This is a genomic window from Pseudomonas sp. B21-032 (assembly GCF_024748965.1).
Lineage (GTDB): Bacteria > Pseudomonadota > Gammaproteobacteria > Pseudomonadales > Pseudomonadaceae > Aquipseudomonas.
This window is the reverse complement of record NZ_CP087180.1, coordinates 2,678,066-2,735,736: the sequence shown is the minus strand read 5'-3', so window position 1 is coordinate 2,735,736 and position 57,671 is coordinate 2,678,066. Positions and strand designations below refer to the sequence as shown.

The 57,671-nt window shown below is 64.6% G+C and carries 41 protein-coding genes (2 of these 41 running past the window's edge); 30 read left to right on the top strand and 11 right to left on the bottom strand.

Features of this window, described 5'->3' with window-relative positions; genetic code table 11:
* Positions 1–479 carry the start of a serine/threonine transporter gene (locus tag LOY54_RS12470; protein ID WP_258610560.1) on the bottom strand. Its footprint begins 820 nt before the window's first position, so 479 of the gene's 1,299 nt are visible here — the first part of the coding sequence; its start codon is at positions 477–479; its stop codon lies beyond the left edge, outside the window.
* Between the two features lie 114 nt (positions 480–593).
* The gene (locus LOY54_RS12465; RefSeq protein ID WP_195883932.1) at positions 594–1,970 is read right to left on the bottom strand and encodes an L-serine ammonia-lyase; all 1,377 of its coding nucleotides are present in this window, start codon (positions 1,968–1,970) and stop codon (positions 594–596) included.
* Positions 1,971–2,116: 146 nt separating this feature from the next.
* Here LOY54_RS12465 and LOY54_RS12460 point away from each other — a divergent pair, with 146 nt between their 5' ends.
* The gene (locus tag LOY54_RS12460; RefSeq protein WP_258610559.1) at positions 2,117–3,076 is read left to right on the top strand and encodes a LysR substrate-binding domain-containing protein; all 960 of its coding nucleotides are present in this window, start codon (positions 2,117–2,119) and stop codon (positions 3,074–3,076) included.
* A 33-nt stretch (positions 3,077–3,109) separates the two neighbouring features.
* Here LOY54_RS12460 and LOY54_RS12455 read toward each other — a convergent pair whose 3' ends face one another.
* On the bottom strand, positions 3,110–8,200 hold the full coding sequence (locus LOY54_RS12455) for a dermonecrotic toxin domain-containing protein (RefSeq protein WP_258610558.1): 5,091 nt from the start codon (positions 8,198–8,200) through the stop codon (positions 3,110–3,112).
* Between the two features lie 85 nt (positions 8,201–8,285).
* Entirely contained in the window at positions 8,286–9,995 is a 1,710-nt protein-coding gene (locus LOY54_RS12450) for a sulfatase-like hydrolase/transferase (protein ID WP_258610557.1), read from the bottom strand.
* A 405-nt stretch (positions 9,996–10,400) separates the two neighbouring features.
* Here LOY54_RS12450 and LOY54_RS12445 point away from each other — a divergent pair, with 405 nt between their 5' ends.
* Genes LOY54_RS12445 through LOY54_RS12370 form a run of 16 tightly spaced genes read left to right on the top strand, consistent with a single transcriptional unit; the run spans position 10,401 to position 28,307 of the window.
* On the top strand, positions 10,401–11,753 hold the full coding sequence (locus LOY54_RS12445) for a UDP-glucose/GDP-mannose dehydrogenase family protein (RefSeq protein WP_258597630.1): 1,353 nt from the start codon (positions 10,401–10,403) through the stop codon (positions 11,751–11,753).
* The gene (locus LOY54_RS12440) at positions 11,750–12,820 is read left to right on the top strand and encodes an NAD-dependent epimerase (protein WP_258610556.1); all 1,071 of its coding nucleotides are present in this window, start codon (positions 11,750–11,752) and stop codon (positions 12,818–12,820) included. The genes LOY54_RS12445 and LOY54_RS12440 overlap by 4 nt, the downstream gene beginning before the upstream one ends.
* On the top strand, positions 12,817–13,563 hold the full coding sequence (locus tag LOY54_RS12435) for a sugar transferase (RefSeq protein WP_045198774.1): 747 nt from the start codon (positions 12,817–12,819) through the stop codon (positions 13,561–13,563). Before LOY54_RS12440 ends, LOY54_RS12435 begins: the two co-directional genes overlap by 4 nt.
* Positions 13,564–14,211: a CpsD/CapB family tyrosine-protein kinase gene (locus tag LOY54_RS12430; protein WP_045198772.1), complete on the top strand. Its 648-nt coding sequence runs from the start codon at positions 13,564–13,566 to the stop codon at positions 14,209–14,211. It abuts the gene before it with no gap.
* 22 nt (positions 14,212–14,233) lie between these two features.
* Complete coding sequence (locus LOY54_RS12425; protein ID WP_123566862.1) at positions 14,234–15,256, top strand: polysaccharide biosynthesis/export family protein; 1,023 nt, start codon at positions 14,234–14,236, stop codon at positions 15,254–15,256.
* Between the two features lie 20 nt (positions 15,257–15,276).
* Positions 15,277–16,866: an LPS biosynthesis protein gene (locus LOY54_RS12420; RefSeq protein ID WP_045198768.1), complete on the top strand. Its 1,590-nt coding sequence runs from the start codon at positions 15,277–15,279 to the stop codon at positions 16,864–16,866.
* The gene (locus LOY54_RS12415) at positions 16,863–17,951 is read left to right on the top strand and encodes a glycosyltransferase family 4 protein (protein WP_045198766.1); all 1,089 of its coding nucleotides are present in this window, start codon (positions 16,863–16,865) and stop codon (positions 17,949–17,951) included. The genes LOY54_RS12420 and LOY54_RS12415 overlap by 4 nt, the downstream gene beginning before the upstream one ends.
* Positions 17,948–19,318: an O-antigen ligase gene (locus tag LOY54_RS12410; protein ID WP_258610555.1), complete on the top strand. Its 1,371-nt coding sequence runs from the start codon at positions 17,948–17,950 to the stop codon at positions 19,316–19,318. The genes LOY54_RS12415 and LOY54_RS12410 overlap by 4 nt, the downstream gene beginning before the upstream one ends.
* A complete protein-coding gene (locus tag LOY54_RS12405) occupies positions 19,315–20,280 on the top strand; it encodes a glycosyltransferase family 2 protein (RefSeq protein WP_093383294.1) in 966 nt (321 codons plus the stop codon). The genes LOY54_RS12410 and LOY54_RS12405 overlap by 4 nt, the downstream gene beginning before the upstream one ends.
* Positions 20,273–21,409, top strand: a complete 1,137-nt coding sequence (locus LOY54_RS12400; RefSeq protein ID WP_258610554.1) for a glycosyltransferase family 2 protein — start codon at positions 20,273–20,275, stop codon at positions 21,407–21,409. The genes LOY54_RS12405 and LOY54_RS12400 overlap by 8 nt, the downstream gene beginning before the upstream one ends.
* A gap of 9 nt (positions 21,410–21,418) precedes the next feature.
* Positions 21,419–22,429, top strand: coding sequence for a polysaccharide deacetylase family protein (locus tag LOY54_RS12395; protein ID WP_258610553.1), 1,011 nt, complete (start codon positions 21,419–21,421; stop codon positions 22,427–22,429).
* The gene (locus LOY54_RS12390; protein ID WP_045198756.1) at positions 22,426–23,730 is read left to right on the top strand and encodes an oligosaccharide flippase family protein; all 1,305 of its coding nucleotides are present in this window, start codon (positions 22,426–22,428) and stop codon (positions 23,728–23,730) included. Before LOY54_RS12395 ends, LOY54_RS12390 begins: the two co-directional genes overlap by 4 nt.
* Complete coding sequence (locus LOY54_RS12385; protein WP_258610552.1) at positions 23,727–25,646, top strand: hypothetical protein; 1,920 nt, start codon at positions 23,727–23,729, stop codon at positions 25,644–25,646. The genes LOY54_RS12390 and LOY54_RS12385 overlap by 4 nt, the downstream gene beginning before the upstream one ends.
* Positions 25,647–25,680: 34 nt before the next feature.
* Complete coding sequence (locus LOY54_RS12380; protein WP_258610551.1) at positions 25,681–26,370, top strand: N-acetyltransferase; 690 nt, start codon at positions 25,681–25,683, stop codon at positions 26,368–26,370.
* Between the two features lie 4 nt (positions 26,371–26,374).
* The gene (locus LOY54_RS12375; RefSeq protein WP_258610550.1) at positions 26,375–27,547 is read left to right on the top strand and encodes a GNAT family N-acetyltransferase; all 1,173 of its coding nucleotides are present in this window, start codon (positions 26,375–26,377) and stop codon (positions 27,545–27,547) included.
* On the top strand, positions 27,519–28,307 hold the full coding sequence (locus LOY54_RS12370; RefSeq protein ID WP_258610549.1) for a carbohydrate deacetylase: 789 nt from the start codon (positions 27,519–27,521) through the stop codon (positions 28,305–28,307). Before LOY54_RS12375 ends, LOY54_RS12370 begins: the two co-directional genes overlap by 29 nt.
* Before the next feature lie 139 nt (positions 28,308–28,446).
* Here the strand turns inward: LOY54_RS12370 and LOY54_RS12365 are convergent, their stop codons facing one another.
* Positions 28,447–28,749, bottom strand: coding sequence for a DUF6124 family protein (locus tag LOY54_RS12365; protein WP_082075459.1), 303 nt, complete (start codon positions 28,747–28,749; stop codon positions 28,447–28,449).
* 763 nt (positions 28,750–29,512) lie between these two features.
* Positions 29,513–31,753: a bifunctional diguanylate cyclase/phosphodiesterase gene (locus LOY54_RS12360; RefSeq protein WP_258610548.1), complete on the bottom strand. Its 2,241-nt coding sequence runs from the start codon at positions 31,751–31,753 to the stop codon at positions 29,513–29,515.
* 139 nt (positions 31,754–31,892) lie between these two features.
* Here LOY54_RS12360 and LOY54_RS12355 point away from each other — a divergent pair, with 139 nt between their 5' ends.
* From LOY54_RS12355 to LOY54_RS12340, 4 genes are all read left to right on the top strand, one after another.
* The gene (locus tag LOY54_RS12355) at positions 31,893–33,512 is read left to right on the top strand and encodes an NADP-dependent glyceraldehyde-3-phosphate dehydrogenase (protein WP_258610547.1); all 1,620 of its coding nucleotides are present in this window, start codon (positions 31,893–31,895) and stop codon (positions 33,510–33,512) included.
* Between the two features lie 109 nt (positions 33,513–33,621).
* Positions 33,622–34,089 (top strand): VOC family protein, encoded by a 468-nt coding sequence (locus LOY54_RS12350; RefSeq protein ID WP_093383327.1) that lies wholly within the window; start codon positions 33,622–33,624, stop codon positions 34,087–34,089.
* A gap of 83 nt (positions 34,090–34,172) precedes the next feature.
* Positions 34,173–35,366: a hypothetical protein gene (locus tag LOY54_RS12345; RefSeq protein WP_258610546.1), complete on the top strand. Its 1,194-nt coding sequence runs from the start codon at positions 34,173–34,175 to the stop codon at positions 35,364–35,366.
* 80 nt (positions 35,367–35,446) lie between these two features.
* Positions 35,447–35,752, top strand: a complete 306-nt coding sequence (locus LOY54_RS12340) for a hypothetical protein (protein WP_045198739.1) — start codon at positions 35,447–35,449, stop codon at positions 35,750–35,752.
* A 97-nt stretch (positions 35,753–35,849) separates the two neighbouring features.
* On the opposite strand, the gene LOY54_RS12335 is transcribed toward LOY54_RS12340, so the two are convergent.
* The 5 genes from LOY54_RS12335 to LOY54_RS12315 all read right to left on the bottom strand — a co-directional run bounded on the left by LOY54_RS12335 (position 35,850) and on the right by LOY54_RS12315 (position 44,294).
* Positions 35,850–37,277, bottom strand: coding sequence for a sigma-54 dependent transcriptional regulator (locus LOY54_RS12335; RefSeq protein ID WP_093383333.1), 1,428 nt, complete (start codon positions 37,275–37,277; stop codon positions 35,850–35,852).
* The gene (locus LOY54_RS12330; RefSeq protein ID WP_258610545.1) at positions 37,252–38,739 is read right to left on the bottom strand and encodes an ATP-binding protein; all 1,488 of its coding nucleotides are present in this window, start codon (positions 38,737–38,739) and stop codon (positions 37,252–37,254) included. The genes LOY54_RS12335 and LOY54_RS12330 overlap by 26 nt, the downstream gene beginning before the upstream one ends.
* A gap of 112 nt (positions 38,740–38,851) precedes the next feature.
* Positions 38,852–39,787, bottom strand: a complete 936-nt coding sequence (locus tag LOY54_RS12325) for an SCO family protein (protein WP_258610544.1) — start codon at positions 39,785–39,787, stop codon at positions 38,852–38,854.
* Between the two features lie 15 nt (positions 39,788–39,802).
* Complete coding sequence (locus LOY54_RS12320; protein ID WP_258610543.1) at positions 39,803–42,601, bottom strand: multicopper oxidase domain-containing protein; 2,799 nt, start codon at positions 42,599–42,601, stop codon at positions 39,803–39,805.
* A 235-nt stretch (positions 42,602–42,836) separates the two neighbouring features.
* On the bottom strand, positions 42,837–44,294 hold the full coding sequence (locus LOY54_RS12315; protein ID WP_258610542.1) for a HAMP domain-containing sensor histidine kinase: 1,458 nt from the start codon (positions 44,292–44,294) through the stop codon (positions 42,837–42,839).
* Positions 44,295–44,543: 249 nt separating this feature from the next.
* Between LOY54_RS12315 and LOY54_RS12310 the strand changes: the two genes are divergently transcribed.
* From LOY54_RS12310 to LOY54_RS12270, 9 genes are all read left to right on the top strand, one after another.
* Complete coding sequence (locus tag LOY54_RS12310; RefSeq protein WP_045198724.1) at positions 44,544–45,890, top strand: hypothetical protein; 1,347 nt, start codon at positions 44,544–44,546, stop codon at positions 45,888–45,890.
* A gap of 35 nt (positions 45,891–45,925) precedes the next feature.
* Entirely contained in the window at positions 45,926–48,154 is a 2,229-nt protein-coding gene (locus LOY54_RS12305) for an Ig-like domain-containing protein (RefSeq protein ID WP_258610541.1), read from the top strand.
* 16 nt (positions 48,155–48,170) lie between these two features.
* Entirely contained in the window at positions 48,171–48,641 is a 471-nt protein-coding gene (locus LOY54_RS12300; protein WP_045198721.1) for a curlin, read from the top strand.
* A gap of 16 nt (positions 48,642–48,657) precedes the next feature.
* Entirely contained in the window at positions 48,658–50,103 is a 1,446-nt protein-coding gene (locus LOY54_RS12295; RefSeq protein WP_045198720.1) for a curlin, read from the top strand.
* Between the two features lie 148 nt (positions 50,104–50,251).
* Positions 50,252–50,764: a sigma-70 family RNA polymerase sigma factor gene (locus LOY54_RS12290; protein ID WP_258610540.1), complete on the top strand. Its 513-nt coding sequence runs from the start codon at positions 50,252–50,254 to the stop codon at positions 50,762–50,764.
* Positions 50,761–51,705, top strand: a complete 945-nt coding sequence (locus LOY54_RS12285) for a FecR domain-containing protein (RefSeq protein WP_213601445.1) — start codon at positions 50,761–50,763, stop codon at positions 51,703–51,705. The genes LOY54_RS12290 and LOY54_RS12285 overlap by 4 nt, the downstream gene beginning before the upstream one ends.
* A 115-nt stretch (positions 51,706–51,820) precedes the next feature.
* The gene (locus LOY54_RS12280; RefSeq protein WP_213601447.1) at positions 51,821–54,745 is read left to right on the top strand and encodes a TonB-dependent receptor; all 2,925 of its coding nucleotides are present in this window, start codon (positions 51,821–51,823) and stop codon (positions 54,743–54,745) included.
* Between the two features lie 183 nt (positions 54,746–54,928).
* Positions 54,929–57,175, top strand: coding sequence for a TonB-dependent siderophore receptor (locus tag LOY54_RS12275; protein WP_258610539.1), 2,247 nt, complete (start codon positions 54,929–54,931; stop codon positions 57,173–57,175).
* Positions 57,176–57,446: 271 nt separating this feature from the next.
* On the top strand, positions 57,447–57,671 hold the 5' portion of the coding sequence (locus LOY54_RS12270; RefSeq protein WP_258610538.1) for a response regulator transcription factor. Its footprint extends 390 nt past the window's final position; 225 of the gene's 615 nt are visible here — the first part of the coding sequence; the start codon lies at positions 57,447–57,449; its stop codon lies beyond the right edge, outside the window.

The following is a 57,671-nucleotide window of genomic DNA, read 5'->3' as shown; positions in this document are numbered from 1 at the left end:
ACCACGATCATCAGCCCGCAAATCAGCAGCAAGGCCAGCAGCGCCCGCGGCGGCGGGGTCATGTGCAGTTGGTGCTCCATGAAATTGCCCAGGGTGTTGGTCAGGGCGACGCTGTACACCAGCAGGATCGGGAAGATGGCAAAGAAGTACAGCAAGGTGATGAGCTTGCCGGCGCCGACGCCGAAGTGCTCTTCGACCACTTCGGTGATGTCTTCGCTGGCGCCGCGCTTGCCCGAAAGCACGAAGCGGGTCAGGCCGCGGTGGGCGTAGAAGGTCATCGGGAAGGCCAGTACCGCCAGTACCAGCAGCGGCCAGAAGCCCCCTACCCCGGCGTTGATCGGCAGGAACAGGGTACCGGCGCCGATGGCGGTGCCGTACAGGCCCAGGACCCAGGTGGTGTCGTGACGGCTCCAGGCACGGCTTTGCGCAGGCGCGGCCGAGTCCACACGAACGGTCGTGGTGCTATTTACATCAGTCATCGATATTGCCTTGTAGTTGTTTTTGTTGCGTATGAATAACTTTGGAACAGGGGTGCAGCTATCGCGGGTCAAGCCCGCTCCCACATGTAGGAGCGGGCTTGACCCGCGATGGGATCAACACTCGACGAAGGCGACCGCCAGGCCGCCGCGTGACGTCTCCTTGTAGTTGGCATGCATGTCGGCGCCGGTGTCGCGCATGGTGCGGATCACCCGGTCGAGGGAGATGAAGTGCTCGCCATCGCCACGCAAGGCCATCTGCACGGCGTTGATGGCCTTGACTGCAGCAATCGCGTTGCGCTCGATGCACGGCACCTGGACCAGGCCGCCGACCGGGTCGCAGGTCAGCCCGAGGTTGTGCTCAAGGGCGATTTCGGCGGCGTTTTCCACTTGCATGGGCGTTGCCCCCAGCACTTCGGCAAGGCCGGCCGCGGCCATGGCGCAGGCCGAACCGACCTCGCCCTGGCAGCCGACTTCGGCGCCGGAGATCGAGGCGTTCTTCTTGCACAGGATGCCCACCGCAGCGGCGCTGAGGAGGAAGTCGACGACGTCGTTGTCGCAGGCCTCGGGGTTGAATTTCATGTAGTAGTGCAGCACCGCCGGGATGATGCCGGCGGCGCCATTGGTCGGTGCGGTGACCATGCGCCCGCCGGCGGCGTTTTCTTCGTTGACCGCCAGGGCGAACAGGTTGACCCACTCCATGGCGCTCAGGGTCGAGCCGATGACGTTGGGCTTGCCCAGCTCCTGCAGGCTGCGGTGCAGCTTGGCGGCGCGGCGCTTGACCTTGAGCCCGCCCGGCAAGATGCCTTCGTTGCGCAGGCCGTTGTCGACGCACTCGCGCATCGCCGCCCAGAGCTTCAGCAGGCCGCTGCGCACCTGGGCTTCCTCGCGCCAGGCCAGCTCGTTGGCCATCATCACCTGGCTGACCCGCAGCTTGTGCTGCTTGCACAGCGCCAGCAACTGGGCGGCGCTGTCGAAGTCATAGGGCAGTTGCACCTGCTCGGCGCTGTTGCCGGCCGTGCCCACTTGCGCAGCCTCGACGATAAAACCGCCACCGACCGAATAGTAGGTTTGCTGCAGCAACGAGCCCGATGCGCTGCTGGCTTCCAGGGTCATGGCGTTGGGGTGATACGGCAGGCTTTCATCGAGCAGCAGCAAGTCGCTGGCGCAGTCGAAAGCAATCGCCTGCGTGCCGTCGAGCATCAGTACCTGGCTTTGCTGCAGTTGCGCGATCAGCGGCTCGATGCTTTGCGGGTCGATCTGGTCCGGCCATTCGCCCATCAGCCCGAGCAGGCAGGCGCGGTCGGTGGCGTGGCCGACGCCGGTGGCCGACAACGAGCCGTACAGGCGCACCTCGACCCGGCTGACCTGCTCCAGCAGGCCTTGCTCACGCAGGGCCTGGGCAAAGGTTGCCGCCGCACGCATGGGGCCTACGGTGTGGGAGCTGGAGGGGCCGATGCCAATCTTGAAAAGGTCGAAAACACTGATAGCCATGCTAATGCCTGACCGAGGCAACAATCCATGTCACGCAACGGCACTGTTAAAAAATTGATGGGTGTCGCGAAGTTGCGCGATACTGCCCGGTCACTTGCGTGTTGACCAACGAAACTTTCTAAGCAAGCCTTTAGCAGAGCTAAACGATGAAGCGACAAATGAATGGCCAGATGTACGTCTGGCTGCATGTGTTTGCCTGTGCGGCGCGGCACCTGTCGTTCACCCGCTGCGCGCAAGAGCTGCACATCACCCCCGGCGCGGTCAGCCAGCAGATCCGCCAACTGGAAGAGCGCCTGGGCTTTCGCCTGTTCCTGCGCCGCGCCCGCGGTGTGGAGATGACCGCCGAAGGCCAGCGCCTGGCGCAGACCGTCGGCGAAGCCTATGGCAGCATCGATGCCGAGTTGCGCCGCCTGGACGCTGGCGAAATCCGCGGCACCCTGCGCCTGCGCTCGATCCCGTCGTTTCTGGCCAAGTGGCTGACCCCGCGCCTGCCGCGCCTGCAGCAACGCTACCCGGACATCCAGCTGCGCCTGGTGGCCGAAGACAGCAGCCAGGCCTTGCACGAAGGCGACTTCGACCTGGCCATCGACCTCAACGACGGCAGCTACCCGGGCATGCATTCCACACCGCTGCTCGACGAACAGATCTTCCCGGTCTGCGCCCCTTCCCTGCTGCGCGGCCGCCCGCCGCTGCATGGCCCGGCGGACCTGGCGCATTACCCGCTGCTGCACGACATCACCGCCTGGCGCGGCAGTTCGGAATACGCCGAATGGGAGTTCTACCTCGAGGGCATTGGCGCCAGTGGCCTGGACGTGCGCCGTGGGCACACCTTCAACCGCAACCACCTGACCATCGAGGCGGCGATTGCCGGCATCGGCGTGGCCATTGCCCGGCGTACCCTGCTCAATGACGAGCTGGAGCGCGGCGCGCTGATCGTGCCGTTCGGCCTGCCGATCGCCAACCACAAGCGTTATGTGTTGCTGTACCCGCCCGGTGGCCTGGCGCACCCGGGGGCGCGGGCGGTGCATGACTGGCTGGTGGAAGAAGCCGAAGGCTTTCGCGCGTTGCATGCCCAGGACGCCAGTGCGCTTGCCTTGCGCCGATAGTGCAGCGACGCAAGGCAAGGCCGTTCAGGCCGCTTAGCTTTCGCTGCTGCGGGTCAGTTCGAGGATGAGGCCGTGCTCGGCCGCAGTGCTGACTTCTTTCAACTGCTGCTCAGCGGTAAAGTAGCGCCCTTCCGACAGTGCCAGACGCTGCAGGTGCCCCTGCCCGTCCACGGGTGCATCGGGCAGGATCTGCTGCAGCGCACTGCGCACCTCGGGCGCCAGCGGCCCGTCGAACTCATGCCAGTCGTACAGGCAGCTCAACAGGTAGTCGGCGGCATCGCGCCATTGCTGTTCGAAGGTCGCAAAGCGCTGCCCGTGCAGTTTGCGCAAGTAGCGCTTCCAGCCATGTTGCAGCACCATCCATTGCTGCCTGGCCTCCACCTGGCTGCTCAGGCGCTGGACTTCACGCTCGACATTCTTGATCACACGCGCGTCAACACCGGCCCGGTGCGCATAGAGCATGCCGCTGGACGGCTCGGGGAAGTCGAGCCGGGTGGCCAGTTCCTGACGCAACTTCAGGCGAATTTCCACCGGGTCGGACTCATGCTCCAGGTCCTGGTCGGTAAGGTTATCCAGCGGGTCGAAGGCCGGCAACGGGCGGCTGCCGGCACGCATGGCATCGCGGCGCAGATCGCGGGCAAGGCCGATACGCTGGGCCAGGGAGTTGACCAACTCGCGGCGGTAGAGCTGCTTGTACAAGCCGACCACTGCCGCCGTGCGCTGCAGCGGGTCAAGCGCCTCCTGGCTTTGGCGATAGGCGAGAAACTCGACTTCCAGGGCACTGAAGCCGTCGGCCCCGGCGTCGCCACAGGTTGGTGGGTAAGCGTCGGCAACCGCCTGCAAATCACTGAACAGCTGGTCAGAACCTTGTGCGGCGCGCAGCAGCTCCCAGACCCTGGCGGACATGTTGTTGAAATCGAACCGGGCCTCGCTGGACTCCAGCGCCCGGTCGAGCACCAGCAACAGCGGGCGATGGGTGTCTTCATCGGGGAACAAGGTGTCCCACAGTTGCTGCTGCTCGGCGCTCGCCTCACGTAACCAGCCGGCGGCCAGGCCGCTGGCACGGCGACTGAACGGCATGCCCAGGCCGCGCAAGTGGGTGGCAGCGGCCTCGCTGAGCGGGTTCTGGTTGAGCAGCAGCCAGCGGCTGCGCTGGCCGTCGGCACGCAACGCAGCGCCAAAGGCCGTGGCCGCAAGGTCGGGAAGCTCGCTCAGCTCGTTGCTGCTCAGGTCCACCGTGCGCAGCCGATGCTCTGGCGGCTGCATCAGCTCCAGCAATCCTTCAGGCCAGTCTTCGAGCTGGCAGCCACGCAGGCTCAGGTGCTCAAGCATCCGCAGGCCGGCCAGCTGCGGCGCCCGGCCCAGGGGGTTGTCGGCCAGGTTGAGCTTGCGCAACCGCACAAGGCCGGCAAAGGCTGTGGCCCCGTCTTCGTCCAGCTGGATGTTATTGCGGGCAAGGTCCAGCTCCTGCAACGGGATTGCCGCCAGGGCTTGCAACTGCTCGGCATCGAGGGTCGCGCCATTGGCCCGAAAGCCCAGCGTGGTCAGGCTATCGAGCTTGCCCAGGGCATTGATCGCTTCAACCGGCAGCGTGGCCATCTGGTTACCGGTGAGGCCCAGCCCACGCAAGGCCCGCAAGCTTTGCAGCGGGTCGAACATGCGCGCATTGACCGCGATCTGGTTGCCCTCGAGGCTGAGCAACCGCAGCTTGGTCCGGGCGCCAAGCGCAGCGGGTATCTCGGTCAGGCGGTTGTGGTCCAGGTTCAGTTCCCTGAGTTCGGTAAACGACGAAAGGAATTGCTCCGGCACTGCGCTCAGTTCCATCCGATGCAGGAACAAGCGGGTGACATGGCGAAAGCGCACATTGATCGCTGGCAATCCGCCAGGCCTCCAGGAGGACAGGTCCAGTTCATGTTTATGATCGCCACCCACACGGCGCCAGGCGGCTTTTAGCCGGTCACGAAGCATTTCCCGGTCCACCCGCTCGCCAGCGCTGGGTCGCTGCGCCACCCAGTTGTCGAGGGTCTGCCCGAGCTGGCGATATTCATCCTCCAGGCCCTGGATCGCAGCACCAAGGTCTTCATTGGCGAGTCTCAGCTGGTTCTTGATCTCGGAAATTTCATTGGCGCGCAACTCGGGGTACAAGGCACTCAAACGGCGATATTCGCTGGAACGCAAGGTCCCCACCGCGCCGCCCAGCGGGTAGCCACGGCGCCCGTCGGCCAGGCGCAACGGCGATTGCAGCCAGGGCCGCGAGGGTTGCTGGCCGATCAGGGTCGAACAGCGGGCGCGATTGCCCAGGGCTTGCTGGGTCAGACGCTGGCGCAGTTGCGCGGGCTCGTAGATCTCTACCCCAAGCGACTGGCGCAGGGTGTCGGGCAGTGCGCGTAACAGCGCAGCAAAAAAGTCATCGCTCAGCCCCAGTTCATTACCGCGGGCATCGAAAACGCGATAGCCACCCTCGTACTTGAGTATCGAGCGCAGCTCTGCCTCGGTGTCACCGACGCTGGCCAGCACCGCGCTAGCCAGCGTCTGTTGGTGTAGCTCAAGGCGAATACCGCTGTTCCAGCCGGGCAAATCGGCGAGCAGTTGCAGCGCCAGGCGCTCGCTGTCCAGGGCCATTCGTGCAGGGAACACCAACCCTTCAAGGGCACGATTGAGGCGCAACTGGCGCTGATAGGCCCGGGCTTCTTCGGCCAAGCGTCCAGGTACGCGCGCTTGCTCGCCAATCAGTTGCCCACGCTCCTGGGCAGTGGCGTGCCGCACAATTTCCTCGGCAAGCGAATCAGGCAGCGAGGCGAAGTCACGCTGCAAGGTCTTGGCGCCCAGGCCGGGGGCGCTTTCGATACTGGCGTACAGACTGTCGAACACCGCGCTGCGCTTGCGCTCTGCCAGATCGGCCAATTGCTCGCGCAAGGCCGGCAAGCGTGCCTGCTCGGGCAAATGCTCACCCAGCAGCTCGCTGCGTTGCGCCTCACTCAAGGCCTGCAACAGCACCTGGGCGAGCTTGCCGCTGCGCACATCGGCGGCCAGTACCTTGAAGGCGTGACCCTGGGGCCAGCGTTCCAGGCCATAGGTCTGCGATTCACCCCACAGCTCCGGCCCCCTGAACACCTGCAATACCCGGTTGGCCGGCCATTTGGGCAACTCGACCAGCAACGCCAGCGGATAGGTCATGCCCGCCTCCAGCGCCGCGCCACTGCGGATATCGGCGACCATCCGGGTAATGCGCCGGTCCAGTTGCAGGCGCTGCAAGGTATCGGCCAGCAGCGGTGCAAGCGGCCCCTGCTCGACATGCATGTGGCGCAGCACGTCGTCGTCGACCCCGCTGATCTCGGCAGCCTGTGCCAGGCTGGCATCGTCCAGGCCCTCGGCCAGAACGCCGATGCGCCGCAGCAACTGGCCACGCTCCCAGTGCAGCGGCTGTTCACCCTGGAACTGCCAGGCGCCGTTACCGTAGTGCTTGAGTGGCGGCTCGAAGGCGTCGTTGTTGTCCGGGTGCCTGATTCGCCATTGTTGAAGGTCGGCATCATAGCGTTGCTGGTACAGCTTGCCATCCAGGCGGATGTACAACTGATCGTTCAGCGCGTACTGCCCCAGAGCATTGGGCGCCAGGCGCTCGGGTAGTTGCACCGGGCTTGCATAACCGCTCAGGTCGGGCTTCCACAGACGCACTTGGCCATTGGCCAATTCGACACGCTCCAGACCATCGACAAACAGCGACGGTTCGGCGGCGCTGCCGGCTACCCCCAGCCCTGCGATCAAACCCAGGTTGACCACCAGCGATTCGACCTGCGCCAGGGCTTCGGCGGTTTCCCCGGCTTCCCAGGCCTCGACGCCATGGAACACATTGCCCATCAGTTGCGCGCCGGTCACCGCCAGCATCAGCGGATTGAGCGCCGGGACTACAAACGCCGCAGCGTTGAGCACATTCAGGCCGATATCCAGCCAATGCTGCAAACGCGCCAGGCGCGCGGCGCGGTCTTCATCGGCGGTCGGCACCGCCAGTACCCGGGCATTGGCCTTGAGCCTGCGCACCTGCAGGCGCTGCAAGCGGTTCCACAGCTCGCCGTCGAGCGCATGTTCCTCGACCTGCAGGCGCGGATTGCGGATCGGTTGGCGGATCTTTTCCTCGCCCTTAAAGCGTTCGACGTACAGCGCCTGATTCAAGGCGCGCACAAATGCCGGGCGCTCGGCCTGGGGCACGCATTTGAGTATTGCCTGGCGGTAATCGTCAGCTTGCAGGCTGGTAGCCAGGTCGTGGGCAAAGGCGCTGGTCGAGGAATACTCCTTGATCGGGTACAGCGGCGCGCCGGCGATCCAGGCCACACAGCGTTCAGTGACATTGCTCGCCGCCGGATCCGGGCCGATCAACAGCGCTCCGTCCAGCACGCTGCCCAACACGCTGATCTGCCGACAGACCACGGCTTTGCCATCGAGCCGGGGCGCACCGCCATTGGCCAGCAGCAACAACGCGGCCTGTACTGCGTCGGTGATTTCACCGTAGCTTCGCGCCCGCTGCACTTGCGCGACGAAGTCGGCCCGGGTCGCTGCTGTCATGCTGGCGGCCCTGACGGGGCCCTGCAGCACCTCGGCCAGGTGCTGCTGATACTGCCGACCCAAGTCGAGTTCGCGGCACAGGGCGACGAAACGCTCACAGCTCAGGCTCATGGTTTGACCTTGCGCGTCAGCCAGGTAGCTGAAAGGGCCCAGGTCTTCATTGGCGCTGAAATTCTGCAGCGCCGCCTCAAGCAGGCTGCTGCTGTGGGTCGCGCCCTTGGGCAAGGTACGCCCGCCAAGGGTTTCAAAACCGACCTGGTGCAGTTGCGCCTTGAGCACATCCACTTCCACCCCATGGGCCTCACGTAATGAACGGGCCAACAGTGGCGCACAGAACTGGCTGATGCCCTTGAGCGCGGCAAGCTGCACTGCCAGCGCCTGGCGTGCAGCCCTCGAAGCCTTGAGCGCAGCCTGTAGCTGCGGCTCTATCGCCGACGGCAGTTGCTGGCTCTGCAGCAGGGTTTGAAAGTCCTTGGCCGCCAGATGGCTGACCCAGGCAGGAATCGCCGCGCCGATCAAGGTGCGGTGGAAAATCAACGCAGGGTTTGGCTTTGCAGGTGTCATTGGAAAAGTTCCTGACAGTGAGGGGCTGTCAGGAGAGCAGCACCGCCGTTGACGGCGGTGCTAGATAAATAGTGCCTTCACCCGCTCAATCAGCCTGGCCCACCGGCATCTGCGCATTCGGCAAGGCCGCCCCCGGGGTCACCACTTCACTCAGGTCAATATGCTTGAACACCGGCTTGGCCCCCAGCCGCGCATTGAAGCGGGTATTGAAGCTGAACGGGTCGTCGCTCGGCACTACCAGCGAGCGCCCGTACACTGCGGCGATGCCGGCCGGGTCGTAGCCGAGCAGCTGCAGCAAAGTGGGGAAGATGTTGTAGTGGCTGGAACGGTCCTTGTTGGTTGCCAGTTGCGCCTGCCAGTCAAGGGTTTGCAGGCGCTGGCCCTGGATCACCACCAATGGCACCAGGCCCTCCTCCTCCACCGGGTTGCTGTCGCAGTGGGTGTTGAGCCCCGGGTTGCCGCGTTCGTGCAGGTCCTGGCCGTGGTCTGAGGTGTAGATGAGCACCGCCTGGCTGAGGTCGGCCTTGGCGAACAGGCGGTTGAAAAACTCGCCGACGTTCCACAGCAGGCTGTTCATGTACGAATTGCGGTACAGCACCCAGTCTTCGGGCTGGCCATTGAATCCGTCGCGCCGGCCAGTGTCGGTGATGTCAGTGTACTGCCCGCGCGGCAAGGCCGGGCGGTAGGTCATGAAGTCGTCGGGGTATTTGTCGTGCACCGGGAAATGCACGCCAACCTTATTGATCACAATCAGTTGCGCCTTGCCGTCGGCCAATAGCTCGGTGAGCTTGGCCACAGCGGCCATGTCGCGGTCACGCACCGGGGTGCTGTCGAACTGGATGAACTGGTCGATGTCGCGTTTTTCTGCGGCGTTCATCAGGTTCTGCAGGTTGCCGCCGGTGCGCTGGGCGTCGATGTACACGGTGCCCAGGCCGGCAGCCTTGGCGTACTGCCAGATCGACGGCAGGGTCGAGTTGATGCGCAGGTAGTCGTCGCGGGTGCCGCCATAACGCAGGGTGACGTTGGTGTCGGAGCTGCAGTTGGCGATCGAGGCGGCGTAGCCATAATTGAAAATGCTCACCCCGGGCCGGGCCTGGTTGAGCTGGCTGCGCACGCCATGGGCGGTGTTCAGGTCCAGGTAATTGCCCGAGACGCTTTCGTCGATGATCAGCACGATGTCGCGGGCCAGGGCCGGGCCGCTGCGTGCCAGGGTCACCGGCTCACGGGGGCCGACGCTGTCGTGCAGCGACTCGTAGAGCATCAGGTTGGCATAGGCCAGCGGCGTGTACATGATCGGCAGGCCGCGCGCACCTTCACCGGCGCGCACGAACAGAATCGCCGTGAGCAAGGCAATGCCCAGCAGCGGCGCCGCCCACGGCAGCGCCCTGGGCCCGGGCACAGGGTGGCGTGGCTTGAGCCCCAGGCCCAGCAGCAACAGCAGCGAACTGCCCAGTACCCGGAGGATCACGCTGTGGTACTGCTCGATGGCCTCGCCGATAAAACCACCGGAATACACCATCGAGATAAAGCCGCTGTAGGTCAGATAGTCGGCGGTAATACGCGTGTAGGCATCGAAGAACACCGCGCTGGCGCTGAACACCAGGGCAAAGCCCCAGCGCAGCCAGGCCTGGCGGATGTTCGCGCAGAGCAGCAAGGCCAGCACCAGCAGCACCAGTACGCCGAGGTACAACAGCAACGCCGGGCTCAGGCCGATGGCCTGTAAGCGCTCCAGGTAATAGGGGTAATTGCTCAGCAGGTACAGCGCCAGCAGCAGTTCCTTGACGTATTTGAACATCTTCCCCTCGCCCAATTTTGACCTTGCAAGCACCCGGACATTGACACGTTAGCAGTCGCCACCCAAAGCGCAAACCGGAACAACGTCAGTTTTTTGACCCAACTTGGCGGCGCCAATTCTGACAGTTCAAAAACGCGAAAGCGTTGCATTCGTGAAACATCCACATCCATAAACGCCTTGTTTATCGCGGGCTTCGACCGTTCATCGTTTTGCGATGCGGCAATTGGCCAGTGCTCGCCAATGCTAACCCCCGGATTTAGAACGGCTTGATAGCAAAAAGCCCAAATCACAGCGAGTGTAAATCCGACGAAACATGCCATTTGATTGACACGACTTCCCACGGGTGGGCTATACCGAAATCACACCACTGTTTCATCCTCATTACTCCATACGAGGCACGCCGACATGGACGTGAGCGTATTTGGCACCGGCTATGTCGGTCTTGTGCAAGCTGCGGCCCTCGCAGACGTAGGACACCGGGTTTTGTGCGTCGATGTCGATGCGCACAAGATCAGTCAACTGCGTCAGGGCGTACCGCCGATCAGCGAGCCGGGGCTTTCGGCCATGCTCGAAGAAAACATCAAGGAAGGCCGCCTGCTGTTCAGCACCCAGGCCAGTGATGCGGTCAGTCACGCCGAACTGATCTTCATCGCCGTCGGTACGCCGCCGGATGAAGACGGCTCGGCCGACCTCTCCCATGTCCTCGGGGTGACCCGGCAGATCGCCGGGCTGATGGAAGCCGATCGCACCCTGATCATCAAGTCCACCGTCCCGGTCGGCACCGCTGACAAGGTCGCCGCCCTGGCCGGCGAAGAACTGCAGCGCCTGGGCAAGGGCGCGCTCAAGGTGCGGGTGGTGTCCAACCCCGAATTCCTTAAAGAAGGCAGCGCCCTGGCCGACTGCATGCGTCCGGACCGGATCATCGTTGGCACCGCCGATGACCAGGCCCACGACCAGCTCGCCGAGCTCTACGCGCCCTTCTGCCGCAACCATGAAAAGCTCATGTTCATGGACAACCGCAGCGCCGAGCTGACCAAGTACGCGGCCAACGCCATGCTCGCCACGCGCATCAGTTTCATGAACGAGCTGGCCAACCTCACCGAGCACCTGGGCGCCGACATCGAAGCGGTGCGCAAAGGCATCGGCTCCGACCCGCGCATCGGCTACCACTTCATCTACCCCGGCTGTGGCTTTGGCGGCTCGTGCTTCCCCAAGGACCTGCGCGCCCTGCTGCACACCGCCGAACGCAGCGGCATGCCGCTGCGCCTGCTGCAAAGCGTCAGTGAAGTCAACGACAGCCAGCGTCAGATCCTCTTCGCCAAGCTCAAGCAGCGCTTTCCTGGCAGCCTGGCCGGCAAGTCGATTGCGGTCTGGGGCCTGGCCTTCAAGCCCAACACCGACGACATGCGCGAAGCCCCCAGCCGCTACCTGATGGAAGCGCTGTGGGCCGAAGGCGCTACCGTGTGCGCCTTTGACCCCGAGGCGATGTCCGAATGCCGGCGCATCTACGGCTACCGCAAAGACCTGCAGCTGTGCGCCACCCGCGACGACACCCTGGAAGACGCCGACGCCCTGGTGATCTGCACCGAGTGGAAGAACTTTCGCGTGGTCGACTTCGCCCTGCTGGCGAAAAAGCTGCGCAGCCGCCTGATCATTGACGGGCGCAACCTGTACAACCCCGACCAGGTCGCCACTTTCGGCCTGAGCTACAGTGGCATCGGCCTGCGCCAGGTGCAGCCGGAGGTACCGGCGCCATGAAGATCCTGGTCACCGGCGCCGCCGGTTTCATTGGTGCCCATTGCAGCCTGCGGCTGTTGCGCGACGGCCACCAGGTGATCGGCCTGGACAACTTCAACGACTACTACGACCCGGCGCTCAAGCATGCGCGGGTGCGCTGGGTTGAAGCTGAGGCCGGAGCCTTTACCCTCTACCGCCTCGACCTCAATGATGCCGCCGGCATCGCCGAGCTGTTTGCCAGCGAGCAACCGGAGGTAGTGATTCACCTGGCCGCGCAAGCCGGGGTGCGCTACTCGCTGGAAAACCCGCGGGCCTACATCGACAGCAACCTCAGCGGCTTTCTGAACATTCTCGAAGGCTGCCGCCGCCATCCGGTGCAGCACCTGCTGTATGCCTCGTCGAGCTCGGTGTACGGCGCCAACCAGCACACCCCGTACCGGGTCGAGGATGCCGTCGACCACCCGCTGTCGCTGTACGCGGCGACCAAAAAAGCCAACGAGGCCATGGCCCACAGCTACAGCCACCTGTTCGGCATCCCCACCAGCGGCCTGCGCTTTTTTACCGTGTACGGCCCCTGGGGCCGCCCGGACATGTCGCCGATCCAGTTCGCCCGGGCGATTGCCGAAGGCCGGCCGATCCAGCTGTTCAACTACGGCCAGCACCAGCGCGACTTCACCTACATCGATGACATCGTCGAAAGCCTGGTACGCCTGATCCCGCTGGCGCCAACCGCCAACCCGGCCTGGGACCGCGAGCATCCGGACCCGGCCAGCAGCCACGCGCCGTGGCGCCTGTTCAACATCGGCGGCCAGCGCCCGGTGGAACTCACCGACTACGTGGCCTTGCTGGAAAAACACTTGCAACGCAGCGCCAGCATCGAGCTGCTGCCCTTGCAACCGGGTGATGTGCTGGCCACCTGTGCCGATGCCAGCGCCCTGGAACAGGTCACCGGCTTCACCCCCCAGGTTTCGCTGGATGAAGGGCTCGGGCGTTTTATTGCCTGGTTTCATCAGTACTACCCGCAACTTGACCGGGACGCGGTGCGGGTCAACGGGCACTTGCCCGCGCAGCAACGGAGAACGGTATGACAGGACAACCTAAAAGTGCGCAACTGCAGGCACTGTATCAAGACAAGCGCATGGACCCCGCGCACCGCCAGCGCATCGACGCGGCGATTCACATGCAAGGCCGAGGCTGGCTGACCGGCCGTGCCGGCGGGCGCCCCTGGACCCTGTCGCGCACCAACCGGGTGGTCGCCTGCTTTGGTGCCTTGTGCATTCTGGCGATCATTTCGCCACTGCTGCTGGGCCTGGCCGTGCTGGTCAAGTTCAGCAGCCCCGGCCCGGTGTTCTTCGTGCAAAAGCGCACCGGCTATCGCGGCCGCGCCTTCGGCATGTACAAGTTCCGCACCATGGTCGCCAACGCCGAGGCCTTGAAGGACTCGGTGCGCCACCTCAACAAGCACGGCGCCGATGCCATCGATTTCAAGATCGACAAAGACCCGCGCGTCACCCCGATCGGCCAGTGGCTGCGGCGCAGCAGCCTGGACGAGTTGCCCAACCTGTTCAACGTGGTGCTCGGTGACATGCGCCTGGTCGGCCCGCGCCCCACCTCGTTCAACGCCTATCGCTACAAAGACAACCACCTCGCCCGCCTGAGCATCTACCCCGGCATGACCGGCCTGTGGCAGATCTCCGGACGCAGCGACATAGACTTCGACCAGCGAGTCGAACTGGACCTGAGCTACATCAACGAACAGAGCTTGATGCTGGATCTGAAGATCCTCTTCAAGACTCCCTTCAAAGTCTTCAGCGGCCACGGAGCAAGTTGAATGGACGGTTCTACTTCAAGAAGTCTGACGATCGCCACCCCGAGCGAAACCAACCTGACCTCCACGGTGCTCGATGAAGACCAGCGCATCCTGCTGCTGACCGCTGCCAACACCGGCAGCGGCACCAGTACCAGCGCCCTGGCCTTTGCCAGCCAGTTGGCGTTGATGAGCGGCGGCCCGGTCTTGCTGGTCGACAGCAGCCCCAGCGGCAACAACCTCAGCCAGCAGTTGAGCCTGCACAAGCTGCGCGGCTTCAACGACCTGATGTTCGACCAGGACACCCCGCCGTTGATGCAGGACTGCATCGTGCGCCTGTCCGACCAGCCGTTCGACGTGCTGCCGGCCGGCACCTACAAGCGCGGCAAGGAGCGCCTGAACCCCGACCTGCTGCGGGTGCTGCTCAAGCACATGGGCGAGCACTACCGCTTCGTGGTGATCGACGGCGAGGCGGTGTACGCCAGCGCCGACAGCCTGATCATCGGCACCCTGGTCGATGGCGTGATTCTCGTCGTGTGCGCCGAGGAAACCCGCTGGGAAGTGGCCCAGGCCGCCGCCCAGCGCCTGACCCAGGCCGGCGCCAGGCTGATCGGCAGCGTCTTCAACCGGCGCAAGTACTACATGCCCAAGTGGCTGTACAACAACCTTTAGGCCAGCAGACCAGGAGCCTCACATGAAATACACGACGTTCGCGCTGTGCCTGCTGACCCTGGCCGGCTGCGCCAATCAGGACACCCGGCAGATGCCGGTACAGATCATGACCGCCAATGCCGCCAACGCCCAGGACGCCGAACTGCCGCGCAGCGAACAGGTGCTGCGCCCGCAGGACGTGCTCGATGTGATCTTCCACATCAGCACCAGCGGCTCGGCGTCGTACCGTATCCAGTCCGGCGACACCGTCGGCCTGGCCTTCCCGGCAGCCAGTTCGCTCAACGGCAACCAGCTGGTGCTGCCCGACGGCACCATCGAACTGCCGCGGGCCAACACCTCGGTCAACGTTGCCGGGCAAACCCCGGACGAAGCCCGGCGCACCATCCAGCAGGCCTACCGCAACAAGCGTCTGTTCCAGCCCGGGCGCGACAACGTCACCGTGCAGGTGATCAGCCCGCTGACCAACGAGCAGAACCTCAAGAGCGCGCTCAACCACCCGGCCACCGGCATGAGCCGCGAAATCACCGTCGGCAGCGACGGCCAGGCGAGCTTCCCGGAAATCGGTTCGGTGCCGCTGCAGGGCATGACTGTCACCCAGCTGCAAACCTACCTGAACAAGCGCTACGCCGACCTGCCGGGGCGCATGACCGTGGACGTGATGCTCAAGTCCACCGCCGTCAACGAGATCTACGTACTGGGTGAAGTCGGCCAGCCCGGCGCCTACCCGATCCGCCGCCCGGTGTCGGTGCTTGAAGCCCTGACCCTGGCCCGTGGCCCGAACGTCAAGGCGCGGCTCGACTCAGTGGTGATCATGCGCCGCAACGGCAACCAGGTGCAGGCCGTGCCCTACAACGTCGACAAGGCCCTGGATGCCAGCGCCGCGCAAGTCGCCTACCTGCAGCCGGACGACATGCTCTACGTGCCCAAGACCAAGCTCGCCAGCGCCGGCGACCTGGCCCGGCAACTGGCTGACGTGGTGCTGTTCCAGGGGGTCGGCTTCAGCTTCGGTTATCGCGTTGACAACAAAGACAGCGACAACAACTAATTCCAGGCGGGTATCCGAGCATGAATACAAAAGAAAACTACCTGCATGAATTCTTCAGGATCTTCTTTGCCAACCGCCAGTTGGTCAAACGGGTGTTCCTGGTCTTCGCAGTGATCGCCTTGCTGTTGCCGCTGGTGCTCAAGCAGAGCTTCGACATTACCGCCGAAGTGATCGTGCAGTCGAAAAAACTGTCCCAGAGCGACACCAACACCACCCTCGCCCAGGAGACCGACAAGTTCATCCCGCCGTCGCTGGCCGACATGGAGACCGAGAGCAATATCCTGCGTTCGCCGACCCTGATCCGCGAAACCATCAGCCAGCTGCGCGCCGAGGGCAAGTACGAGATCCCGCCCAGCTTCATGCAGCGGGTGGTGTTCGGGCCGATCCGCAGCGGCATCATCAACCCGTTGCGCGAGTACGTGGTCAACCCGGTGCGCTCGCTGTTCGGCCTCGAGGTCGACCCGGTGCGCGACACCCAGCTCGACACCCTCACCGACGACGCCATCAAGGACCTCAAGGTCGAAACCCTGCCCGGCTCCAACGTGGTCTCGGTGACGTATAGCTTTCCCGACCCGAAACTGGGCACGCTGTTCGTCAGCCGCCTGCTCGACAACTACCTGCGCAACCGCCAGAACCTGCAGTCCAACGAGCTGCCCGAGCAGTTCTACGAGCAGAAGAAACTGCAATACCAGGTGCGCATGGATGACCTCGAAGGCAAGCGCCTGGGCATGCTCGAAAGCATCGGCTCCTCGGACCCCAAAGAAGAGATCACCTTCCGCCTCAACGCCATCAACACCGAAGAACAGGCACTGAACCAGTACCGCGACCGCCTGCTGCAAAGCCAGCAGTGGCTGGACTACCTGAAAACCAGCCTGGCCGCGGCCAGCAACGCCAACATGCGCGATTTCGCCTTCCCCTACACCTTCACCACCACGGTCGACAACGTGGCCTTTGAAGACCGCGAAATCAAGCAGCTCGGTGAACAGCTGACCACCCTGGTGCTGACCTACGTCAGCGACCTGGCGGTGTTCCAGCCCGGCAGCGAGCAGATGCTGCTGCAACGCGAACAGATCGCCAAGACCCGCCAGCAGTTCTTGAAGATCGTCGCCAACCGCATCAAGGAGCGCGAGAAAGACCTGGCCGTGGTCCAGGACGTGATCGCCCAGAAGACCGCGCGCATCGCCGACTTCAAAGGCCGCGTGCACCAGTTGCAAGAAACCCAGAGCAAGGCGCGCCAGCTCGACACCGAGATCGACGCCCTGCACAAGGCCTACTTCACCTACACCCAGCGCTACGAAGAATCGCGCGGCGCCGACCTGCTCAACGGCCTGTCCAACGCGCGCATCCTCAGCGCCCCGTACGAGCCTGCGGAGCCGGCGTTTCCCAAGCCGCTGCTGATCGTGCCGTTCGGCATGCTCACCGGCCTGCTGCTGGCGATTGCCCTGGTGTACGTCAAAGAGTTCTTTGACCGGCGCTTCAAGCACCCGGCGCAAATCAGCCATCAACTGGACCTGCCGGTACTGCTGGTGATCAACGACCAGACCCCGGAAACCCCCAACCCCTACAAGGGCTGGTCGCTGCCGCGGCTGGTGCACTGGGTGCGCAATTGAACGCAGCCCTGAACCCGCCACGGCCGATCCTGCACCTGCTCAGCAGTGGCGGCTTCTACGGCGCCGAGCGGATGCTGCTGGACCACTGCCAGGCCACCCCGGGGCAGCACCAGGTGCTGTTTCTCGGGGCCCCGGAGCAACTGGTGGCGCGTTTTCGCGCCGCCGGCGTGGCCTGCCAGACCTGCGACGGGGTCGGCGAGCTGCTGGCTGAACTGCGTCGGCGCCACGACCAGCAGCCGCTGATCAACAGCCACAACTTCAAGGGCCTGCTGTTCGGCTGGCTGGGCGCGCAGTTGTGGCGCCTGCCGATGGTCGCCACCCAGCACGGCTTTACCCCCAGCAGCCGCAAGCAGCGCCTGTACACCTGGATCAGCCTGCAGCTATGCCGCACCGCCACCATCGAGCGGGTGGTCTGCGTGGCCGAGAGCATCAAGCGCATCCATCGCCAGGCCGGGGTCGCCGAGCACAAGCTGCAGGTTATCCCCAACGGCTTGCCCGAGGCCGACGCCCTGCCCGCACGCCACCCTGGCGCTGGCCGCTGGCTGGCCGGCTATGTTGGCCGCTTGAGCTGCGAGAAAGGCCCGGACCTGTTTCTCGATACCCTGATCCCGCTGTGCCAGCGCCACCCGCAGCTCGACGCAGTGATGCTCGGCGACGGCCCCGAGCGCGACGCCCTGCAAGCGCGCATCGACGCCGCCGGTTTAAGCCAGCGCATCCGCCTGCCCGGCTTTCAGGCCGACATGCGCCAGTGGATGGCACGCCTGGATGCCCTGGTGATCAGCTCGCGCACCGAAGGCACGCCGATGATCCTGCTCGAAGCCATGCAGGATGGCGTGCCGGTGGTGGCCTTTGCGGTCGGCGGTATCCCCGATGTGATCGAACACGGGCGCAGCGGCCTGCTGGCCCGGCCCCTGGCGGTGCAAGAGCTGGCCGCCCAGCTTGAGGCGCTGATGCTCGACCCGGCCCAGGCCGGCGAGCTGATCGCCCAGGCGCGGCGCACCCAACGCGAACGTTATCACCTGCCGACGCTGGCGCAACGCTGGGCCCGGGTTTACCTGGGCGCGGCCACGGAGACCTGCGCATGATCATTCCCCTGTCCCTGATCGGCCTGCTGGCCATCGCCTGCGTGGCATTGCTGGCCAGCCCCTACCCGTTTCTCGCCCCCGGCGCGGTAATCGGCCTGGCCGGCCTGCTGGCGCTGTACAAACGCCCGGCCTGGGGACTGCTGGCAATTATCACCCTGGTGCCGCTGGAAGGCCTGTTCAAGGACAGCGAGCTGACCGCCTCGAAAATGATCGGCGCGGCCCTGGCCCTGGTGCTGGTGCTGCAACTGGCGGTCAAGCAACTGCCCGCCGAGCGCCTGCGCAGCAGCATGTGGCGGCTGTTGCTGGGTTTTCTGGCGCTGTACCTGCTGAGCTTTCTGGCCAGCGACAGCAGCGAGATGTCCCTGGGGCACTTTCGCGAGCTTGCCGTGGGCCTGCTGTTGTTCGGCATCACCCTGCTGGTTGGCCGCGACCTCGACCTGCCGATGATGTACCGGCTGGTGACCCTCAGTGTCAGCCTGACCTGCATCATGGCCATGGCCTCGGCCAAGTACCAGGACGAAGGCCGCGCCGCCGGCCTGCTGGAAGACCCCAACGTGTTCGCCATGCTCATCGCCATCGCCGTGCCCATGGCCCTGTGGCTGGTGTTCAACAGCCCGCGGCGGCTGCACAAGCTGTTCTGGATCGCCTGCTGCATCCTGCTGCTGGCGGGCATGACCAAGACCAACTCGCGCTCGGGCCTGGTGGTGCTGTTGATCAGCCTGGGCATCGTGCTGGTGCACTACCGCACCCAGGTCGCCCACCTGCGCCCGCGACACCTGGGCTTTGCCATGCTTGGCCTGGCGATTCTGCTGCCGACCATGGTGGCGCTGATGCCGGCCAGCTACGTTGCGCGCATCCAGTCGCTGGCGCTGCTCAAGTCCGGGGTCAATGCCTTCCAGGACGATTCCCTGGGCCGGCGCTCGTCGTACATCGTGGTCGGCAGCAAGATGATCCGCGAACACCCGGTGCTCGGCACCGGCCCCGGCACCTTCCCCCTGCACTACGCCACCACCGGCTACGCCAAGGCGTTTTCAGCCAACCGCAAGGTCGGCGACCTGTACCGCCGCGCGCACAACACCTACCTGGAGATCTTCAGCGAGGTCGGCATACCGGCCGGCATCCTCTTTGTCAGCATGGTCTTGCTGGCCCTGTACAACGTCTGGTACGCCCGGCGCCTGTGGCTGCGCCAGGGTGAGCAGGGCCAGGCCGACCTGCTCACCCACCTGTGCATGAGCATGCTCGCCATCAGCCTGTTCCTGATGTTCCTCAGCGCGCCCAACCACAAGTACCTGTGGATCATGCTGGCGCTGTCCAGCGTGCTGCGGCTCAAGGCCGAACAGGCGCAACCGGCGCAGGTGAAGGCATGAAGGTCAGTGTCGTGGTGCCGATGTTCAACGAAGCCCGGCACATCGCCCGGACCCTGCAGTCGGCGTTGAACGCCGCCGCCGATGCCGGCCTTGACTGCGAGCTGGTGGTGGTCGACAACGGCTCCAGCGACGACGGCCCGCAGATCGCCCGCAGCCTCGGCGCCCAGGTGCTGAGCCTGCCCGGGCTGACCATCGGCGCCTTGCGCAACCGTGGCGTACAGGCCAGCAGCGGTGAGTGGCTGGCGTTTCTCGATGCCGACATCGAAGTGCCCGAGCACTGGCTGAGCCTGCTGCTCAAGCTGCATGGCGAAGGTCGTGGCGACGTCTTCGCCCTGGACTGCGACACCCCGCGCCAGGCGCCCTGGTTCGCCCGCGCCTGGCAACGCCGGACCCTGCGTGCAGGCTTGCCGGCACTGCACCCGATGCAGTGGCTGCCGACCCCCAACCTGCTGATGCAGCGCCACTGGTTCGATCAGGTGGGCGGCTTCAACGAAACCCTGCGCACCGGCGAAGACAAGGACTTTACCTGGCACCTGAACAAGGCCGGCGCGCGGCTTTTGGCCCTGCGCGAGCCGGTGGTGCTGCACTGGGGTTTTGAGGGCAGCTGGCGCGAGTGGCTGGGCAAGGAGCTGTGGCGCCAGGGCAGCAACCTGCAACTGCTGCGCAGCAACGGCCCGAGCCTGCGCCTGCTGCGCTTTCCGCTGCTGTCGCTGGGCGCCTGGCTGCTCGACTTCATGGCTTTGTCGGCGCTGCTCGACGGTTACCCGCACCTGGCGCTGTTGTTGCTGCTGGTCACCAGCTTGCCCGCGCTGGCCCTGAGCCTGCGCCAGAGCCTGAAACACCGCGACCTGTTGTTCGCCCTGCAGCTTTGGGGCCTGCACTGGATCCGCCTGCACCTGGCCGGCGCGGCCTTCGTGCTCAGCCTGTTCAACTGGAACGCAAGGAGGCCCGCCCGTGGCTGAGTTCATCTTTTGGTTGTGCCTGTTGCTACCGTTTTATGCCTGGCTGGGCTACCCGCTGCTGCTGACCCTGGTGGGGCCGCTGTTCCCCCGTCACCGCCCCGCACCGCTGGCGCCGCAGCGGGTCAGCGTGGTGGTGGCCGCGCACAACGAAGAACGCAATATCGACAACAAGCTGCGCAACCTGCTGGCCCAGGATTACCAGGCCCAGAGCCTGCAGATCGTCGTCGCCAGCGATGGCTCCACGGATAGCACCGTGGCCCTGGCGCGCAGCTTTGACGACCCGCGCATCCAGGTCCTCGACCTGCCGCGCATGGGCAAGAACAGCGTGCTCAACGTCGCCGTCACCCAGTGTACGGGCGACATCGTGGTGTTCACCGACGCCGATGTGCACTGGATTGACGGCACCCTCGGCGCCTTGCTGGCACCCTTTGCCGACCCTGAAGTGGGCGGCACGGTGGGCAAGATGATCATCCCCGAGGCCGGCAAGGGCCTGAGCCTGGGCGAAAGCCTGTACCGCCACTACGAAGCCTGGCTGCGCCGGGTGGAGAGCCGCACCGGTTGCACGGTGTCGGCCGATGGCGCCCTGCAGGCACTGCGCCGCGAGCTGTACCAGCCGATTCCGGCGCGGGTCAACGACGACTTCTACATCAACACCTGCGCACCGGTGGCCGGCAAACGGGTGGTCTACGTTGACGAAGCCCAGGTGCTCGACCAGGGCGTGGACGAGGCCGACCGCCAGTTCAGCCGCCGCCAGCGCGTCACCGTCGGCGGCCTGATCAGCCTGGCCGCCCGCCGCGAACTGCTCAACCCGCTGCACCACGGCCTGTACGCCATTGCCCTGATCAGCCACAAGCTGATCCGCCGCCTGGCGCCGGTGCTGCTGTTGCCCCTGCTGCTGGCCAACCTGTGGTTGCTCGACGGCCACGGCTTTTACCAACTGACCCTGGCCGCGCAACTGCTCGGCTATGCCATCGCCATCGCCGGCCTGCTGGACGTGCGCCAGCGCCTGCCCAAACCGTTTCGCCTGGCGGCCTTCGTGCTGGTGACCCTGGCCGGCATGAGCGTCGGCCTGTGGCAGTTTTTACGCGGGCACAGCTACAACCAATGGAACCCCGACCAGACTCGATGAGCACCTGACATGCCGATAAAAACCAGTATCAAGCGTGCCAGCGGTTGGCTGTACCTCAATTCCCCCAAGGGCCGCAGCCAGTTGCGCGGCGCCGGGGTGATCCTTATGCTGCACCGGGTGCTGGCCGACGACGACAGTGCCGCCCTGCCGCACCGCAATGAACTGTGCGTCGGCCCCCAGGCCTTCGAACGCCTGCTGCGCTGGTTGCAACGCCACTTTGACTGCGTGCACCTGATGGACCTGCTCAAGGCCCACGAACACCCGCGCAGCGGCAACCGGCCGAAAGTGGCCCTGACCTTCGACGACGGCTGGCGCGACAACGCCCTCAATGCCTTCCCGCTGCTGCAGCAATACCAGGTGCCGGCGAGCATCTTTTTGTCCACCGACTACATCGGCAGCCGCCAGCGCTTCTGGTGGGAGAGCCTGGGCGAAACCCTGTGGGGCACCCATGGCGAAATCTCCCGCCGGGCGCTGATCGAGCAACTGCGCAAGATCGGCCGGCCACTGCCGGCCGCCTACTTCATGAACGAGCGCCCACACGCGCGCAGCCAGGCCCTGGGCAAATACCTGCAAAGCCTGAAAAGCCTGAGCCCGATGGCCCTGCATCACCTCACCGACGCCTGCCCGGCTGAATCCCTGCCCCAGGCCCTGGACTGGAACCAGGTACGCCACCTGGAAAACTCCGGGCTGATCAGCTTCGGCCCCCACGGCGCCAGCCACGCGCTGCTGCCGGGCCTGGACGACCAGTGCCTGGAAGAAGAACTGAGCCGCAGCCACTACGCCCTGCAACAGGGCTGCAAACAGCCGCTGCCGGTGTACTGCTACCCCAACGGCGACCACGACGCGCGGGTGCGCGAGCGCCTGGCCGCGCACCGCTACCCCTTTGCCCTGAGCACCCGCGCCGGGATCTGCCAGGGCCATGACGACCCCTTGGCCCTGCCGCGTATCAGTGTCAGCCAGCGCAGCGCCAGCCGCCCTTCGCTGTTGGCCTGGCGCATCAGCCGCGGAGGCCGCCCATGAGCCGCAGCCACTACGTGCGCCACCTGCTGCTGAGCATGGGCACGCGCCTGGCGATGATCGCCCTGCGGCTGATGCGCAACGTGCTGCTGGCGCGCATCCTGGGCCCCAGCGAGCGCGGCCTGTTCGCCCTGCTCAGCACCCTGCCCGACCTGATCAGCGCCGCCACTAGCGGCGGGCTCAACACCGCCGTTGGTTACCAGGCGGCCAAGCAGCGCAGCATGGGCCTGCTGCTCAGCCAGGTGCTGATCTACGGCTGCCTGGTGGCCGGCGCCTTGACCCTGGTCTGCGTGGCCCTGGCCCGGGAGTTCGGCACTGAACTGGAAGTGACCACCCAGCTGGGCCTGCTGGCCTGGCTGTTGCTGCTGGCGGTGCCGCTGACGGTGCTTAAAAGCGGCCTGCTGACCCTGCACAACGCCACCGGCGGGGTTGGCGCCTTCAACGCCCTGCGCCTGACCGAGTCGCTGGTGCCGCTGCTGCTGTTTGTCGGCCTGTTCTGGATGTGGCAGCACGCGGCCCTGGAAGCGGCGCTGATCAGCTGGCTGCTGGGCCTGAGCCTGGTGGTCATGCTCGGTTTGTACTGGCTCGGCCGGCAGCACTCGATCCGCCTGTGCTGGGACCGCAGCGGCCAGCGCGAGCTGCTCTCCTATAGCGCCAAGAGCCACCCGGACTTATTGTTCCAGCAGGTGATTCTGCGCTCCGACTACCTGTTCATCAGCGCCATGCTCGGCAGCGCCGCGCTGGGCCATTACGCCATGGCCAGCGCCGCCGCCGAACTGCTGCTGATCGTCCCTGAGGCGGTGACCACACCGCTGATGAAACGCCTGCTGCAGCAGGACGCCGGCATGGACAAGCTTACCCCGCTGGCCCTGCGCCTGACCGCCACAGTGATGCTCGGCGCCTGCCTGAGCATGGCGCTGATTGGCGAGTGGCTGATCGTCACCCTGTTCGGCGCCGAGTACCAACCGGCCTATCCGGCGCTTCTGGCCTTGCTGCCGGGGCTGTTCGGCCTGTGCTATGCGAGCATCCTGCGCCTCGACCTGCTGGGCAAGAACCGCCCCGGCACGGTATCGCTGATGATGGGCCTGGGCGCGGCGCTGAACCTGCTGCTCAACGTGCTGTTGATCCCCACCTATGGCATCGTCGGCGCTGCGGCGGCCTCATCCATCGCTTACCTGGCGGTGACCCTGGCGATGCTGCTGTTGTACTGCAAGCTCAGCGGCGTGCCGTTCTGGCAAACCCTGCTGGTACTGCCCAGCGACCTCGCGCCGCTTCGGCAGATGCTGCAACGGCGGCCGGCATGAAAGCCCTGGCCCTGGTGGTGAGCGGCGTGCTGGTGAGCGCCACGCTACAGGCTGCGCCCCTGCAATGGGGCGACTTGCGCGATGGCAGCCTGTACCTGCAAGCGAGCAAGGCCGACACCGTCACGGTCAGCTGGCAACCGGCCTGGCAGGCCGAGGCCAACCCCGAGCGCATCTTTTTGCTCGACGGCCAGGGCTACTTGCAGGCCGAGCGCGCGATCGAGGCCAATGAAAGCCGAGGCTGGGTGCAATGGCCGCTGGCGGCGAGCGCCAGCGACTACCAGGTGGAAATCCCCGGCTACAGCTTTCGCCGTTACCGCATCGAGCATGCCGACAGCACCCGGGCGCTGTTCGCCCCGGCCAAGGTGCACTTCAGCGCCGAAGTCGGGCCCAATGTCGAGCTGTACTTCAAAGTGCCCGCGGGCGAGAAAGCCACCCTGGCCGGCAAATATCATGGCGGCGTACGCAGCCTGCAGGTGCAGCGCCTGGGCGACAGCCAGCAACTGAGCCTGGCGCTCAAGCCCTACCCCGCCTATTGGCAGTTCGATCGCCTGGCGCTGCCGCAGTCGAGTAAAGAGCAGACCTTCCGCCTGCAACTGCAAGGCCGTGGCAAGGTGGCGTTCTGGCTCGACGGCAGCGCCAACCTGTTCGCCCAGCAGCCCGGGCAATTACGCCCGCTACACAACAGCGACGGCAAGGTCGCGCTCAGCCTTGGCCACACCGTACTGGGCCGCACCCCGGACCTGGGCGTCAACCTGCCCTATGTACTGCCGCCGCCATCGAGCTACGCCGTGCTCGATGCCCTGCAACCGCAAGCAGCCGGCTACTACAGTTTCGCCGACCTGCTGGCACGCAAGCCCGGCTATGAAACTGCCTTTCGCAGCTTTTACCAGCAACGCTACAACATCAAACAGGACATCACCCTGCTGGCCGGCACCGGCCGCGAATCGGTACTGGCCGCCGACCGCATCCGCAACGACGGCCTCGACGACTGGCTGAACACCACCCGCAAGCTCGGTGGCAACACCCTGCACTACCTGGCCTTCGCCGACGAACCGAACCTCAACTACAGCGACTACCCCACCTTCAGCCGCTACTTCCAGGCCATGGCCGAGCGCGTGCAACGCAGCCCCGGCGCCCGCGAAGCCGGGGTGCGCATCGCCATGCCGGCAAGCTCGCGACTGGTCAACGGCCCGCTGCACAGCGACAGCGAAAAGCGCATCGGCCTTGACTGGGCACAGCGCCTGCTCAAGGAGCACGGTGCGCAGATCGACGCCCTGGCCTGGCACGAATGGATGGTCCGCGACCTGCTGGCCACCCGCAGCTACCGCGACTCGGTGCGCCAGGCCGCCAGGCTGGTCGGCCTCGATGCCCAGGGCCGGCCGAACAAGGCGCTGCTGCTGGACCAGACCAACCTCTCCAGCGGCTCGAGCCTGAGCCCCTACGACCAGGAAACCCACTTTACCGCCCTGTGGTGGGCCTCGGTGGTGATCAACGCCTCCCAGGACGGCCTGCTCGACATGCTCAACTGGTTCCACGTCGCCGACGAGCCCGAATGGCCCAAGGGCATGGTCCGGGTGCTGGGCGAAAACCGTTTTGAACTAAAGCCCGTGGGCCTGGCCCAGCAGTTCATCCAGCAGCACTGGCTCGACCAGGTGCTGGCTCTGGACAACGACGCCTTCGAAGTCGACGCCCTGGCCATGGCCCGTGGCAAGCAGCGCAGCCTGTTGGGGGTGAACAAGGGCGAGCGCCTGCAACAGGTGACCCTTGCCACCGAACAACGCTGCGCTGCAGGCGCCCTGAGCTTTTTCGGCCCCGACAACAGCACACGCCGCGCGCAGTTTGTCTGCGAGCAAGGCCGTATCCATTTTCAATTGCCAGGGCAAACCTTGTTCGCCCTGACCTGGAGCGCGTCATGAACGCGCACCTCACCTGCCAGAAACAGGAGGCACCATGAGTGCTTTGAGCAAGATCCAGGATCGCATCCAGCGCAAAGGACTGCGTAATACCATCAACGCTGGGGTCAAGCGCTACCTGTTCTACCATTGGGAGCTGCTGTGGATGGAGCGCGACCTGGTCAGCCCCGTGCCGCCGCACAAACTCAAACCCTACCCGCCGCTGCGGGTCGAGCCGATCACCGTGCACAACGTACGGGCCTTCGCCAAACACTTTGGCGACCGCATCGAGACCATGCGCGAGCTGGCCGCCGAGGGCCACACTGGGCTGATGTTCCTCGATGACGCGGGTGACGTGGTGGCATTCATCTGGGGCAGCCTGCGCCACTACCACGACCGCCACTTCTACGGCTGCTGGTTCCCGGTCGAGCCCGGGCAGTTCTTTGAATTTGGCGGCGAGCTGGCGCGCAAGTACTGGGGCACCGAGCTTTCGGTCGACCTGCAGCTGGAGCTGTGGAAGGCCATGGCCGCCCAGGGCTGCGACACCGTGGTGGACGTGTGCGAAAGCCACAACATCCCGGCGCTCAAGCTGCACCTGCGCATGGGCTATAAGGAACAAGGACGGGTGATGAATGTGTACTGCCTGTTCGGCCGCTGGAAGTTCTACCGCGAAACCCGCTATAGCGAGTCGCGCCTGGAGCCCCTGCGCAAACCTGAAGCAAGCCCCGCCCCGGCCACGGTGACTTGAACCCATGAGCCTTGAACTGCAGTGGTACCCGTCGCTGGCGGCGGCGGACTTCCCCGCCGCCGACTACGAACAACTGCGCCAGCAACTGGCCGACAGCACGCCGTTCAACCACCTGGGCTGGCTGCTGGCGGCCGAAGCGTCACTGATGGCCGGGCAACAACTGCAGGTGCTGGTGGGCCGCGACCAGGGCCGGTTGTGCCTGTGCCTGCCGCTGGTACGCGGCACTGAGCGCTTCGGCCCATTGACGGTGCAGGTGGTGCGGCACCTGGGCTACCCGCTCAGCGACCGCATCGCCCTGCTCTGCGATGTGCCGGCCAAGGCCGCCGCTCAAGTGCTGCGGGCGATCCGCAAGCAACTGCCCCATGCCCTGCTGCAACTGGACGAAGTGCCCGACGGCGCGGCGGCCCACAGCCTGCTCAGCCGCTGGGCGCGGCGCAGCTCCACCCATGAACAGCGCCTGAATTGCCGGGTGCCGGTGCACCGCATCGTGCCCGAAGACCGCCAGGAAATCAGCGGCGACCCGCGCTACAAACTGCGCCGCGCGCGCAAGCGCATTGCCGCCTGCGGCGCCCAGGTACGCAGGGTTACCCCGGATGCCAACACCATCACGCCACTGCTCGATGCCATCAGCGCTGTCGAAGAGCTCAGCTGGAAAGGCGACGACGAGGTCGGCATCTTCTCTGGCCGCCTGCGCCGCCAGTGGATGTACCAGGCCTTCAGCGCCCTGGCGGCCCAAGGCCTGGTGCGCATGGTGCTGCTGGAGCTCGACGGCCGCTGCATCAGTTACCGCCTGGGGGTGTTCGAGCGCGGCCGGGTGTACGACTACAACCTGGCCTTCGTGCCCGCCTATGCCGAGCTTGGCAGCGGCCGGGTGCTGCTCGAGGAATGGATTCACTGGGGCCTGGACGACGGCTGGGAGTGGGTCGACGCCTCGCGGGTGAGCCTGCACAACTCCAGCCACCAACTGCACGAACGCATGAGCGGCGCCGTTGAACACCAGCGCCGAAGCTTCTACAGCTGGCGTCCCAGCGGCCTGGCCCTGGGCCTGGCCCTGCGCCTGTGGCAACGCTTCAAGCCACAGTTGCAACGCCTGCGCCAAACACCCTCGGCCACCCCCGCCGAGCCCGACTCGCCACAGGAGAACCCGGATGCCCTCACAGGTCATAGTCAACGCTGACGACTTCGGCCTCAGCGCCCACACCAACGCGGTCATCCTGCATGCCTTCCAGGCCGGGTTGATCAGCTCGGCCACGGCCATGGCCAACATGCCGGCCTTCAGCGCCGCCTGCAGCCTGGCGCAACTGCCGGCCTTGCGCGGGCGTATCGGCCTGCACTTCAACCTCACCTACGGCCGGCCGCTGAGCCAAGCCATTCGCCAGCAGCCGCGCTTCTGCGCGCCCAATGGCGAATTCGACCTGCGCCTGAAGCAACGCACCCTGCGCCTGAGCCGCGCCGAGCGCGACGCCGTTGAGCAGGAACTGCAGGCGCAGTGGCAACACTGCCTGAACCAGGGCCTGATGCCCAGCCACCTGGACTCGCACCAGCATGTGCACAACATCTGGCCCATTGGCGTAATCGTCGCCCGCTTTGCGGCGCGCGAAGGCGTGGCGGTGAGGTTGGCGCGTAATCTTGGGCATAACATCGGGCCGCTGAAGCGGGTGTTCAAAACGTTGCTAAATAGGCGCTTGAAGCAGTTGGCGGGGGCGACGGCGGATTATGTGTGTACGCCGGCGGATTTACGCGCGGGGTTAGCGCCGGCGGATGGGTTGCTGGAGGTGGTGGCGCATCCGAGTGCGTTGGGGGGGCATGATTTTGGGGATGCGTATTTGGGGAGTGGGGAGTCGTTGAAGGCGTTGGTGGAGTTAAGGTTGGGGGGGGTGCCTAGGGTTGGGTATGGGGTGCTTACCGGGGGACGAACTGTGCTGGCCCCCTCTTAAAATATTTGAGCGTAAACGGTCAGCGAATAGATTTTGCGCTGATTGGTTTGTACCCCCGGTGAGACGTCCAGTCACTGAAAGCGAGTGTCTTTCATCCTTATAGAGCAGGATCCAAGACATTCTCGCTTTCAGCCATTGCTCAGACCTTTAGCTGTCGAGCTTCGACTCCATCTAGCAATGCGTCCATCAGAGCGCTGGCCATTTCAACAGAGTGTTGCGAAGACCATACAAAAGCACGTCCTTCATTATCTGTATGCTTAACGACCTGCGAAATCGTTGCGCTCGCACATTTCAGGTATAGGACTGCATGCACTAGAGCATCTTCTGCACAGATCCCGGCTCGCACATTGAAAAGTGGTGGATGATCCGGACAACTTTTGACACTAGTCTCTAAGGTCTCGACAAGATGAAGTGATGGCGGATCAGGTACTGGTTTTTTCATCGATAGGCTCCTGGTTGAGTTGACTGGAGCTACCACGCACTCGTCGCCAAACGAGATAAGGTGGCAGCTGTACGCGGGTTGGCGAACCGGATCAACGCAGGAAACCCCGGCAGGGCATAAGCCCTCCCGCATACAGCCACCATAAAGGACAAACGGACACTAAAACGCCCGCCCTTCATTCAGGGGCATATCTGCATATAGATTCCGGGTCGCCAAACCCGATCACCAAGTTTTCAGTGACCGAGCGAGCCTAGTTTGAATATACAGAGCAAGCAAGAGAATGAAGGTGACAGAAAGCGTAGGATAATTCCTAAGAACCATTTCAACTAGCTTAAAATGTCGTGAGGAAGGAATTTTCAAGTAGAACTGTGAATTTTTCTTATTTCCAACAGCAAAGATTTCAGCCGATTCACAGAGAGCAGACACTCCGAAACCAGTGAGAGTGAGAGTTGAAGCCTATCTGCCTAATTTTTCTAAATAAAAAAGTTGCAGCCTAGCAAATTGTGACTCAGCTTCGAGCCGAAGACTCTCGACGTCATCCTCAGCAAGCCTTCCTTTCGAATCGCTATATCTACGCATAGAATTCATAGCATTCAGATATAAGGTTTGGTCACTCAATAACTGAATCGCATCATACGGATCTATGGCCGGTGCTCTGTCGTTTCGCATTTCTTCTACTCCGCCCAGGTTACATGTAGATCGAGTATAGAAAAAGGCGAGTGAATTGCTACCGCATGTCACCCGATATTCAACTCCTTTGAACTCATCGAACCAAAATGCTGAGATCCACCTTTTTTGATTCCAACCAGCTATCAAACTCGGCCACCGGCATCGGCCGGCCCATCCAGAAGCCCTGGCCCTGATCACACCCGGCATTGCGCAAAAACGCATACTGCTCGGCGGTTTCGATGCCTTCGGCGGTGATCTTGAAGCCCAGGGCGTGGCCCAGGTCGATGATCGCCCGGGTAATGGCGGCGCCGTCGTCGTCTTCGGGCAAATCCTTGATGAAAGCGCGGTCGATCTTCAGGTGGTCGATCGGCAGCATCTTCAGGTACGCCAGCGACGAATATCCGGTGCCGAAGTCGTCCACTGCGGTGGTCACGCCCAGTTCCTGCAACTGCGCCAGGACTGCGCAGGCGTGCTGCTGGCTTTCCATCAGCAGGCTTTCGGTGATCTCGACTTCCAGCAGGGTCGGCGCCAGGTCATAGCGTTTGAGGGTGCGCCTGAGGCTGGCGACATAGTCGCTGCGCTCGATCTGCAGGGCCGCGACGTTGATTGCCACCGGCCCCGGCAGGCGGTCGGCGGCGCGCCAGGCGGCGATCTGCGCGCAGGCAAGATCCAGCACTTTCTCGCCCAGGGGGATGATCAGCCCGGTGCGCTCGGCCAGCGGGATGAACTGCGCCGGCGACACCAGGCCGTGCTCGGGGTCACGCCAGCGCAGCAGCGCCTCGGCGCCTTCGACGCGGCCGCTGAACAGGTCGATCTTGGGTTGGTACCAGAGCTCGAATTCATTGTGCTTGAGCGCCCGGCGCAGGTTGTGCTCCAGGTCCAGGCGCTGCTGCAGGCGCTGGGTCATTTCCGGCTGGTACAGGCGGTAGGCATTGCGCCCGCTCTCCTTGGCCGCGTACATCGCGGTGTCGGCGTGGCGCAGCAGGCGGTCGGCGCTCTGCCCATGTTCCGGGCACCAGGCCAGGCCGATGCTGCCGGTCACCAGCGCGGCGTTGCCCTTGAGGTCAAACGGCAATTGCAGGGTTTGCAGCAGGGCCTGGATACGCTCGATGCAACGGTCATCCGGCCCTTTGAGAACAAAGGCAAATTCGTCGCCACCCAGGCGGCACAGGCAATCCTCAGGCTCGATGATCTGCATGAAGCGCGCCGTGGCCTGTTGCAGCAACAGGTCGCCCATGGCGTGGCCGAGGCTGTCGTTGATCTGCTTGAAGCCGTCGATGTCGAGCACCAGCACGGCCAGGCGCTGGCCCTGGCTGATGGCGTCGAGCAACTGCTGCTGAAAGCGCAGGCGGTTGGGCAGCCCGGTAATGGCATCGAAATGCGCCAGGCGCTCCAGTTGCGCCTGGGACTGCTTGAGTTCCAGGTTGCGCAGGTTGATCAGGTGGTTGCTGCGGTTGAGCTGGGCGACGAACACGCTGAACAGCCCGGTGCAGGTCAGGGCAAACAAAAACAGCGGCGAGGCGAACAGGCTCATCGACGGCCAGCCGCCCAGGGGGCTGGCCGCCAGTTGCCAGAGCCCGCCGGGCACATCGACATTGACCGTCACCGGGTGCTGTTCGAACAACTGCGGGTCACCCCAGATCACCGCGCCCGCCGGGCCCTGGCCGTCGGCGCCGCGCAGGGCCAGCTCGAAGCCCGGGTCCAGATCGAGCCCGGCGGTGCTGAGCAAGCGGTCGATATCGGCAACAATCGAGACATTGCCCCAGTACAGGTTGACGCCCTTGTGGCCCTTGAGGAACACCGGGCGCCGGTAGATCAGCCCGCGCCCGCCCTGCAGCAACTGCACGGGGCCTGCCAGCACCGGGCTGTAGTTGTCGCGGGCACGCTGCAGCAGCGGGTACTGGTCGGGCAGCCGGCGGTAGTCCATGCCCAGCACGCCCTGATTGCCATTGAGCGGGTAGACGTCGGCGATCACATCGTTGGGCGCCAGGGAAACATGGCGGATGTGCGGCACCGAGGCGATGGCCTGGCGGGCCATGTCGTGAAAATGCTCGGGGCTGATTTCGCCATCGGCACTCAGCAGTTGGGCAATGCCCTCGGTCTCGCCGAACGCCGAGCGCAACTGCGCCTCGATGCTGGCGCGCACGCCCGACAGGCGCGCGCTGGCATTGGCGATCACCTCGGCTTCCTGGCGCTGCACGTCCAGGCGCCCGAGCACCACCGACAGGCCGATGCCGATCAGGGCAAAACCTACGGGCAGCAGGCGATTGAGGGTGGTGCGCAGGTTCTTCGACAGGACCGGATTGTCATCAAGGGCGAGGATTCTTGTGCTCATAGGTCCGTAATTCGCATCGCATTACTGCTTTATCGGCGCCGGCGGCGCATTGTTTAGCCAGGCTGGCTTTTTTTAGCGCGCTGGCGTTATGCTCAAACTGAAACGTTTCACCCATTACAGAAAAAGAGGTGCTGCGCCCATGGACCGTCTGCTCGATTCGCTGTTTCCCACCGCCAACGAGATCCCTGAGGCGTACCGCCTGGGTGAGCCGCTGGTGCAACGCGAGTACCTGGTCAACGGCCAGTTGCAGCAATGGGACGGGCCGCTGGCCACGGTGCGCAGCCCGGTGTGGCTCAAGGAGGGCAATGAAGAACGCCAGGTGATCCTCGGCAACACGCCGCTGCTGGACGCCGACACCGCCCTCACCGCCCTGGACGCCGCCGTGCAGGCCTATGACAAGGGCCGCGGCGCCTGGCCCAACATGCGCGTGGCCGAGCGTATCCAGCATGTCGAAACCTTCCTGGCCAAGATGCGCGAACAGCGCGCGGCGGTGGTCAAGCTGCTGATGTGGGAAATCGGCAAGAACCTCAAGGACTCGGAAAAAGAGTTCGACCGCACCTGCGACTACATCGTCGACACCATCGGCGCCCTCAAAGAGCTGGACCGCCGCTCCAGCCGCTTCGAACTGGAGCAGGACACCCTCGGCCAGATCCGCCGTGCGCCGCTGGGCGTGGCTTTGTGCATGGGCCCCTACAACTATCCGCTGAACGAGACCTTCACCACCCTGATCCCGGCGCTGATCATGGGCAACACCGTGGTGTTCAAGCCGGCCAAGTTCGGCGTGCTGTTGATCCGTCCGCTGCTTGAGGCCTTCCGCGACAGTTTCCCGGCCGGGGTCATCAACGTTATCTACGGCCGTGGCCGCGAGACCGTCAGCGCGCTGATGGCCAGCGGCAAGATCGACGTGTTCGCCTTCATCGGCACCAACAAGGCCGCCAGCGACCTGAAAAAACTCCACCCGCGCCCGCATCGCCTGCGCGCAGCCCTGGGCCTGGATGCCAAGAACCCGGGCATCGTACTGCCCGAGGTTGACCTGGACAACGCGGTGAACGAGTCGGTCACCGGCGCGCTGTCGTTCAACGGCCAGCGCTGCACGGCGCTGAAAATCCTCTTCGTCCATGAAGACGTGGTCGATGAATTCCTCGATAAATTCCAGCGCAAGCTGGCCGCGCTCAAGCCAGGCATGCCCTGGGAGCCGGGCGTGGCCCTGACGCCGCTGCCCGAGGCCGGCAAGATCGATTACCTCAATGGCCTGGTGGCCGATGCCATCGACAAAGGCGCCAGGGTCATCAACGAAGGCGGTGGCGCCAGCCGTGGCTCGTTCTTCTACCCCGCCCTGCTATACCCGGTGAATGCGCAGATGCGCGTGTACCAGGAGGAGCAATTCGGCCCGGTGGTGCCGGTGGTGCCTTATCGCGACCTGCAGACGGTGATCGACTACGTGCTCGATTCCGATTTCGGCCAGCAACTGAGCATCTTTGGCACTCATTCGGCCGAGGTCGGCAGGCTGGTCGATACCTTCGCCAACCAGGTCGGGCGCATCAACCTCAACGCCCAGTGCCAGCGCGGCCCCGACACCTATCCGTTCAACGGGCGCAAGAACTCGGCCGAGGGCACCCTCTCGGTACACGACGCCCTGCGGGTGTTCTCGATCCGTACGCTGGTGGCGACCAAGTTCCAGGACAGCAACAAGCAGTTGATCAGCGACATCATCCGTAACCGCGAGTCGAGCTTCCTGACCACCGATTACATTTTCTGACTGCCGCTCGTCCAGCGCCGCGACTTTTGATTTGCCCAATCGCCGAAACTGTATAAATATACAGTTTCGCGCCATTCACCCTGCGGCGCCTTAAAGGAGGATCAATAAAATGGCAGTCAAACCAATCCCCGAAGGACAGCACAGCATTACCCCCTACCTGGGCATCAAGGATGCCGCCAAGGCCATCGAGTTCTACAAGAAGGCCTTCGGCGCGCTCGAGATGTTCCGCCTCGACGGCCCTGACGGGCGCGTCGGCCATGCCGAGCTGAAAATCGGCGATTCCTCGCTGATGCTTGCCGACCCGTGCGATCAGTCTGGCGGGCTGGTCAGCAGCCAGTCGCTCAATGGCACGGCCGTTGGCCTGCACCTGTATGTCGAGGACGCCGATGCCACCTATGCCCAGGCCCTCGCCGCCGGTGCCAGCCAGGTTACCGAGGTCAAAGACCAGTTCTACGGCGACCGTAGCGGCACCCTGAAAGACCCGTTCGGCAACCTCTGGTTCGTCTCCACCCACAAGGAAGACCTGAGCGTGGAAGAGATCCGCGAGCGCGCCGCCAAGCTGTTTGGCGGCCAGTAGGGCCAGGTTCGGCTGGCGGGCATGTTCGCCAGCCGGGCTTTGCATTAAGGTGGCAGGCACAGGAAGGCAGGCCAGGATTGTCCATGCGAATCATCGAAAAAAACGCCGCGCTGGTGCGCACCCTCACCCCTGCTGAAGACGAGCTGTTGCGTGGGTTTGTCCAGGGCAACCTCGAAGGCCCGCGCTTGCTGCAGGCCAACCAGTTGCTGATCAAGGTGCGCGCCGCCGGCCATTGGCTGGCCTGTGATTGCCAGCCCAAGGCCATGCCGGTGCTCAACGTCAACCTCAACGGCAACACCGGCACCCTGTTCCTCAAGAACAACCCGGGCACCGCCGAGCACGCGCCAGACTGTGCGTTCATCAAGGACGAGCGTGAAAGCGCCAGCCGCGACAGCGACACTGATGCACCACCGGCCGCGTGGCTGGCGCCCGATGCGCCGCTGCGGCTGATCGGCGACTTCAAGCGCGCCAGTGAAGCCAGCAGCGAATCCGCAGGTACTGGCGACAAACGCGAACAGCACCGGTTGCTGTCGTTGCTGCTGACCCTGATCGAGGCCAGTGGCCTGAACGTCTACGCCACTCACCTGAAAAAAGACCTCACCGGGCAGTTTGCCGAGTTGCGCGGGGTGGCCAGCCGTTATCCGCTGATCGAACGGGTGCCGGCCAGCAACTACCTGGAAACCCGCCTGGACATGAAGCACATGATGATGCTCAAGGCGCGCTTGCGCGAGTCCACGGCCTTTGGCAACCATCGCCGGCATGGCTTGCTGCTCGACTGCGTCAGCCAGATCAAGGCGCGCAAGGTGTTCAACGAGCGCAGCGAGGACGGCTTCGACTTCCAGGGCCATCACCTGCTCTGGGGTGGCAACAAGACCCCGGGGCCGTTGCTGGCCCTGGCGATCTACTCGCCGGCCAGTGCCGGCAGTCATTTCTATGAGCTGATCCATGTCGCCAGCGTGCCGGTGCTGTCGCGCGGGCAGCTGTTTGCGGTGTACCGCGATGAAGAGCGCGAGCCGCTGAAAATGCTCATCTCGCTGATCGACTGGATGGCCAGCAAGGGCGTCAAGGTGATCATGCGCCGGCCGGTGCTCGGTGGCCAGGGCATGGACGCGCTGGTGCTCAGCTCCGACCAGGACCGGGTGCTGTCGGTGTCGCTGACCGAGCAGCCACTGGGGCCGGAGCCAGAGGGCGAGGCCTTCAAGCGCTATGCCGACTTCAAGAGCCTGGATACCTTCCGCAAGTACGTGGCAGGTTTTTTCATGCGCGGGCGCGAGTAGCGCCGTTGGTCGCGTGCGTCGCACCTTCCCTTCGCGGCTGGGCCTAACCTCTGGCACCTGCCCTGAAAAGGAGTTTGACCATGACCCGTAGCGCCCTCGCTGCCTTATTGTTTGCCGCATTGCTCGGCACCCAGGCGGTTGCCGCCGGCACCGGCCCGACCAACCCCAACCCGGACACCACCCCGACCACGCCGTTGCCGGGCATCAACACCGGCACCAACCCCACCGACACCCCACTGCCCAGCGGCACCGACCCGCGCACCCAGGGCAATGACGCCGGGCGCCAGGGTGGCAGCGAGACCGATGGCAGCCGGCGCGAGCCGAAAAAAGACGGCAGCGGCTCGGAGAATGGCGGCGACGCTGGGGGCAGTGCCGGTAGCTACTAGGCCTGACCTCCAATGTATTACGACCGCTGCGCGCTCGATCGCGGGTCCAGCCCGCTCCCACAGGTCCGGCGTACACAGCACTATTGAGCTGGTACGCCTACCACTGGCGCTTGTCCGGCCGGGTCAGGCCGAGCTTTTCGATCCGGTAGCGCAACATGTCCCGGCTCAGGCCCAGCAGCCGCGCCGATTTGGTGACGTTCCAGTCGGTGCGGTCGAGCATCTTGCGCACCATGTCGCGCTCCACTTCCGGCAAGCTCGCCGAGGCCATGGCCTCAGCATTGCCGAACGCTTCATGCACGGCAGGCGCCGGCATTTCCAGCGGCTCGTCGACCAGGCTCATGCACACGTTGAGCTGGTGCGGGGCGATCAGGTCCTGGGGCGCCAGTAATACCGTCTGTTCAAGCATGTTGCGCAACTCGCGCACGTTGCCCGGCCAGCTGTAGTTGAGCATCAACTCCTCGGCCTCGTCGCAAAAGCGCAGGTTGGGCTTGCCATAGCGTTTGCCATGCAGGGCAAGAAAATGCCGGGCCAGCAGCAGGATGTCTTCACCCCGGGCATACAGCCTGGGCACCTTGATCGAGATAATGCGCAGGCGGAAGAACAGGTCACGGCGAAACTTGCCCTGCTGGACCATCTGCTCCAGGTTGCAGTTGGTGGCGCTGATGATGCGCAAGTCGACCTTGCGCTCCTTCACCGCGCCAATCCGGCGAATGGTGCGGTCTTCCAGTAGCTTGAGCAGCTTGGCTTGCAGCAGCAGGTCCATTTCGCCAATCTCGTCGAGGAACAAGGTGCCGCCGTCGGCCGCCTCGACCAGGCCCACCCGGCGATCCTTGGCATCGGTAAACGCGCCCTTCTCATGGCCGAACAGTTCAGCCTCCAGCAGGTTGGCCGGGATCGATGCGCAGTTGAACTCGATAAACGGCCCCTTGCTGCGCACCCCGTCAAAATGCAGGGCGCGGGCTACCAGCTCCTTGCCGGTACCGGTCTCGCCTTCTACCAGCACCGGCGGCAGGTCGCCGCTGGCCATGCGCTGCTCGGCATCGAGCAGCTGGCGGATGGTGTGCTTGAGGCCGAGCATGGCCGGTGATTCGCCTATCAGCGCCTGGCCACCTGATTTTTGCGCCTCGCGTTCCTGGTAGAACGACAGGGTGCGCTCCATGCGCTCGGTGGCCAGGGCCTTCTCCAGCATCAGCTTGAGCTCGGCCAGCACCACCGGTTTGGTCAGGTAGTGGAAGGCGCCCTCCTTCATCGCCAGCACGGCGTCTTCGACGTTGCCGTAGCCGGTCATCATGATCACCTTGAGCTCCGGCGCGCGCTGGGCCAGGGCCTTGAGCAGCTCGTGGCCGTTCATGCCCGGCAGCGAGTTGTCGGTCAGCACCGCATCGGGCTGACAGCGCGGCAGCTGCTCCAGGGCCTCTTCGGCGCTGTGGCAAACCGTGACCTCGAAGCCTTTGCGCTCAAGGTAGGTCTGGATGTTCTCGGCGAGGATTTGATCGTCCTCAACCACCAGGATGCTCTGCTCCATGGTCCCCTCCCGCTGCAATATTGAAGATCAGGCACACGCGGGTTCCTTCCTCTTCGCGGCTGGCCAGGCTCACCGAGCCACCAAAACGTTCCATGATCCGCTTGACCAGTACCAGGCCGACCCCGAGGCCGCCCTGTTTGGTCGTAAAAAACGGCTTGAAGACCATCCGCTCCTGCTGCTGGGTCATGCCCTTGCCGGTGTCGCTCAAGGTCAGTTGCAGCTGTTTGCCGTCTTCCAGCGCCTGCACCACCACGCTCAGGCGCCCGCCCGTGGGCATGGCTTCGAGGGCATTGGCGAACAGGCTGTTGAGAATCTGCGTCAGCAGCACCGGCTGGCTGATCACCCAGGCCGTTTCGGGCGTGTCGATCTGCACCTGGACCTTGTGTCGCTCCAGTTGCTGGGCAAAGGCATGGCGGGTGTCGTCGATCGCTGCCACCAGCTCGACCGCTTCGGCATCGTCGTTGACCGGGCGCAGCGACACCAGCAAGTCGCGCACCCAGCGCGACATGCGGTCGACCTGGCTGATGATGTCGCCAATGTTCTTCTGCGCCGGGGCACTGGCGATGTCCTGGGCAAGTTCGGCGCTGGAGCGGATATTGGCCAGCGGGTTGCGCAAGCTGTGGGCCACCGCCGAGGACATTTCGCCAAGGGCGACGAAGGTTTCGCTGGCCACCAGCTGGGTTTGCTGGGTCTGCAGCATGCTCGCGGCGCGGCGCACGATCCAGAACAGGCCGAAGTAGATCAGCGCCCCGCCGACCAGGGTCGAGGCCCAGATCAGCACATACCCGCGCTGGATGCGCCGCACCAGGTCCTGGGGTTCCTTGTACACCTCGACCATCGACAGCACCTTTTGCCCGTCGCTGTCGAACATCGGGATGTAGTTCTCGATGAACAGGTACTGCGGCGCGCGCTGGAATTTTTGTTCATCGCGGTCTTCATTGGCCTTGTGGTAGCTGGCCGAGACCGGCACTTTCGAGGCGAACGATTCATCCAGGTCGTCGTCGCCGACGATTTTCTCCCCGATCAGCTGCGGGTTGGTCGACCAGACGATGGTCCGGTCCAGGGCATAGACGTTGGCCAGCAAGGTGTCGGGCAGGTGTTCGACATGGTCGAGAAACTCCACCCGGGTGGACTCGGCCAGGGTCGGGCTGACCCCCGGGTGGTGCTGGTCCAGGCGCGGGTCGAGCAGCTCGCCCATGGAGGTACCCGGCGGAATGCGCGAATGGCGCACTTCGGCCTGGGCCATGGCCTGGATGAACTGGGCGGTAAGCATGGCATCGCGCTCGACGCTGTCGGTGACCACGAAGCGGGTCGAGACATAGCCCAGCCCGCCTGCCACCGAAGCGATGATCAACAGGCTGACCAACGAGAACCAGCGCAACAGGTTGAACTGGCGCAAGGGTCGGTCGGCTGCCTGGCTGTCGAGGCCCTCATCGGCCAGTTTTCCGTTGAGCATCTGCATCGGGTCTGGTCCTGCCGTGGATGCTTCTTTTCTTAGAACTTATAGCCCAGCGTGCACACAGGCGTGGCACATCAAAACTAATGGCCACGGCGCCAGTGATAGTATTTTGCCTTTATGGCTGTTGGCGTTCGGCCTCCTGCTCGAGAAACGCCAGCAAGGCCTGGGTATCGGCCTCGTTCAGGCGCAGGTTGGGCATGGCCACGCCGTTGTATTGCCGGTACAGCGCCATGACCTGCGGGTCTTGCTCGGCGAGCATGCGATCCGGCTCGCGGATCCAGCGGCTCAGCCAGCGCTGCTCGCGGCGCCGGGTAACGCCGAGCAAGTCCGGGCCGACCGCGCGCAGGCCGGTAGCCTGGCCATCTTCCGGGCCGAGGCTGTGACAGGCGGCGCAACGGGTGCGAAACAGCTCTTCGCCGCTGCTCGGCGGGCGAATCTGCGGGGCATCGGCGTAGCTCTGCTCGCTACTGGGTTGCTTCCAGTTCTGCAGGCTGTTGGCCAGTTGGTCGGCGAGAATCCACGGGTTTTCGAAGGGTGAGGCCTTCATCCAGCGCCCGGTGGCCTGGTTGCCGACGATCAGACTGAGGTTATGGTCGCGGCTGCGGCCGTTGTCGACGCCTTCGATAAACAGGCCCAGGCTGCGGCGCAAGGCGTCGATCTGGCCTTTGTCGCCGGTCAGAAAGCGCCAGCCGGGCGCCACCTTGAACTTTGCCGCATAGGCCTTGAGCACCTCGGGGGTATCGCTGAGCGGGTCGATGCTGATCGAGTAGAAGAACACCTCGCGCCCGACCCGCTCGCCCAGCAGTTGCTGGACCTGGCGCAGGCGCGCGGTCTCCAGCGGGCAGGAATCGCCACAACCGGTGAAGATGAAGTTGATCACCACCACCTTGTCCTTGATCAGGTCGTCGAAAAAGCGCAGGTGCTCACCGTTGTGGTCGATCAGCTCGGTATTGGGGAAGTACTGCGCCCCCCAGGGCGTGGCCTCCTCGGCCAGCCCCGGCAGGCTGCTGCACAGCCAGCAGAGCAACAGGCAACGTGCGATAACGCCCATGGCAACCTCCCCCGGCTATTTGCCGACCTTGACCTGCGGGCCCTTGCCATCGCCGTTGCGCCAGGTCGGCAGCGCCGCCGAGTTGACGTACTTGACCCCGTCCCAGCTGGGCAAGGGCGTGGGCATCAACTGCAACTGGCCGGGGTGCTCGATGTCCCAGCGCAGCAGCATCGAGTTGTCCTCGTGCTGGGTGTTGTGGCAGTGCTCCATGTAGGTGCCGGCGAATTCGCGAAAGTTGATCGCCACCTCGACGTTGTCCAGGCCGTCGGCTTCGCTGCCGATCCGGTAGACGTCCTTGCGCGCCCACTTTTCCCATTCCGGCGGCGCCTTGCCGCCGCGGCTGAGGATGATGCCCTCCTCGAAGTGCACGTGCACCGGGTGGCTCCAGCCGTTGCCACCGTTCTGGATCTTCCAGATTTCCAGGGTGCCGAAGCCGCTGGCGCCGGCGTCGGTGGGGCCAGTGGCCAGCTGAGGCGCGGCGTTGAGCCGGCGCGGGTCCATGTGATAGCCAAAGCCGCCATCGGTCTTGACCGTCCACGGCGCCTGGTCGGTGCCATCGGAGCGGCCGAAGATGAAGGTGCGATGGCGGGCCTGGGCCAGGCGGGCGATGTCTGCCGGGTTGTCGCGGTGCAGCTTGAGCGGGATCATCACCTTGCCCTCGGCCTTGCCGGGTTTGGCCGGCTCGTAGGCGGCCGGGTCCATGGCCAGGTCCTGGCCGCTGTAGGGCTTGACGTTGAACTGCAGGATCTTGTTGACGGTGGGGTCGCCTTTATCCCATTGCGGGCCCTTGCTGGTCTGCTTGATCACCGCCTGGTACTTCTCCGACAGCACGTCGGCCAGGGCGATGGCCTCTTTGGGGCCTTTGCCGGTGTCGTGGGCCTGGAGGTTGAGCAGGAACAGCTTGTCGCCGGGCTTGATCCCGTTCTTGGCGAAGTTGACGACAATGTCGAAGCGCTCGGCGATGCCCTGGGTCGGCAGGATGGCGTTGTGGTCCTGTTTGTCGCCGTTGGCGTCCAGGTCCATGCTGCCGTCGAACGGCACCGCGTGCTCCATGATGTTGCCGTCGTTGGCAATCATGTGGAATGGCACCCGCGCATAAGAAAGCCCCGAACCCTTGGGCCCGGCGAACTCGCCGCCGCTGCCCTTGATTTCACGCACCAGCGCCAGTTTCAGGTAGCGCGACACCGAACCGTTGAGGATGCGCAGGCGGTAGCTGCGGGCGCGCACGTCGAGGTATGGCTTGTATTGCCAGTTGACCAGGATCTGGTCGCCGAGAAAGCCGTCGGTGTTGAACGGGTTGAACCACAGCTGGCCGTTCTGGCCCCAGGCCTTGTCGGCGATCAGCAGGTTGAGGTCATAGTCGCGATTGCCCCACGACAGCGCCGAGCCGCTGGGCAGGCGCAGGTTGACGCCATCGTCGAAGGCCTCGTTGCCGCGGTCCAGGGCGCTGTAGTAGTTCATCATCGCAGCGTTGCCCTTGTAGACGTTCTGCGCGGTGAAATCGAGCATGTGGTCGTGAAACCAGTGGGTGCTCATGGTTTCGCGCCAGTCGCCGCGAATACGGATACTGCCGTTCTCGCAGGTTTTCAGCCCCGGGTTGGCGTCGTTGACCCACAGGGTTTCGCCCGGGGTGCAGGGGAACGCCGCGCGCGGGTCTTCGGCGCGGGTGTTGATGCTGTCGTAGCCGGCCAGCTGGATCGGCCAGCGGTAGTCGTAGTACTGGCCCGGGAAGAAGAACGCGTTGGCGTAGCCGTCGCTTTCGGCCGGGGCGTGGCCGTTGTGTTCATGGGTGCTGATGGTGTGCAGGCCAAAGCCGTGGTTGGCGGCGGGGTCGATCGGCAAGGCGTTGTAATGGCGCATCAGCAGCGGCTGGCCGTATCGCACCATCAACAGCTTGGCCGGCAAGGTGCCGTCGAAGGTCCATAGCGACTTGTGATCCTGCAGCGGCATGTTGGGGTGGAAGCGGGTATCGACGCCCTTGGTGGTGCCCAGGGTGTTGGCCTGGCCGGCGGTGTTGTAGTAAAGGCCGCCGGGGCCGAACTCGCCGACGCTGTAGTGGTGCATCTGCATGGCGTCACGCAGGCCGCTGTTGATCCGCGCCCCGGCTTGCGCGGTTTTGTAGGCGGCCTGGGGGTAGAACTCGTTCCAGCGCTGGTGCGACCAGCCCTTTCCTGGTGGCCGGCCTTCGGCGGCAGAGCCGATGTGGCGGTTGAGGAACAGCTCGATCTGCTGCTGCCAGGGGTTGCGGTCGACAACGTTGGCAAACTGGCCGGGGAACGGAGTCAGGCCCGGCTGCTTGAGAAAGGCATCGAGCAACGGCCCGGACGGCGCACTGCGCGCGACGTCGAGCGGGTCTTGCTGCGGCGCCGGGCCGGTGCTGGGCGCCGGGAACACCAGCAGCCCGGCGGGGGTGGTCGGGTCGAGGCGGGTCGGGCCGAATTCTTCGAACAGCAGCAGTTGCTGGCTGAACGGCTGGGCACCGAACATCGGGCTGGGGGCACCATTGGTGGGGTAGTTGAAGCTGGTTTGCAGCGCTGGCGGGCGCTCGTTCTCCTGGCGCGGGGTGGTGCGGTCGCCCTCGCCCTCGGGCAGGTCGAAGGCGCCGAGGTTGGCCTCGGGCAGCGACAGCAGGTTGTTCAACGCTGCGGCGCTGTCGGCGGGTGGATCGCTAAAGGCCGAGGGGTCGCCAGGCTCTGGCGGCTCGACATCATCCAGGCGGCTGGCGTTGGCATCAGCCATTAAGGCAATGGCCAGGGCGATGCTCAGGACAAGAGGGGTGGGGGTTGGGGTTGGGGTTGGGGTTGGGGTTTTCATCATCTTCACCCAGATTCAGGGACTGGTAATGTCGTTTTGCAATTACCTGGCCACATCTGTATCAGGATGTGTATTCGTTAATTATCAATAGGTTATGCCTACTACCTAATATTATTTACGAAGATTGATGTTGGAAAACCACCCCCAGTTCTGGGTCTTTACCCTGCGGAAGCCAAAAAACAGCAATGTGTTTAAATTCATATAGTTACTAGTATTTATTAAAGTGCTTTATCCGTTACTTCCCCACCACCCTGAAGGTCAGCAACACACACGTACCCTGCCCCTCCTCGCTACTGAGCTTCACCGTTCCGCCAAAGCGCTCCATGATCCGCCGCACCAGCACCAGGCCAACCCCCAGTCCGCCTTGCTTGGTGCTGAAGAACGGCTTGAAGGCCATGCGCTGCTGCTCCTCGGTCATGCCCTTGCCGCTGTCGCACAACTGCAGGGTCAGGCCCTGGCGCGTTTGCCGGCGCCGCTCGACACGCAGTTCACCGCCTTCGGGCATGGCCTCCAGGGCGTTGGCGATCAGGCTGTTGAAGATCTGCCCGAGCAGTACCGGCTGGCACAACACCAGGGCCTGGGGCAACTCGCCCATCTGCAGGCGCACGCCCTGGCGCAGCAGTTGCGGGGCAAAGCCTTGCAGGCTGTCCTGCAGCACCCGCAGCAGGTCTACCGGCTCCGGGGTGTCGTTCAAGGGCCGCAGCGACTGCAACAGCTCGCGCACCCAGTGGGACATGCGGTCAACCTGGCTGATGATGTCGCCGATGTTCTTCTGCGCCGGCCCCTCTTCGATCTCCTGGGCCAGTTCGGCGCTGGAGCGAATGCTCGCCAGGGGGTTGCGCAGGCTGTGGGCTACCGCCGACGACATCTCGCCCAGGGCCACATAGGTTTCGTTGTTGATCAGGCGCTTTTGCTGCACCGCCAACTGCCGGGCGGCGCGGCGCATGATGCCGTACAGGCCGATGTACACAAGCCCCGCGCCGATCGCCGTGGCCAGCCAGATCAGCAACAGGCCGCGTTCGATACGCAAAATCAGGTCGCGGGGCTCCTTGTAGATCTCGACCATGGCGGTGACGTTGCCGCCCTCGGCATCGAACAGCGGGATGTAGTTCTCGATGAACAACTGCTCGGGCGGGGTAATGAACTTCTGCTCGCTGCGCGCCTGGTCGACGTCGTGGTAGCTGGCCGAGACGCGCATCTTCTGGTCGAAGGCATGGTCAAGGTCGTCATCGGCGTCGATCATCTTGCCCACCAGCGCCGGGTTGCTCGACCAGATGACCATGCGGTCCGGGGCGTAGATATTGGCCAGCAACACGTCGGGCAGGTGGGCGATATGGTCGAGGAACTCGCCCCGGGCGCTGCGCCGGGCCTCGGGGTCGACATCCGGGAAGGCCTGGTCCAGGCGCGGGTCGAGCAACTCGCCCATGGTCCGCACGTTGGGGATCGACACGTGGCGCACTTCGGCCAGGGCGATGGCCTGGATGAACTGGGCGGTGAGCAAGGCGTCGCGCTCGACGCTTTCGTTGATCACGAAGCGGCTGGAGATCAAGCCCAGGCCCACGGCCACCGAAAGGATGATCGCCAGGCTGACGAAGGCGTACCAGCGCAGCAGGTTGAACGGCTTGCGCGCGGCGGCCGGGGCCGGGCTTGCGAGCTGCAGGGACGACGAATCGAGGCGTGGCTGGCTGCTCATCACTGACTCCCGAATGAACGCTCCTTAGGTTATAGCCCAGCCCGCGCAATTCCCCCGCCCGCTTGCCCCACTTGCCCCCAACCCTGGGGCCAGCGCCCCGAGTCGAGTGGCTCTGCCGACACCCTGTAACCGCACGCCAGGCCTTGTGCAGCAAGGCCTGCAGGGTCTTGAGAATAAATTGGTACGGATGTTGCCGATGCCTGTGCAGACGACCCAAGTCCATGGGCCCGATTGCAAGAGGGAAGACTCATGCACCGTCCAACGCCCCACCCACTGGCTCTGCTGATCCTGGCGAGCATTATCCAGGCACCGGCCCAGGCCGCCCTGTTCGAAGTAGACCCCGGCCCTTACCTGCCCGCTACCGGCGGCTTTGCTGCCTGGTACCAGGACACCCATGGCCGGGTGCTCGACCTGTGCCTGTCCAAGGCGGTCAGTTCGCGGGTGCCCGGTGCACCCGGGGCGCCGTCGTACATGTGCGTGCTCAACCCCGCCCCCGGGGTGTTCGACGACACCCGGCCGATCAGCTTCCCGAGTAACTACCCCGACGAAACCTTCTGGTTCACCGCCGATGCCGCCATCACCGACGCCGCCAGCGGCATCGACCTGACCTACGGCACCGCCATCGAGGCCGCCTTCGCTGCCGAAGACGTGGTCGACGGTGATCAGGTCAGCTTTGCCCGGGTGCGTATCCGCGTCGACGTGCCCACGCCAGGCACCTACATCGTCACCCACCCCTACGGCGTCGAAGTGTTCGATGTACCGGCGGCCGGGCGGCGGGCAATCAACATGACCCGCGACATCGGCATCGGCGCGCCGAAAACCTACACCGGCGCGCTCAAGGGCGATGTCGGCCCGTTCCTGCGCGGTGCCGGTGGCCCCTACAGCGAAACCAACCCGGCCACTGGCGCCAGCGAACGCTTCATCGGCGACCCGAACCTGCAGGAAGCGGTGACCGGCAGCCCGTTCAACACCAACTTCGTGCGCATCGAGGGCCCCAACGGCCTGGATTTGCGTACCGAACTGTTCTCGGTCTCGGGCAAGCTCTCCACGGTCGCCCGCCCGACGCCGGTGATCGCCCAGCGCAGCACCTATTCGCGGCACAGCGAGAACGGCGACCTGCGTGCCCAGCAGGACCTGTTCGTACAAGCCCCGCCGCCACCGGCGACCGCCACCCTGGTCAGCCAGACCCCCAACCTCAACCTCAGCGAGGCCAACACCACTGGCGCCTGGTACGCCCAGTCGGTGCTCAACCCGTCGCTGCCGCTGAACCTGCAGGTGACCGCCGACAACAGCCTGGCGATCCCCACCAGTACCCCGACCACCCTGACCCTGGCGCTGACCGACCTGGTGGTGATCGAGCGCGCCGAGTACAGCCTGGCCTCCGGGCAACTGACCCTGGTCGCCAGCACCAGCGACGAAACCAGCCCGCCAGTGCTCAGCGCCCGCACCGGCAACGGCGCCACGATCGGCACCCTGAGCGGCAATGGCGCGGTCAAGACCCTCACCACCGGCCTGTCGCCGATTCCGCCCGCCAAGGTCACGGTGACCAGCACCAACGGCGGTAGCGACAGCGAAGAAGTGGTGCTCGTGCCATGAACACTCTTACGCCACGTCCCGTAGCAGGAGGCAGCATGAACAACTGGCCACGCCTGGCGCTCTGCGCAGCCGGGCTTTCCCTCTCGCTGGCCGGCACTGCCTGGGCCGGCCTCAAGGCGGTCGATCCCGGCCCCTACACCCTGGCCACCGGGCGTTACCCGATGTGGTACCAGGACCACGGCAACCTGTCGCTGGAGCTATGCCAGTCGCGGGCGGCAAGCTCGCGGGTGGCGGTTTCGGTGCCGCCGGCCTACATGTGTACCTTGCTGCCGGAGCCTGGGGTGTACGACGACGCCCTGCCGCTGGTGTTCCCCGATAACTGGCCGCCGGAGATGTTCTGGTTTCTGGCCGAGACCGAAATCCCTGAAGTGGGCAACAGCGGTTACGAGCTGGAAGTCTATGTCGCCGGCATCGAGGCGGCGTTTGCCGCCGAAAACCCGGTGGACGGCGACCAGCAAAGCTTCGCCCGTATCCGTATCCGCGCCTCGGTGCCGCGCACCGGCACTTACGTGATCACCCACCCGTACGGGATCGAGACGGTCAACGTCACCACCGCCGGGCGCCGCGCCATCAACATTACCCGCGACATCGGCATCGGCGCCCCGGGCAACTTCAGTGGCGTGCTCAACGGTGCGATCGGGCCGTTCCTGCGCGGCGTCGGCGGCCCCTACACCGAGATCAACCCGGACACCGGCGCCAGCGAAACCTACGTCGGCGACCCGAACATCACCGAAGCGGTCACCGGCAGCCCCAACAACACCAACTTCGTGCGCATCCAGGGCCCGGCCGGGACCATCCAGACCAACCTGTTCACGGTCTCCGGCAAGGTCCTCGACCCACGCAAGCAAACCCCTGCCGAACTGCAGCGGGCCAGCTACCGGCGCACCTCGGACGGCACCCGCGTCGAGGTGTTCGCCAAGGCGCCGAACAACGCCACGCTGTGCATGCGCGAGACCCTTGCGCTGGTGCCGGGCACCCCGCCCTCGCCCTGCCAGTTCAACCTGCTGGCCGACAACAATGGCCTGTTCTTCGCCCAGCACCTGAGCAGCGCCGCACCGCCGCCAGTCATCGTCGTCACCGCCAGCGACCCGACCGGCGCCACCCGCCCCACCGCGCTGTCGAGCAAGCTCAGCGACGTAGTCAAGGTCACCACCGCCCGCTATGACTGGGCCAACAAGCGCCTGCGCATCGAGGCCAGCTCCAGTGATGAAGTGCAGGTGCCCGACCTGGTCGCCCAGGGTTACGGGCGGTTGTCGAAGTCCGGCACCCTGCAGACCCTGACGGTCAACGAGCTGAGCCAGCCGCCTGCGATCGTGACGGTGAAATCCGCCGCCGGCGGCAGCGACAGCGAGCCGGTGGTGGTAATCGGCAATGCCCCGGTCGACGCCGCCAACCAGCCGCCAGTGGCCCAGGCCGACGTCGGCAGCACCCGCGTTGGCCTGCCGCTGAGCCTGAACTTGCTGGCCAACGACAGCGACCCTGACGAAAACGTGCCGCTGAGCATCAGCGACCTCACCCAGCCGGCCACCGGCCAGGGCACGGTGGTGCTCAACGGCACCACGGCCGTCACCTACACCCCACCGGCAGTGGTCAATGCGCCGCTGGTGGCCACCTTCACTTACCGTGCCCAGGACAGCAAAGGGCTGAAATCACCCGTCACCAACGTCACTGTCAATGTCGCCGCCAACCAGCCGCCGCTGGCTGTCAACGACACCGCCAGCACCCTCGGCGTGGCCTTGCCGATCAACGTGCTGGGCAACGACAGCGATCCGGATGGCAACGTACCACTGACGGTCGCCAGCGTTACCCAGCCGGCGCTGGGCCGCGGTACGGTCAGCACCGACGGCAACCAGGTCACCTACACCCCGCCGGCAGTGATCCTGGCCGCGTTCAGCACCACCTTCACCTACATCGCCCGCGACAGCGCAGGTGCCCTGTCGGCACCGGCCACGGTCACGGTGCAGGTGTCGCCACGGCCACCGGCAGAGAACTTCACCGTCACCGCCGCAACGGTCACGGCGCGGGCTGGCGGTCGCTTTACCTGGGACATCTCCGGCACCACCTCGGCGATCCTGCTCAACGCCGTCACCGTGCAGGTCAGCACCCCGACCGGCCTGGTCAGCCTGGGCACCACCCCGGTACCGCTGACCGGACGCTGGCGGCTGAGCGTCACCAACAGCGTCGCGCCGAGCACACCGGCACCGACGGCAACCGTCACCACCAGCCTGGGCACCGTGCGCACTGTGCCGGTCACCGTGCAGTAACCACAGGAGAACGACCATGGCGCGCCTGACCACCTTGCTGCTGTGCCTGAGCCTGAGCGCTCAGGGCGCCCTGGCCGACGACCTGATGGACAACGCTGACCTGGCCATGGGCAGCGACCTGGGCGAGCTGTCGATGCAGCCACTGGCGCCTTCAAGTGGCCAGCAGGCGCTGGTCGAGCAGAACGGCCAGAGCAACCGCGCAGCGATTGGCCAGGACGGCCAGGCGCTGCTCGGGCGCATCGTCCAGCAAGGTGGCGCGCAGGAGGCGTACATCCTGCAACAAGGCAACGACCTGATGGCCTCGATCAGCCAGCAGGGCTACGGCAACAGCGCCTCGATCAGCCAGAGCGGCAGCAACAACCGCGCGCAGATCGAGCAATACGGCAACAGCAACAGCGCCAGCATCGAGCAGGCCGGCAGCGGGCTTTCCAGCTCGGTGATCCAGGCCGGCAACGGTCAGCGCGTGCAGGTCAACCAATACCGTTAAACCTGGAGGCACCACCATGTTCAAGCTCGCTCCTTTAAGCGCCGCCATTGTCCTGGCCGTTGCCGGCCAGGCCATGGCTGACGACAGCCAGTCGACCCAGAGCCAGTTCGGCACCGAGAACATCGCCGAGGTCAAGCAGACCGCCGCGCCGCTCAGTACCACCACCCAGAACCAGCTGGGCCTGGGCAACAACCACGCCGCCAAGCAGGACGGCGGCAACAGCCAGATCCAGCAAAGCGGCGCCGGCGACTACAACGCCGGCTACGCCGAGCAGTTGTACGAGTTCGGCAGCCAGATCAACCAGCAAAACGCCGGGGCCCTGAACAACACCCACGCCAGCCAGTCACTGGGGGTCGAGAACAGCGCCCAGCAGACCCAGCAAGGCACCGGCAACTTCTCGTTCATCTACCAGGACACCCAGGCCGGCAGCCAGGGCACCACCTTGCAGTTTGGCGATAACAACCGCGCCTTTGTCGAGCAACAGTACGGTGGTGGCGGCAACAACGCCCTGAGCATCCAGGCCGGTAGCGGCAACTACAGCGCCGCCGAGCACCTGAACTACAACAATGGCCAGATCGGCATTTACCAGGCCGGCGATGACAACTGGGCCTACGGCGATCAGCGCGAAGGCCAGGATGGCAGCGTCACCATCAGCCAGACCGGCAGCGCCAACTCCAGCGAAGTCTGGCAAGACACCCAACTGGGCAGCCAGGCCACGGTGACCCAGTACGGGCAAACCAACGAAAGCGTGCTCGACCAGAGCTTCGGCGAGGGCAACGTGGCCAGCATCACCCAGGCCGGCAGCCTCAACGCCAGCTATGCCGACCAGTTCGGATCGCAGCAGTCGACCACCACGGTGTTCCAGAACGGCCAGGGCAACGTCCACTACACCTACCAGAATGGCGACAACCACGTGCTCACGGTGAGCTCCACCGGCACCGGCAACAAGATCCTCGCCAGTAACTGGAAGGGCGACAAGTCCGGCGGCCAGTTCGGCAGCGCCCAGCGCGCCGAGGTCAACCAGAACGGCAGCGGCAACAGTGCCAACTTCACCCAGGACGGCAGCACCCAGCTCGCCCGCCTGAACCAGAACGGCAGCGGCAACAGCGCCGAACTTGCCCAGGTCGACAACAACAACGAGCTGTATTTTGAACAGAACGGCAGCGACAACCTGCTGATCGCCGACCAGCGCGGCACCGCCAACTACGCCACCGGCGTCAGCAGCGGCGCCGGCAACAGCGTCAAGGTCGAGCAATCGGGCAGCGGCAACCAGAGCTACACCTGGCAGCTGTACGGCGACAACAACCAGGCCAACATCAAGCAGACCGACGGCGTCAACGTTGCCTACGTGACCCAGGGCGGCTCGGCCAACCAGGCGATGGTCGACCAGAGCGGCGCAAACATGGCCGCGACCATCCAGCAGTTTGGTGCGGGTAACCAGGCGACGGTGTTGCAGCAGTAATTAATTCGGGGCCGCTTCGCGCCCCATCGCCGGCAATCTGATTCTCCCCCCTTGACCGTGACTCGCCGACAGGCTGGTCACGGTTCTTTTTTTGCCCTTATAATGCGAACAATTCGCAACTGCATCTTTCATGTTTCAGGATTTCCGGGTGTCCCCTACCTCCCCCGCTCCCCAGCATCAGCTCCATGGCCTCTATCGCGATCACCACGGCTGGCTGCAGGCCTGGCTGCGCAAGCGCCTGGGCGACCGTGAGCGTGCTGCCGACATCGCCCACGACACCTTCCTGCGCCTGCTGGTCAGCGGCCGTTTGCCCGGCCACGACGAGGGCCGCAGCTACCTGGTGCAACTGGCGCGCAACCTGGTCATCGACCAGTGGCGCCGGCAACGCATCGAGCAGGCGTACCTGGCCAGCATCGCCCACCTGGACGAACCGCAAACGCCGTCGCTGGAGACCCGCGCGATGATCCTGCAGACCCTGCAACAGATCGACCAGATGCTCGACAGCATGCCGGCCAAGGTGCGCAGCGCCTTTTTGCTGTCGCGCTTCGAAGGCCTGGGCTATGCCGAGATCGCCGAGCGCCTGGGGGTCACCGTAAGCTCGGTGCAAAAGTACATGATCCGCGCCATCCAGGCCTGCTACCAGGTGCTCTACAGCGAATGAGCGCGGTAAACGATGCACCGATCGACGCGGCGATTGTCGAGCAGGCCAGCCACTGGCTGATGCTGCACTGGGACGGCCCGCTGGATGCCGGGCAACGCCTGGCGTTTGCCGATTGGCAAGCGGCCGATGCCGAGCACCGGCGCGCCTGGCAACGCCTGCAAACCCTGCAGCAGACCCTCGCCGCCGTGCCTGCGCAAACTGCCCGCAGCGTGCTCGAAGAGCGCCAGAGCCGGCGTACTCTGCTCAGGCAGCTGTGCGTCCTGCTGCTGGTGGGCGGCAGTGGCTATCTGGGCCAGCAGCACCTGCCGTGGCGCGAGGCGATGGCCGACCAGCGCAGCGCCCCCGGCGAAGTGCGCCGCCTGCAACTGGCCGATGGCAGCCAGCTGCTGCTCAACAGCCGCAGCAGCGTCAACATCCAGTTCAGCGCACAAGAGCGGCGCATCCACCTGCTCGAAGGCGAGCTGCTGCTGACCAGCGGCAAAGACCCAAGGCCGCTCAAGGTCCAGACCCTGGCCGGCGAAGTACAGGCCCTCGGTACCCGCTTTGCCGTGCGCGAGCTGCGGGGTGGCAGCCGCGTCGAGCTGTTCGAAGGCGCCTTGATGATTCGACCCGGAGCGGGCACCGAGCAGTTGCTCACGGCCGGCCACGGCCTGTGGTTCAACCGCCAGGGCTGCGGACCACAGCATCCGGCCGATAGCAACAGCATTGCCTGGGAGCACGGCCGGCTGATTGCCGAGCGCCAGCCGCTGGGGCGCTTTCTCGAGGAACTGGGCCGCCATCGGCGCGGGGTCATCCGCTGCGAGCCGGCCATCGCCGAACTGCCAATCACCGGCGTATTTGCCCTCGCCGACAGCGAGCGCACCCTCGCCGCCCTGCAAGACAGCCTGCCGATCCGGGTGCACTACCTGAGCCGCTACTGGGTGACCGTCACCGCGCGTTGACCGCCGGTGCTTGCACTTTCGCAAAAATAACTGCGCAAGCCGTTGTCGGTTTGCGCCGCTCGTTCGGGTTAGTCATCAAAGCTAACCAATACGCATTCTCAAAGGAGTCTTCGGGATGCCGAACCTGCCGCCCCCCTGCCCGTCCCCCCTGAGCTTGGCAATCCGCAGCGGATTGCTCGCCGGCCTGCTCGGCAGCGCCTGCTGCAGCCTGGCCATGCCCGCCCAGGCCGAAGCTGCCCGCCAGGAACAACGCCTGTACCAGATTCCCGCTGGCACCCTCGACCAGGCTCTGACCCAGTTCGCCGCCAGTGCCGGCCTGCTGCTGTCGGTGGATGCGCGCCTGACCGCCGGCAAGCCGTCGCTGGGCCTGCAGGGCCATTACGCGCCGGCCCAGGCCTTGAGCAAACTGCTGGCCGGTAGCGGCCTGAGCGCCTACTTCAGTGACGACGGCCGGGTGCTGATCGAAAAGTCCGCGCACGCCAGTGATGCCCTGGAGCTCGGCGCCACCCGGGTCAAGGGCCAGGCCGAGGACGACGGGCTCAAGGACTACGGCGTGCCGCGCTCGGTGGAAACCCGCAATCTGGAGCAACTGGAGCGATTTCGCGGTCGCTCCAATGCCGACCTGCTCGCCGGCATCGCTGGCGTGCAGACCTCCGACGGGCGCAACGGCGGCGGCATCGAAGTCAACATCCGCGGCATCCAGGGCCAGGGCCGGGTGCCGGTCAAGGTCGATGGCAGCCAGCAGTCGCTGGATGTTTACCGCGGCTACGCCGGCACTGCACAGCGCGCCTACATCGACCCGGACCTGATCAGCAGCGTCACCGTCAACAAGGGCCCGAGCCTGGACGCCGGTGCTTCCGGCGCCATCGGCGGCTCGGTCGAGATGCAGACGCTGACCGTCGATGACATCCTCAAGCCCGGCGAGACCACCGGCTGGCGCCTGCGCGGCTCGCTGGCGGACAACAGCAGCGCCGACGTCCCCAGCGACTATCGGGTGCGCCCACGCACCGAGCGCAATGACCTGCTGCACGCGCACGACTGGTCGCGCAGCCTGGCCTTCGCCCACAAGGACGAAGCCTTCGATGTGGTCGCCGCCTACGCCGAGCGACGTAACAACAACTACTTTGCCGGCAAGCACGGTTATTCGCGCTACGACACCTCGGTAATCAGTGGCGGCGCCCTGGTCGATGCCAACACCGTGGCACGCAACTACTGGCCCGGCGAAGAGGTGCTCAACTCCAGCACCCACAACAAATCCTTCATGCTCAAGGGCACCCTGTACCGCGACAACGGCCTGGAGCTGGGCCTGGGCTACCGCTACATGGATTCGAGCTTTGGCGAAATCATGCCCTCGCAGATTGGCCGCTCAGGCCCGTCGATGACCCAGCCACTGGGCGACTTCAAAAAAGACATCGACCGCTACGACGAAGCCTTCTGGATGAGCGCCGCCCCCGAGTATTACCAGCAATGCTCGGCCATCGCGGCCCCGGTGCCGGACGGCGACAATATGTGGGACAGCACCGGCTGCTTTGTGCGCGAGACCCTCGACCCGGTCTACGACTACAGCGGCGCCAACCAGATGATCCAGTTCAAGCCCGGCAACATGAAGCTGCACACCCTCACCAGCGAGTTCAAATGGCGCCCCGAGGACGACAGCCTGGCCCGCTACATCGACCTCAACGGTCACGCTTGGGCAACCTTCGGGCGCAGCATCATGTACAACAACGTCGGCTTTACCGCGCCGCAACGCGGCCAGGGCTACCAGGACGAGCAAAGCGAGCACTACCGCCAATCGCTCAAGTCCGACCTGAGCAACCTCAAGGTCGGCACCGACCTCAGTAACACCAGTCGCTTCGTCACCGGCAGTGGTGACTATGCCCTGACCTATGGCGCCTCGTACCAGTACGAAAGCATCGACCCGAGCCGCAAGCCGTGGCAGGACGACCTGGAAAACAACCGCATCGAACGCAATGGCTATCGCCACGAATACAGCCTCAGCACTGCCCTGGAATACAAACCGGTCCCGCAGCTGACGTTCACCGCTGGCGGGCGCTACAGCGGTTACCGCATCTATGACCGCAACCGCCAGGCGCTGTATGCCGCGCCGGCCGGGGCCGGCCCCGACGAGCCGTGGTGGAACGCCGAATTTGCCGGCTTCGCCGACAATGCCGAACTGTCTGGCCACGGCTTCGCCCCGGCCTACAGCGTCAGCTATGCCTTTACCCCCAATGTCATGGCTTACGCCCTGTACAACCAGGGCATGCGCATGCCGTCGCTGTTCGAGACCACCCTGGGCAGCTGGTCGGCAGAACCGAACTACGACTTGCGCCCGGAGCGGATGAAAACCTTCGAGGTCGGCGCATCGTTCAAGGGCAGCAACCTGCTGCTGGACAACGACCAGGCCGGGTTCAAGCTGGCCTACTTTCACAACACCATCGATGACATGGTCACCCGCAACTATCGCTACAACCCCAAGGGCCGCCCCGGTTTCAACGGCGAGTTGAAGATCCGCAACGTCGACAGCTTCACCACCCAGGGCATCGAGCTGCAGAGCCACTACGACAGTGCCTGGTGGTTCGCCGACGCCTCGTACGTCTACAACATCAAGGCCGAAACCTGCGACCGCGCCTTTGCCCAGGCCCTGCGCGACGGCGGCAAGAGCGAAACGCCGGACTGCACCACCGGCGGTTTCCAGGGTTCCTACACCAACACCCAGAACCCGCCGCGCTACAGCGTCAACCTGGTGCTGGGGGCCAAGGCCTTCGAGCAGAAACTGGCCAGTGGCATACGCATGCGCTACACCAGCGGGCCGATGTACGTGCTGGACAAAAGCTGGCACGTAGGCACCACCACACCGCAGCAGCACTACCTGGAAGCGCGCATCTATGATTTTTTTGCCGACTACCAAGTCAGCGACGAACTCAAGGTCAGTTTCAATGTTTACAACTTTACCGACCAGTACTACCTCGACCCCATGTCGCAAAGCATGATGCCGGCACCCGGCCGCACCTCAAGCCTGGCAGCATCCCTACAGTTCTAAAGGCCTTTTGCCATTAATCTGTCGGAATCGCCTTAGCAGGGTTTTACCGCCCTGCTTCGTTAATATTTTATTTTTCTCCTTAAGGGTTTACACGCGAATGGTAATTCTTATCATTCTCGACTTCCCGAACGGCCCGGCCCTTCCGTCCAGGCCGTTCACCCTTTGTTTCAGGAGAGATCTGACATGGTGTCGCGCTTCAACCTCAGCCGCTTGAGCATTGCCTTGCTGGCCACCCTGGGTTCCACGGCACTGGCCGCAGCGCCCCTGGAGCTGCAACCGGATGACGTCCAGGTGCAGCCCACCGACCTGCCAGTGGACGGCAGCCGGCAGGCGATCGAGCTGGAGAACACCCGGGTGCTGGGCACCGCCGAAGAGGAGCTCAAGCAAGCGCCAGGCGTGTCGATCATCACCGCTGAAGACATCAAGAAGCGTCCGCCGGTCAACGATCTTTCCGACATCATCCGCCGCGAGCCGGGGGTCAACCTCACCGGCAACAGCAGCAGCGGCGCGCGTGGCAACAACCGCCAGATCGACCTGCGCGGCATGGGCCCGGAAAACACCCTGATCCTCATCGATGGCAAGCCGTCGACCTCGCGCAACGCCGTGCGCTACGGCTGGAGCGGCGACCGCGACACCCGCGGCGAAACCAACTGGGTGCCGGCCGAAGAAGTCGAACGCATCGAGATCCTCCGCGGCCCGGCTGCCGCACGCTACGGCTCGGGTGCCATGGGTGGTGTGGTCAACATCATCACCAAGCGCCCGACCCAGGACCTGCGCGGCTCGATGACCCTCTACACCATGCTCCCCGAGGACGACTCCGAAGGTACCGGCAAGCGGGTCAACTTCAGCCTCAGCGGGCCGCTCACCGACAGCCTGATCTTTCGCGTGTACGGCAACCTGAACAAGACCGACGCCGACGACATGAAGATCAACTCGGCGCACCAGGCCTATGAAGAATCGCTGATGGCCGGCCGCGAAGGTGTGCGCAACAAGGACATCAACGGCCTGCTGAGCTGGAAGATCGACCCGGCCAACACCGTCGACCTGGAGTCCAGCTACAGCCGCCAGGGCAACATCTTTGCCGGCGACACCATGCTCAACGCCGGCGGCGAGTTCGTCGAGAGCCAGGTGGGCAAGGAAACCAACGTCATGCAGCGCTCAAGCTTTGCCCTGACCCACCGTGGCGACTACGACTGGGGCACCTCCACCGCCTCGCTGTCCTACGACCTGACCCGCAACGAGCGTCTCAACGAAGGCCTGGCCGGCTGGGGCGAAGGCGCGCCATCGGGCGGTGCCGGGCGCTTCGAGTCGCGCCTGCGCAACACCCGCGCCACCGGCGAGGTCAACCTGCCGCTGAGCATGGGCCTGGAGCAGGTGCTGACACTGGGCGGCGAGTACCTCTACGAGTCGCTCAACGACCCAGGTTCGCTGCGCCCGCAAAGCTATGACCCGGGTGCCGAGCTGCCGGGCTTTGACCGCACCCAGACCAAATCCACCGCGCGCAGCTTTGCCCTGTACGCCGAGGACAATATCGAAGTCGGTGAAAACACCATCGTCACCCCCGGCCTGCGCCTGGACCACCACGAAGACTACGGCGACAACTGGAGCCCGAGCCTGAACGCCTCGCACCAGATCACCGAGGCCCTGAGCATCAAGGGCGGCATCGCCCGCGCCTACAAGACCCCCAACCTGTACCAGGCCAACCCCAACTACCTGCTGTACAGCCGCGGTACGGGCTGCAACTCCGGCGAGCTCAACGAAGGCGGCTGCTACCTGCTGGGCAACGCCAACCTCGACCCGGAAACCAGCGTCAACAAAGAGCTGGGCCTGGCCTACGACAAAGGCACCTGGCGCACCAGCGCCACCTACTTCCGTAACGACTACAAGAACAAGATCGAAGCCGGCAACCAGACCTTGTTCCGCCTGCCCAACGGCCGGCGCATCCTGCGCTGGGAAAACACCGGCAAGGCCGTGGTGCAAGGGGTTGAGGGCAACCTGTTCGTCGAGCTGACTCCGGCGCTGGACTGGAACACCAATTTCACCTACATGATCGAGTCCAAGGACAAGAAAACCGGCGAGCCACTGAGCATCATCCCCGAGTACACGGTCAACTCGACCCTGGACTGGAATGTCACCGACAAGCTGTCGTTCCAGCTCAACGGCACCTACTACGGCAAGCAGGAAGCGCCGACCTACAACGCCCGGGCCAATGAAACCCTGGACAAGAAGGTGCAGAAGGACGTCGATCCCTATGGCATTGTCGGCATCAGCAGCGGTTACGAGTTCACCAAGAACCTGAGCATGCGCGTGGGCGTCAACAACCTGTTCGACAAGCGCCTGTACCGCGAGGGCAACTCCGATGAAGCCGGGGCGCTGACCTATAACGAAGCGGGCCGGGCGTACTTCGCCTCGTTTACCACCTCGTTCTGAAGCTGAGCTCGCCGCCATCGCCGGCAAAGCCGGTTCCCACCATAGATTTTGTGGGAGGCGGCCTTGCCGGCGATAGGCCGCGCAGCGGCCTTTATCTAGCTAACGCGTAGGAATTTTCGACAATTCCTACCACAATTTTCAACGCCTCTATACTTCCCATACTCTTGCAACCTGATTCGACGTATCGTTGGCGACTCGCCGGCTCCGGCCCGATTCGTCTTCCTGAATGATTCAGGAAACGGCCTACCCTCTTCGTCAAGGAGTTGCGCCAATGCCTACGGTACTGATCGTCGATGATCACCCCACGATTCGCCTTGCGGTGCGCATGCTGCTCGAGCGCGAACGCTACGAAGTGGTCGGCGAAACCGGCGACGGCGTGGCTGCCGTGCAGATGGCCCGCGAACTGCGCCCCGATGTGGTCATCCTTGATATCGGCCTGCCCGGGCTCGATGGCCTGAGCGTGATCAAGCGCCTGCACCTGCTGGAAAAAACCCCG

What these genes read in the sequence shown, in the direction of transcription:
- LOY54_RS12465 (WP_195883932.1), bottom strand. Translation starts at nt 1,970, where the DNA reads ATGGCTATCAGTGTTTTCGACCTTTTCAAGATTGGCATCGGCCCCTCC.
- LOY54_RS12460 (WP_258610559.1), top strand. Translation starts at nt 2,117, where the DNA reads ATGAAGCGACAAATGAATGGCCAGATGTACGTCTGGCTGCATGTGTTT.
- LOY54_RS12455 (WP_258610558.1), bottom strand. Translation starts at nt 8,200, where the DNA reads ATGACACCTGCAAAGCCAAACCCTGCGTTGATTTTCCACCGCACCTTG.
- LOY54_RS12450 (WP_258610557.1), bottom strand. Translation starts at nt 9,995, where the DNA reads ATGTTCAAATACGTCAAGGAACTGCTGCTGGCGCTGTACCTGCTGAGC.
- LOY54_RS12445 (WP_258597630.1), top strand. Translation starts at nt 10,401, where the DNA reads ATGGACGTGAGCGTATTTGGCACCGGCTATGTCGGTCTTGTGCAAGCT.
- LOY54_RS12440 (WP_258610556.1), top strand. Translation starts at nt 11,750, where the DNA reads ATGAAGATCCTGGTCACCGGCGCCGCCGGTTTCATTGGTGCCCATTGC.
- LOY54_RS12435 (WP_045198774.1), top strand. Translation starts at nt 12,817, where the DNA reads ATGACAGGACAACCTAAAAGTGCGCAACTGCAGGCACTGTATCAAGAC.
- LOY54_RS12430 (WP_045198772.1), top strand. Translation starts at nt 13,564, where the DNA reads ATGGACGGTTCTACTTCAAGAAGTCTGACGATCGCCACCCCGAGCGAA.
- LOY54_RS12425 (WP_123566862.1), top strand. Translation starts at nt 14,234, where the DNA reads ATGAAATACACGACGTTCGCGCTGTGCCTGCTGACCCTGGCCGGCTGC.
- LOY54_RS12420 (WP_045198768.1), top strand. Translation starts at nt 15,277, where the DNA reads ATGAATACAAAAGAAAACTACCTGCATGAATTCTTCAGGATCTTCTTT.
- LOY54_RS12410 (WP_258610555.1), top strand. Translation starts at nt 17,948, where the DNA reads ATGATCATTCCCCTGTCCCTGATCGGCCTGCTGGCCATCGCCTGCGTG.
- LOY54_RS12405 (WP_093383294.1), top strand. Translation starts at nt 19,315, where the DNA reads ATGAAGGTCAGTGTCGTGGTGCCGATGTTCAACGAAGCCCGGCACATC.
- LOY54_RS12395 (WP_258610553.1), top strand. Translation starts at nt 21,419, where the DNA reads ATGCCGATAAAAACCAGTATCAAGCGTGCCAGCGGTTGGCTGTACCTC.
- LOY54_RS12390 (WP_045198756.1), top strand. Translation starts at nt 22,426, where the DNA reads ATGAGCCGCAGCCACTACGTGCGCCACCTGCTGCTGAGCATGGGCACG.
- LOY54_RS12385 (WP_258610552.1), top strand. Translation starts at nt 23,727, where the DNA reads ATGAAAGCCCTGGCCCTGGTGGTGAGCGGCGTGCTGGTGAGCGCCACG.
- LOY54_RS12380 (WP_258610551.1), top strand. Translation starts at nt 25,681, where the DNA reads ATGAGTGCTTTGAGCAAGATCCAGGATCGCATCCAGCGCAAAGGACTG.
- LOY54_RS12375 (WP_258610550.1), top strand. Translation starts at nt 26,375, where the DNA reads ATGAGCCTTGAACTGCAGTGGTACCCGTCGCTGGCGGCGGCGGACTTC.
- LOY54_RS12370 (WP_258610549.1), top strand. Translation starts at nt 27,519, where the DNA reads ATGCCCTCACAGGTCATAGTCAACGCTGACGACTTCGGCCTCAGCGCC.
- LOY54_RS12365 (WP_082075459.1), bottom strand. Translation starts at nt 28,749, where the DNA reads ATGAAAAAACCAGTACCTGATCCGCCATCACTTCATCTTGTCGAGACC.
- LOY54_RS12360 (WP_258610548.1), bottom strand. Translation starts at nt 31,753, where the DNA reads ATGAGCACAAGAATCCTCGCCCTTGATGACAATCCGGTCCTGTCGAAG.
- LOY54_RS12355 (WP_258610547.1), top strand. Translation starts at nt 31,893, where the DNA reads ATGGACCGTCTGCTCGATTCGCTGTTTCCCACCGCCAACGAGATCCCT.
- LOY54_RS12350 (WP_093383327.1), top strand. Translation starts at nt 33,622, where the DNA reads ATGGCAGTCAAACCAATCCCCGAAGGACAGCACAGCATTACCCCCTAC.
- LOY54_RS12345 (WP_258610546.1), top strand. Translation starts at nt 34,173, where the DNA reads ATGCGAATCATCGAAAAAAACGCCGCGCTGGTGCGCACCCTCACCCCT.
- LOY54_RS12340 (WP_045198739.1), top strand. Translation starts at nt 35,447, where the DNA reads ATGACCCGTAGCGCCCTCGCTGCCTTATTGTTTGCCGCATTGCTCGGC.
- LOY54_RS12335 (WP_093383333.1), bottom strand. Translation starts at nt 37,277, where the DNA reads ATGGAGCAGAGCATCCTGGTGGTTGAGGACGATCAAATCCTCGCCGAG.
- LOY54_RS12330 (WP_258610545.1), bottom strand. Translation starts at nt 38,739, where the DNA reads ATGCAGATGCTCAACGGAAAACTGGCCGATGAGGGCCTCGACAGCCAG.
- LOY54_RS12325 (WP_258610544.1), bottom strand. Translation starts at nt 39,787, where the DNA reads ATGGGCGTTATCGCACGTTGCCTGTTGCTCTGCTGGCTGTGCAGCAGC.
- LOY54_RS12320 (WP_258610543.1), bottom strand. Translation starts at nt 42,601, where the DNA reads ATGAAAACCCCAACCCCAACCCCAACCCCAACCCCCACCCCTCTTGTC.
- LOY54_RS12315 (WP_258610542.1), bottom strand. Translation starts at nt 44,294, where the DNA reads ATGAGCAGCCAGCCACGCCTCGATTCGTCGTCCCTGCAGCTCGCAAGC.
- LOY54_RS12310 (WP_045198724.1), top strand. Translation starts at nt 44,544, where the DNA reads ATGCACCGTCCAACGCCCCACCCACTGGCTCTGCTGATCCTGGCGAGC.
- LOY54_RS12305 (WP_258610541.1), top strand. Translation starts at nt 45,926, where the DNA reads ATGAACAACTGGCCACGCCTGGCGCTCTGCGCAGCCGGGCTTTCCCTC.
- LOY54_RS12300 (WP_045198721.1), top strand. Translation starts at nt 48,171, where the DNA reads ATGGCGCGCCTGACCACCTTGCTGCTGTGCCTGAGCCTGAGCGCTCAG.
- LOY54_RS12295 (WP_045198720.1), top strand. Translation starts at nt 48,658, where the DNA reads ATGTTCAAGCTCGCTCCTTTAAGCGCCGCCATTGTCCTGGCCGTTGCC.
- LOY54_RS12285 (WP_213601445.1), top strand. Translation starts at nt 50,761, where the DNA reads ATGAGCGCGGTAAACGATGCACCGATCGACGCGGCGATTGTCGAGCAG.
- LOY54_RS12280 (WP_213601447.1), top strand. Translation starts at nt 51,821, where the DNA reads ATGCCGAACCTGCCGCCCCCCTGCCCGTCCCCCCTGAGCTTGGCAATC.
- LOY54_RS12275 (WP_258610539.1), top strand. Translation starts at nt 54,929, where the DNA reads ATGGTGTCGCGCTTCAACCTCAGCCGCTTGAGCATTGCCTTGCTGGCC.